Genomic DNA, 56005 nt, shown 5'->3' with positions numbered 1-56005 from the left:
TATTAAATGAATCTTGCTTGCAATCCGGGAAATGAATCAGTAGAAATGCCGCTAAATTACGGGGCGTGGCGCAGCCCGGTAGCGCACTCGCTTGGGGTGCGAGTGGTCACCGGTTCAAATCCGGTCGCCCCGACATCGACTTGAACCTTTCAATCCGGAAATTCAGACCCGGAAAAAGCCGCGGCAGACGCATCAGCTGGAACATCATGACGCCGATGGAAAGGCGGTCGTACCAGGAGGACGTGGGCCAGCCGAAATGGACGGTGATGTTCAAGTGCGGCGCCTCGTAGACCAAAAGGTCAAGAACGGCCACGGTGTTCTGATAGATGCTTGCCCGCTTGAACGGGATTCGAAAATGGTTGGCGCCGACACGCGGCGGAATCTTCTGGCGGGGGGAATAAAAGGTGATAAACACCGTGGTATCGTAGGCCTTTTCCTGCGGGGTATCGAACGGCCGCTTGAAATAAAGATGCACATTTTTCTGCTTCGATTCGCCCAGAAAAAGGAGGACATCCATCGGCGTCTCGCCCCGTTCGATTTCCACCAGTTCCGGCGCCCGCTTGCGCGTCCCCAAAATGCCCACAGCCAGTGAGACAACGGTCACTCCCAGCCACAGGAAAAATCCGGCCGGCTTGTGCCAGGAAAGATACACAAAACAGGAAAGCATCACGACAAAGAAAAGAAAGGTCCCAACGCGGCTGACGTTGTAGAGCCGGACCTCTTTTGTCCCCTTGATGTAACGATACAGCAACAGCGAGGCGAGATTGATGACGAATGTGGCCACCAGGCCCACGGCGTACATTCCCGCCAGAGTCGCCTGTTTCCCCTGGGTAAAAAAGATGACGGCGGAATAAAAAACCGCATTCATCAGGTGGACACGGTAAAGCGAGGCGTGACGGTTGGTTCTGATAATGCCGAAAAAACCGTAGCGATGCGCCACCCTTTCGATTAATTCACTGGTGGCCACAAAGGCGGTGTTGACCGCCATCAACAGGGTGACGCCGGCGGTCATGGCCACGACCGCCGAAAACCAGCCGCCGCCGATCATCGAGGCATAATGGGTGATCAGATCGGTCTCATGCGCCGCGAAGTCGATCCGGCCGTTGGAGAGAACCAGAAGGGAGACTACCGGCGTGACAATGCCGACCGTTAAACCCAGAAAAATATAGGCCCGGCTCACCGTTTTCCAGTTGCGGACAAGACTTGCCGTCTGCATGACCGACTCGACGCCGGAATAGGCCAGAATACAACTGGAGGCGGAAGCGATAAAAAAGGTGAAGCTGTGGAGAAAATTCTGCGACCGGAAACGGGAAAAAGTCTCGCCGATTCCCGAACCGATGACCGTCATATTTTCCGGAGACAGATCCAGCACCCCCAGCGCAATCAGGTTGACAAACACCAGCGCGGTGGCCAGAAAGATGCCGAAGGTGGCACGGGCATTGGCGCGGATGCCCATGATGTTCAAGCCCGCCACACCCCAGACCAGCAAAAGCGCGGCGACAAGCTTTCCCCCCGATGTCATGCCGAAAAGCGACGCGGCGTTCTCCACCGCGCTGACCGCCGAGATGCAGGCAGTCAGCACGTAATCGACCATGATCGATGAAACCGCGACAAAGGAGATGACCGGCCCCAGCACCAGATACGAAAAATTGTAAACACCCCCGCCTTTCAGGCTGTGGGCGTCCAGAATTTCGGCGATCTCCACCATCCGGGTGGTCATGTAGTGGATAAAGAGCGACATGAACGGCAGGAAAAAAAGCGCATACAGGCCGATAAAACGCCAAGCCTCCGCCGGGGCGTAAAAAACGCTTGTCAATTCGTCCATCAGCGTGATGACCCCGATGGCCAGCCAGGTGAGGTAGAGCTTGCCGCCGCGGAACTGGAGAAGGAGTTTGGGGCGCAGGAAAAGAAAAATGGCGCCGCCGATCAGGACGAGGTTTATGATGACAAGAAGGGGGGGCATAAAAGAAGGGACATTATCTTTCGATTACGGGCCGGTTGTCAAAAAAATTCCCCACGGATGGGGGAACTCCGTTCCGCCGGCGTCACAGAGTTCCCACATCCGGTGTTACGCTTTACTGCTTCTTGTAGAGGTGATACTCGTACGGCTGGAGCATAAAATCGCCGTTGGCGTCGAACTTTTTCCGTTTTTTGGATGACGCCAGCGGCCAGCCGAAATGTTGTTGGGTTGTTATCAGGCTCCGTTCATAAACGCTTAACACCTTATCCTTGTTCAAATCGAAAAAACGTTCGAGGCGCCGTTGGCTGTAGGTGAATTTTTTCATCTTCGTCGGCCAGGCATCTTCTTCAGAGAAAACGGGAACACTCCAAAGCAAAAGAAGCCCGGTTAAAAGAACTTGAATCTGAAGCGGTACCGGTTTCATAATGAAACCATGAAAGTCCTTTTCCTCTGCACCGGAAATTCCTGCCGATCGCAAATGGCGGAGGGGCTGGCAAAGGCGCTCGGCCCGAAGGGCCGGGAATTCAAAAGCGCCGGCATCATGCCTTCGGGGGTCCACCCCCGCACCATCGAGTCGATGCGCGAGATCGGCATTGATATTTCCGGGCAGACCTCCAAGCGGGTCGATGAAAAATTGCTTGCCTGGGCCGACCATGTCATCACCCTCTGCGATTCGGCCAAAGCCTGCGTCCATGTCCCTCCCCCCAAAAAATCCACCCACTGGTCCATCCCCGATCCGGTGGGAACCGCGGGGGACGAAACCCGAATCCTCAAATCCTTCGCCAAAACGCGCGACATTATCCGCGGACATCTGGAGGAATTTTTTTACCCAAAAAAATAACCGGCCAGCCGGTAGAGCTCCGGATCGACCCTTTTAATCCTTCCGGCAACCGTTTTTAAGGGGACAGCCAAAACTTTTCCGTTTCGGAGGGCGGTCATCCGGTTCCATTTTCCCTTGGCCGTCAGCTCCGCCGCCAGAACGCCAAAGCGGGTGGCCAGAATACGGTCTTCGGGAACGGGCGATCCCCCTCTTTGCACATGGCCAAGAACGACGACGCGCGTTTCAAAACCGGTCAGCCGGCCGATGAGACGGGCCACCCCGGCGCCGACACCGCTCGATTTGACCGGCCCATATTCGTCCCGGCCTGTCGGAGCCGAAACAAGAATCCGCCCCCGGTCATCCGTCACCCGCGCATCCTCGGCGACAACGACAATGCTGAATTTTTTTCCCCGCGCATGGCGCTTGACAATCGTCTCCTTGATCGCCGGCGCCGAAAGGGGCTTTTCGGGGGTCAAAATCAGGTCGGCCCCGCCGGCCAGTCCGGCGGAAACGGCAATCCATCCCGTATGACGCCCCATCACCTCCACAACCATGACCACGTTGTGCGATTCAGCCGTGGTATGCAGTTTATCGACCGCCTCGGCGGCGGTGGCCACGGCGGTCTGAAAACCGATGGTCAGATCGGTGCCGTAAACGTCGTTGTCGATGGTTTTGGGAATGCCGATGCAGGGGACAATTTTTTTGCGGGCCAGATCGTTGGCAATGCGCAACGAACCCTCGCCGCCGATCACCACAAGCCCGGAAAGGGCCCTCTCTTTTACCTGCCGGGCAAGTACGGAAAGACTTTGCCTGTTTTTGAATGGATTGAAGCGCGAACTGCGCAGAATGGTTCCCCCCACATGGAGGATCCCCGAGGTCTGACGGAGAGGGAACGGGGCGACAGACCCTTCCACCAGCCCCTTGAAACCGTCGTAGACGCCCAAGACTTGAATATCCAGCTGATTGGCCCGGCGGACAACGGCGCGGATGGCGGCGTTCAACCCGGGACAATCGCCGCCCCCTGTGAGGAGGCCTATTCGTTTCATAATATAGGACCTATAGGTCTTATAGGACCTATTACTGCGCCGGCGGCGGTGACTCAGGTGCTGGAGTTGCCGGAGCCGCAGGCGCCGCTACAGGCGCCGCTACAGGCGCCGCCCCCTCTTCCTTCTTGCCGAACGCCGCCTTGTAATGCTCCTCGCACAGTCCCCTCAAATGGCGTTTTTTCTTGCATCCCTCCTGCGCGCAGGTTTTATAGCGGCTTTTGGGGAGCTCCCCCCCGCGCCATTTTTTGTAATGGACATTGCAGTAGCCTTTGGCGCGATAGGAGCGCTTGCAATTTTCAACCCCGCATTTTTTTGCCGATTGCGTCATGTTTTTTTCCCTTACTGGTTCTCTTTCAACACCTCTTCGAGCTGTTTTGAGTCCTCTTCGGTGATTTTCTCTTTGGGCGACTCCTTGATTTCCGAAACAATCCCCCGCATTTCCTCGTTGTGCGTGACCCCCAACAGGCGGTTTTTTGCCCCCGAAAATCCGGGCCAGACGGCGCCGATTTTTTCATCGATGGTCTGTTTGATCGTCTTTCCCCCGATTTTCAGGTCGGTGAGAAAATAGGCGATAATGACGGTGACCGCCAACCAGAGAATGAATTTGATGAGTCTCATAAAGTTTAAGCGACTTCTTGCCTTTACCACCTCCGCTCCCAAGCCGCTTCATCCGCCACTGGCGGCGCGGCTTGGGAACCCTTACAAGAGAAACCGTTGTTCTGCAACCGGAATGTATGCTATAAATTTTACATGCACAAGGTTCTTATTGTCGATGACAACCCCACCAACGTGGAGCTGATATCGGTGCAGTTGAAGCCGTTCAACTACGAGGTGCGCAAGGCCTATTCCGGCGAAGAGGCTTTGGAACTGGTGAAGCAGGACCCGCCCGATCTGATTCTGCTCGATCTCATGATGCCCCGCATGAGCGGCTACGAGGTCTGCCAGATTTTGAAGACCGATCCCCTGACCCATTTGATTCCCATCGTTATTGTCACGGCGCTTCGCGAACTGGACGACAAAATCAAGGCGATCGAGCTGGGGGCGGATGACTTTTTGATGAAGCCGTTCAACAAGCTGGAACTCGTAACCCGCGTCAAGTCCCTTTTGCGCGTAAAGGACCTCTACGATTCCCTGGAATTGTCGGAGGCGGTTGTTTTTACCCTCGCCGAGGCGCTGGAGGCCAAGGATGTCTATACCCGTGGACATTCCGAAAGGGTCTCGAAGTATTCGGTTCTTCTCGGAAAGGAATTGGGCTTGAAGCCCCCCGAACTGGAAGACCTGCGGCGGGGCGCCCTTTTACACGACATCGGCAAGGTGGGGGTGAGGGAGGCGATTCTGAACAAGGAGGACAAGCTCACCCAGGAGGAGATCTCGCATATCCGGACGCATCCGGCCCGCGGCTACGAGATCTGCAAGCGGCTCAAGTCGTTTAAAAATGTCCTTCCCATCATCCGCAGTCATCATGAACGCTGGGACGGCAAGGGGTATCCCGACGGCCTCAAAGGGGAGGAAATCCCTTTTCTGGCGCGCATCTGTTTTATCACCGACGCCTTCGACGCCATGACCTCCAACCGCCCCTATCGAAAGGGGATGTATCCGCCCCAAGCGGCCGACATTTTCGAGCGCGAAATCGATTGCGGCCAGTGGGACCCGAAGATTCTCAAGGTCTTCATCGATCTGGTGCGGAACAGCTATAAAGAGAGGGGATAACAGTTTGTTGACAGACTTGCCTTTAATGTCATCCCCGCGAAAGCGGGGATCCAGACATGTCCCCATGAAACTTGTCCCTGCAAGTTGTAAGCAGGGAATGGGGAACAAGTACGAAAAAACTGGATTCCCGCCTGCGCGGGAATGACCATTGCAGATGTTCTTCCACACCCTCATCACCCGTTGGTATGTGTTCGTTTTCCTCGTCGCGTTCCTCGTCATCGGCATCCGTACGCGCGGCGTTGTCCGGACTCTGCTTTTCCTGGCCGGCGGTTATCTGATTGCCTGGATTTCGGAGGCCTCTTCCATCCGGACCGGGTTTCCCTACGGGTGGTATTTCTACATTTACGAAAATCTTCGGGGCGAATGGATGAACCGGGGGGTGCCGGTGTGGGATTCGCTGTCGTATGTGTTTTTGTGTTTTGCGGGGCTTTCTTTATCAGAATTTGTCGTGGGCAAAATCCCCCCTGTCCCCCCTTTGACAAAGGGGGGTTGGGGGGGATTTAAACTCGCCCTCCTCTCCGCCCTCTTCGTCCTCATTCTCGACCTTGTCATCGACCCGCTGGCTCACATGGGGGATCGGTGGTTTCTCGGAAAAATCTACTATTACCCGAACCCCGGCCTTTACTTTGGCGTCCCCCTTTCCAATTTCGCCGGCTGGTTTTTGGTCTCCTTTGCCATCGTTGGCGTAAACTTGATGCTGGAAAGGTTCTTCAAACCATCTGCCATTAACCATCTACCATCAACCATCAACCATCAACCATCCACTTTCCCCGACAAATACTCCGGTCCCCTCCTCTACTTCGGCATCTTCCTGTTCAATTTTGCGATCACCCTCCGGATCGGGGAGTTTCGGCTCGCTTTGATGGATCTTGTGTGGATTTCAATTCCGGCGTATCTTTTTGTAAAGGCGGCAAAGGCGAGAAATCAGAGAGCAGAAAGCGGAAAACGGAAAACGGATTAAACAATCTGTTTTCGGCTGTCGGCTCTCTGCTCTCTACTTTCTCGCAGTTGCCCGACAGATGACCCATCTGCCTTATCAAATCAAAGGCCCGATCTATGTTTTAGGCGGCGGCCCGCTCGCCTGCCATTACATCGGCGAGATTGTCCGGGCCAAAAAAGAGGGATTGATCGATTATCCCGAACTCTTCTTTATCGACCCCCATTCCAACGTTCCGGCCGCGGAAGAATTCAAAAACGACGCCCGCACCATCCAAAACACCTACACCGGCTTTTTGGAGGAAACGATCCTAAACCGCCCAAGGGCCGAAAAAGCGGGCATTCTTATTCCCGACCATTCGGCGCCGCACGTCCTGTTTCGCGTCTTTCTGAATCTGATTGAAAACGACGGACGGTTCAAAGGGCGCCGCACACAAGTTGTCCCCTTTCCCTTGCCGGGAGACGACTTTCCTCAAACCCCTTTTTTAAAAACTTTTGATTCGGGAATCTGCGCTGTAAGCTACGCCGAATGGACCTGTCCGCTTTCATGCGAGGAACCGGGCATCTGCCCCGCCATCAGCCGGAAACGGGACTGGAATTTCAACGAGACCTTTTCACATTACATGAGAGATCACCACATGAATACCAAACCGGATTCTTCCCCTTTGGCCGGCGCCTGCCCGCCAGATTTTTGGAGGGGCCCTGCCGCCTTAAGCACCCATCTTTTTTCATGCCTCCAGCTGGCGCACGCGGTGGCCTTCATTCCCATGGACCATATCTTCCACGAATGGGACCGGCTGGCCCACCGGCTTGAGTCTCAACAAAAAGTTGAGCTATTAGTAGCTACCTTCTCAAAATGTCATGGGATTATTGGAAAAGCAATTATTGATTAATTTCCCTGTAAAGCGAGTCGCGCTGGACGGGCATCCGGCCGGCCTCGCGGATCAATTCGCATAACCGGGAGGCCGGCAGATCCTCCGGCGCTCTTCCCCCCGCCATGTGGGTGATATTCTCTTCGATCACCGTTCCATGCATGTCATCCGCCCCGAAATATTGAGCCAACTGGGCCGTTTCCACCCCCGACATGATCCAGTAAGCCTTGATGTGGCGGATGTTGTCCATGTAGAGGCGCGCGATGGCCAGGGTCTTTAAATCATCGATGCCGGAGGTATAGCCGATATTTTCGTAACAGGTGCCTTTCGGGTTGAAGGAAAGAGGGATGAACGAAAGGAAACCTCCGGTTTCATCTTGGAGGTTCCGGATCAACCTCATGTGGTACACGCGGTCGGCGGGCGACTCGATATGGCCATAGAGCATGGTGGCGTTGCTTTTTAGACCGAGCGTGTGGGCGCGCCTGTGCGTATCCAGCCAGAATTCCGCCTTCCCCTTGGGGCCGCAGATTTCCTTTCTTGTCTCGGGGGCAAGAATTTCGGCCCCTCCCCCCGGCATGGAATCAAGCCCCGCCGCCATCAATGCCGTCAGCACCTCTTCCTCCGTCATTTTGAATTTTTTGGAAAAGTAGCGGATCTCGGCGGCGGTAAAGGCCTTGATATGGATCTCCGGCGCCTCTTTTTTGATGGCCCGGCAGATCCCGGTGTAGAATTCCCATGGATGTGAGGGATGAAAACCGCCGACGATGTGCACCTCGGTAATGCCGCGCTTGCGCCCCTCCCGGACCTTTTCCACAATATCCTCGAGCGAATGCTCGAAGGCCCCTGCCTCCCCCGATTTTCGGGCGAAGGCGCAGAATTTACAGTTCAAGACACAGACGTTGGAATAATCGATGTGGCGGTTGATGATGTAGTAGGTTTTGCGCCCGTGGATTTTTTCACGGACCCGGTTGGCAAGCTCTCCCAGACGCAACAGATCGTCCTCTGCGTAGAGCGCCAGAGCCTCTTCGTCGGTGACTCTCTGCCGATGGATCATTTTATCGTCGATTTGAGAAAGGGGGTCCCGCATTTAATGAAGGATTTTTCCATCCGATTTCAGGTCATCCATCGCCCCGGCGCCGGGCGCCCCGGCGCCAAGCGCCCCGGCACCGAGTGCCTTCGACCCGATCCCCTCCAGCCGGCGGATGTTTCCTTCGACAAAAAAGATGATCTTTTCCACCCGTTTTTTTTGATCCGTTGTTTCGAGGAGCTTCTGCTTTTCGGAGCTTCCAGGGAGGAAGTGGAACCCGATAACATCCGCCAGAAGGTGCGGCTTGGTGAACAAATCCACATACGGGATGTACCTGTCCGGCAGATCGCGCGAGAGAAAAATCCACCGTTTGGTCTGTTGGCCCAACTCCACAAGATATTTTTTTTCCTCGGCCGGGGAGGCAAACGGGATGTCGGGGATCGTTTCCGCCAGGGCCTTGAGATAGGGGGATTCCTGAACGTATTTGACGATTTTCAGCCTTTTTAATCCCTCGACAAAAATATTCTTGCGCCCGTCGGGAAATTCATCCATCACCCTCACCGTTCCTCCGCCGCAGATGGCGCTGTTTTTCATTTTTCCCTGGGCCGACGGGACCGTGAGGCTCATGGCGAGAGAGATGTTGGATTGAAGCAGATCCTCGGTCATCTGCTTGTAGCGTTCCTCAAAGATGTGGAGCGGCAGGATATTGCCGGGGATAAGGACGACATTGGGGAGCGGAAAAACGCAGACCTCTTCCGCCCTGTTCATGCCCGGCGGATTCGCCTCCTGTTTTCCGGTTGCGAGAAGATTTTTCAGCCAAGTGAAGTCCACGCCCAACCTATATTCCCTGGTCCGTTATTCGTCAAGACAAGGAAAACCCTTCATTGAAGCATTTTTAAAAATTCCTTCTCATCCAAAATCTTGACGCCCAACTTCCGAGCCTTGTCGTATTTGGAACCGGGATTCGCGCCGGCGACCACATAGTCGGTGTTCTTGCTGACGCTCCCCGTGGCGTGCCCTCCCAGGGCTTCCACCTTTCTTGAAGCCTCCGGACGGGACATCGATTCGAGCTCGCCCGTAAAGAGAAAGGCCTTGCCGGCCAGAGGTCCTGTGCTCTTTTGTTTCGTCTCGTGTTGCGGAGTGACCCCGCGCTTGAGCAACAGATCCATCCGTTTTTGATTTCGCGCATCCCGAAAGTAATCGACAAGGCTCCTGGCGATTTCAGGCCCCACCCCCCCGATATTTTGGACCTCCTCCAGGGAGGCCATCTCCATCTTTTCAATCGACCCGAAATGATCGCAGATGAGCCGCGCAATCTGTTCCCCCACATGGCGTATTCCAAGGCCGTATAGAAAACGCGATAGCGGCCGTTTTTTGCCTCCCTCGATCCCATCCAAAAGATTTTGAGCCTTCTTCTCCTTGAACCCAGGGAGCGCCAGCAAATCCGTTTTTTTGAGCATGTACAGATCGGCCATGTTTTGAACCAGATTTTTTTCAATCAGCAGATCAACCGTCTCCCTTCCCAGCCCTTCGATGTCCATGGCGTTTCTTGAAGCATAATGAATGATCGACCATTTCATCTGCGCCCGGCAGGCGGCGCCGCCCGTACAGAGGTGAAAGGCCCCTTCGCGGATCACCTTTGATCCGCAGACGGGGCACCTCAAAGGCATTTCGAATTCCCTTGGATGACCTTTGCGGGCCTTGTGGTTGACTTCAACCACTTCGGGAATGACATCGCCGGCGCGCGCCACCCTCACCTCGTCGCCGACGCGGACATCCAGTTTTTGGATGATGTCCCAATTATGAAGCGTGGCCCGGCTGACGGTAACACCGCCCACGTCAACCGGCTTCAGAATCGCCACCGGCGTCAGCGTCCCCTGCCGTCCTACCTGGACGACAATATCCTCCACGCGGGTGATCTCTTTTCGCGGCTCGAATTTATAGGCAAAGGCCCATCGGGGGGAGCGGGCGCGCGCCCCCAGCGATTCCTGCAATTCAAGATCGTCCACCTTGGCGACGATCCCGTCGATCTCGTAGTCGAGTCGATCCCTCTTTTCATAAAGATCGGCGTGAAAATCGCAGATCTCCTCCAGCGAGCCGCATTTTTTGCGCAGGAGGTTGATTCGGATTCCCCAGGAAGAGAGGGTTTCCAGAACTTCTTTCTGTGTTTTCGGTTTCCATCCGTCTGCATACAAAAGGCCGTAGAGATAAATGTCGAGCGGACGATTTGCCGTGATGCGCGGGTCAAGCTGACGGAGCGCCCCGCTGGCGGCATTCCGCGGGTTGGCAAAGGGCTCCTCCCCTTCCTCGATTAATTTTTTGTTGAGCGCCTCAAAACCCTTCACGGTCATCACGACCTCTCCGCGAAGATGGAGTTCCTTCGGGATATCTTTCCCGGATAATTTCAGCGGCAATGATTTGATTGTCTTCACATTCTGCGTCACCTCTTCTCCCGTCTCGCCGTCGCCCCTTGTGCCCGCCTGATGAAAGACGCCGTTGCGATAGACCACCTCGACCGAGAGGCCGTCGAATTTGGGTTCGACGAGGTAGGACAGATCGGACTGATCGGACCGATCGGACCGATTGGTTTCCTTTCGGATTCTTTTGTCGAAGGCCTCCACATCCTCGCGCGTAAAAAGTGATTCGAGGCTCAACAGCGGAACGCGGTGTTTGAATTTGGGGAGAAAATCGGCGGGGGCGCCGCCGACCCTCTGCGTGGGGGAATCGGGGGTAACCAGTTCCGGGTGTTTTTCTTCAAGCCCCTTTAATTCCCGGAAAAGGGCGTCGTACTGCGCATCGGAAATCCCGGGCCTGCTTTGGACATAATACAAAAAATCGTGGCGGCGGATTTCTTCACGAAGGGATTCAATTTTTTTCCTGATGGTTCGACTTTGCTCACCATCAACCGCATCAGATGGCATGGAGAGAGAATAATCAAGTCACCGGTTGCAGACAAATGATAAATTGGGATAATATATTGTCCAATGCCGGCTCTTCCAAAAATCGCCATTATTGACGACGAACGCGACCTGGTCCACCTGACCGCAAAGCGCTTGCGGGCCGGCGGCTTCGACGTCATATCGTACCTGGAAGGCAAAGGGGCTTATGAATTTATCTGCCGCAAAAGACCCGACCTGGTCCTTTTGGATATCTGGCTCCCGGATGCATCGGGTCTTGAAATATTCAAAAAGTTGAGGGAAAACAGGGAGCTAAAAGGGCTTCCAATCCTCTTTTTCTCGGCGCATGTTTCTAAAAGGGACGATTGCGTGTATAACCTCGGCGCGGATGGTTTTGTCAAAAAGCCCTACAACCCCCGCGATCTGCTCAATCTCGTCAAAAAAGTCCTGGATGGAAAAACAATCAATTTGAAGAGGTAGTGTCTATTGCAAGTTTTGTTTGCTATCATGTATAATAGATAAAGTATTCGGTAGATGGGGGGTGGAATGAAGAAGAAGCAAATCCTTATCGTTGACGATGATCCCGATGTCCAGCGTCTCGTGAAGAAGCGCCTTCAGTTTCACGGTTTTCAGTGCGCCTGCGTCTCTTTTGTCGAAACGGCCCTCGAATCGTTGAAAAAATCGAAACCAAATCTGGTTATTCTTGACCTGGGGCTTCTTCATGCCGACGGAACCGCTTTTTTAAAGCACGCGAAAGAATGGCTTCCGGAGGGGGAAGAGACCCCGCCGATCATCGTCTTGAGCGGTCACAAGGAACAAGAGCTGGTCGACTACTGCCTCGAAAACGGGGCCAGCGGTTTTATCATCAAACCGATCGATCCCCATGCCCTTGTCTCGATGGTTCACGATTATGTCCGCTAGCCTTGAGCGGCGTTGAAGGGTTGAGGGAGGGTAATGGTGAATTTGGTTCCCTTCCGGGGCGCGCTCTCGATGCCGATTTGTCCGCCGTGCTGGTCGATAATCAGTTTGCACACCGCCAGTCCGATTCCGCTTCCACCGGCCCTAAAAACCTGTGTGCCCGGCGCCTGGCCATACATGTCAAAGACAGCCGGCTGATCTTCCTTGCGGATGCCGCTCCCCGTGTCTTCCACCTCAAGTAAAACCGCATCCCGGGCCTGACTCAAACGGACCGAAATTTTTCCCTCCTCCGTGAATTTAACGGCGTTATGGACCAGATTGATGAGAACCTGTTTTATTTTATCGCCATCCACCACCGCGAAAACGGGTTCCGCGGGGAGTTCGATGAAAAAATCGACCCCCTTCCTGCCTACCTCCAGTTTCATCAGCCGGTAAACCTCTTCAACCAGTTTGTTCAGGTCGGCCTTCATCAATTCCATTTTCATCTTTCCCGCCTCGTACTTCGAATAATCAAGAACATTGTCGATCAACCGGGCCAACCGGTCCACATTGCTCTTCGAAATGCCGAGGGTTTCTTTTTGCCGGCCCGTGACCGGTCCATCGATGCCGTCCAGGACAATATCGATCCCCTCCTTGATCGACTGCAAAGGGGTCCGAAGTTCATGGGAGACAATCGAGGTGAATGCGGCCCGGTTTTCGTTCAAGCGCCAAAGCTCCTCGTTGGTTTTTTTAAGGTCCTCTTCGGCCTTTTTCCTTTCCGTAATATCGCGGATAAAGGCGCTGAAAATCCAGGTCTCTCCCAGTTTTGTGGGTGAAACGGTCAATTCCACCGGAAACTCCCGGCCGCTTCTGTGGATGGCGGTCAGTTCCAGCCGTTTGTTGAGCGCCGGTCCCTCGCCGGTTTTGAGGAAGTGTTTTAAGCCCCGTTCGTGGGCCTCGCGGTAATGGGGAGGGATGATCGTCTCCGACATGCGGCGGCCGATGGCCTCTTCTTTTGTCCACCCGAAGATCTTTTCGGCCTGCGGGTTCCAGGAGGTGATAAGACCGTTGCTGTTCATCACGACCACGGCATCCAGGGCGTTCTCGATAATCACCCGGACCTGCTCGTCGCTTGCCCGGCGGCGGTCTGTTTTTTCCATGAAAAACCTCCCTCCTTGATCTTATAGAAAAACAGGAAAGGAAGAAATCTCAATTTTCTTGCCACAAACGAAACCGGTTGATAGAGAAAAAAGGGCCGGAGAGCAACCTCATGGTGGAAGTTTTATCCAATATCCGAAATCTCGCCGTGGTGGCCCATCACGGCGCCGGAAAGACCCTTTTGACCGAGGCCCTCCTTTTTAACGCGAGGGCGCTGGATACCTTCAGCGCCATGGGAGCCCGCCCCTGCCCGCTGGATGAAGACCCCGAGGAAAAATCGCGCCAGATGACGTTGAGCCCGCAGATCTATAATTTTTCCTTCAACGACCGCGAAATTAATTTTATCGACACCCCCGGCTATATCAATTTCATGGCCGACACCCGCTATGCCCTCAAGGCCTCCGATTCCGCCATTCTGATTGTCAGCGCCCTTTCGGGGGTAAAGGAAACCTCGATGGAATACTGGGAGGCCCTGGGCGAACTGGAACTCCCCCGGTTTATTTTTGTCAACAAACTCGACCGCGAAAAGGCCAGTTTCGTCAACGCCCTCTCGTCCATCGAGCAGGATCTGGAAATCCGCCCGGTCTGCCTCACCATCCCTTTGGGGGCCGAGGAAAAACTGCACGGCGTGATCGACATCGTGAAGATGAAGGCCTTGAAGTATTCCCCCGAAAAAAACGGAAAATATCAGGAGGGGCCAATCCCCGATGAATGCATCTCCGAGGCGCAAGCCTGCCACGACAAGTTAAAGGAGGCGATCATCGAGACCAACGAAGAGCTGATGAACGCCTATCTCGACGGACAGGACATCCCCTTTGAAAAACTCCTCCCCCTGTTGAGGTCTGCGGTTATCCACAAGCAGATTATCCCCGTCTTTGCCGGAAGCGCCGCGTTAAACATCGGGCTAAATCCCCTGCTTAACGCCATCGGCGAATATTTGCCGTCCCCGGACCTCTTTAAAAAAGAGTGGGAAGGGACGCGGACCGACCGGAAAACGGAGGCCAAAAGGCTTGTCGCGGACTCCTCGCCCCTTTCCGGTTTTGTGTTTAAAACCACCGTCGATCATTTTTCCGGAAAGGTCAATTTCGTGAGGCTGGTTTCGGGAACCCTGTCGCTGGGCGATTCCCTCTATATTTCCAACCGGGAAAAGCAGGTGAAAACCGCCCATCTGGCCAAACCGCTGGGGCGCAAGCTCAAAAAAATCTCCAGGGCCTCCGCCGGCCAGATTGTCGCCCTTGAGAAGGTCGATTTTCTCGAAACCTGCGACACCGTTTCCTCCTTAACCGAACCCATCGTCTATCCCCCGGTTGCGCGTCCCGACCGGCTGATCTTCTGTTCGCTCAAAGCCAAGGACCGATCCAGCGAGGAAAAAGTGATGGAGGCGCTTCACAAGGTCATGGAGGAGGACCCGAATATCGAATATCACCGCGACACCGAGACACATGAACTTCTCCTCTGCGGCATGGGGCAGTTTCATCTGGAGATCGTCAAGGAGCGGCTCAAGCGCAAATACGAGGTGGACATCGAGCTGGCGGTGCCCCATGTCCCCTACAAGGAAACGATCAAGGCCTCCTCCAAGGCTCAAGGGAAGTACAAAAAACAGTCGGGGGGCCACGGCCAGTACGGCGACTGCTGGATTGAACTCTCTCCCCTCCCCCGAGGAGGCGGGTTTGAATTCGCAAACAACATCGTCGGCGGCATGATTCCCAAAAATTTCATCCCCTCCGTGGAAAAGGGGATTGTCGAGGCGATGCAGGATGGAATTGTCGCCGGATATCCGGTCGTGGATGTGAAGGCCTCCCTCTACGACGGGTCGTATCACACGGTCGATTCATCGGATATCGCCTTCAAAATCGCCGGCGCCATGGCCTTCAGAAAGTGCATGGAACAAGCGCGTCCCATTCTTCTGGAGCCGATCATGGATGTAAAGATCACCGTTCCCACCGATTCACTGGGGGCGATCATTCAGGACTTGAACAGCCGCCGCGGGAAGGTGGCGGGCGTCGAACCCAAGGCAAACGCGCAGATCGTCCGCGCCAGGGTTCCGCTGTCCGAGATGCTGGTTTACGACAATATGCTCAAAGGGATCACGCAGGGAAAAGGGATTTTTACGATGCATCACGATACCTTCGAAGAGGCGCCGTCGCCGATCGCGCAGAAGGTAATTCAGGAGAGGAAAAAAGAAAAAGAATCATAACAATTCAGTCTCGGATAGATGCCTTGAGGTTCCATCGGCTGTTTGAGCGCGCCTCAATGTCCATCGCCAACCGGAGCAAACCAAGCCGCAATCAACAACTGAAGTGGCGATTAAATAGACCGCGAGTTCCGATGGAACTGAAAGCAGACACCGAGAGTGAATTGTTATACTCTTTTCTGCCTCTCCCCCACCCACAGAACGCACAACAGCAGAATATTCGAAAAATAAAAAATCCAGATCGCCCCGACAATGAGGGTGGTCAGCGATCCGTAGATGAGATTGTACCGGTGGAAGTAGACGGGCGTGTAGAGCCTGAAACCCCACCGGGCAATCTGCAGGAGGACGGCGAAAATCAGCCCTCCCGTCAGCGCGTCCCTGAAGGGAATCTTTTGCGTCGGCACCAGAAGGATCATCATCACAAACGAAAGAACCGAGGAGACAAAAAACCACTCGTTGCCGCGGAAGATCCGGGAGAATTCCAGGGTAAAGCCCCATTTTTCAACCAAAGCCTGCGCCAGATTGACGAGCGACGGCACCATCAGAAGAAAGGATATCCCCATCAGCCAGACCAGAAACAAAAGGCGGGTGATGAGAAAGTGGCGTTTCTCCTTTGCGTGGAGAAGGCGGTTGATCGTGTGCTCCAGGTTGGCGAACATGAAATGGGCCACAAAAAAGAGAAGCAGGATGCCGAACCAGCCGGACTGGGTGCGCGCCTTTATGACCGTTTGCAGATTGTTGACCAGCCCCTCCTTGAGCGACGGGACGACGGCTTCAATCAGCCCCCCCGTTTTGTCGAGAAGGACATCCGACTGGCCGATGTAGTGACCGACGAGCGAGATGACGATAAGCAGAATCGGCAGGATGGACAAAATGGCGTAAAACGAAAGCGCCGCGGACAGGTTGAAGCAGTCGAGTTTGTGGTACTGGGTGGCGATGTGCTTGAGGTTGGAGATGAGATGTTTCATTTTTTCCTGAAAACAATCTTGACCGGCACCTCCGTAAACCCGAACGACTCCCTGAGGGCATTGTTCAGATAGCGTTCGTACGAAAAGTGGATTTTACCCGGTTCGTTGGAAAAGACAACAAACGTCGGAGGGGCGATTCCCGTTTGTGTTGCATAATAGATTTTGATGTTTCGTCCGCGATACACCGGCAGGGGATGTTTTTCAATAATTCGGCCAAACGCCTTGTTCAGCTCAGCGGTGGGGACGCGCCTTTGATACTGCTCGTAAATCCGAAGGGCGGTCGGGAATATTTTTTCGGTTTTTGAACCTGTTTTTGCCGAGACAAACAAAACGGGGCTGTAAAGGCTGAAATGAAACTTCCTTTGGAGTTGATCCAGAAAGGAGTCACGGCCCGTTTTTTTCTGTCCCTCGTCCCACTTGTTGACAATGAGAATGATCGGTTTGTCTTTTTCGTAGGCCGAACCGGCCACATGCGTGTCCTGATCGGTGACCCCCTCGTTGCCGTCCACAAGAAGAAACGTCACATCGGCCTTTTCGATTGTCTTTAAACTTTTGACGATGGAAAATTTTTCGATAGCGGTATCCGTTCTCCCCTTTTTCCGGATGCCGGCGGTGTCGATAAGACAAACAGGACGATTTTGATAGGACAGATAGGTATTAATCGGGTCGCGGGTAGTCCCCGGTGTTTCGTCCACGATGGCCCGCTCTTCTCCGAGGAGGCGGTTTAAGAGCGTGGATTTGCCGACGTTCGGGCGGCCGATTATTGCTATTTGTAATAACTCCCCCCCTCCCCCTCTTAAATTAAGAGGGGGTGCAGGGGGAGTTATTTTCAAAATTGATACCACCCGATCCAACAAATCCGAAACGCCCCGCGAAGTCTCCGCTGACACAGGAAACATCGGGTCCATGCCGAGGGGGTAAAAATCGGCCAACAGGGCCTCGTCTTTGGCTGAGTCGATCTTGTTCACGACAAAAAACTTCGGCTTGTTGATCTTGCGGATTTTTTCCACCCATTCACGGTCGAGGGTGGTGACGCCGACCTTGCCGTCAACAACACAGATAATGCAATCGGCCTCTTCAATTCCTTTGAACGCCTGATCGGACATTTTTTTCTGGAGCCGGTCGGTTGTTTCAAATTCCAGTCCGCCGGTGTCGACAAGACGAAACGTGGTCCCGTCCCATTCCGCCTCGGCATAATGCCGGTCGCGGGTGATCCCCGGCACATCTTGAACCAGGGCCTGCCGCTTGCCGACGAAGCGGTTAAAAAGAGTGGACTTGCCGACGTTCGGCCGGCCGACAATGGCGACGAGGGGTTTCACGGGTTTTTTAGACATTCATCATGGTTGTCAATATTACGCAGGGTGATCATATTCTGTTCGGGGCCATATTCCCAGGTGAGTCTGTATTTCATCGTTACATAGGTCTCAAATATCTCAATGGATTTTAACCCTGAAAGGACACCATGAACTTTGTGGGTTTGAAGGGAAGGATGACGGGGATTCAACCCAAGGTATCGGATTGTCTTTTGAGCCGCCTTTTGCACCTCGGAAGGCAACCCCTGGAATTGTTTTTTAAACCGGTTGGTAAATTGAAAGTTAAAAGGCATCAGAGGGTCTTGAGAAATTTTTTAAGATCTTTAAAGACGACCCGTGTCACACGCCCTTTTCTTATATCCTCCGACGCCGCTTTTTCTCCTGCCTGCCATCGTTTGGTCCAAAACCAGGCCTGATCGGCCCGGATCACCCCCACAACGGGAATCAGACGAATAACCCCTCTTGAGTCAACCTCGTAGGTAAAATACCCTTTTGACCGGCCTCTGACTTTTTGAGGAAGCGTGACTCTCCCTTTGGCGTCCATCTGCAGAAGTTCGGCGGTTTTCATGCTCCTTTTGATGCTAGGATAGCGGAGGGAAAGAGTCAAGCCCTCTATCCCACTTTCCCACATTGGTCTGGCTATGATTTGCCTCCCCAAGGCCGGTCTTTCCATTGCGCGGCGCCGGTGTTCATAGTATCTATCCCCGTCTTGACAGTTTGACCGGCGTCCCCTGATTTTGAGGCCGCTGAAATAGCCAGTCCTGCCGCAACCGCAAGTCCGACGCCGGCCACGACCCAGCCGACAACCGGCACCGTTGCCGCCGCTCCCGATCCGGCCGCGACAGTCCCTGCGGCGCCGGCTGTCCCGGCAGTTACAGCAGTACCTGCAGTTGCACCCGTGGCGGCGCCCGCAACAGCGGTGCCACCTGCCGCCGCACCCGTTGCAGTTGCGGCGGTACCTGTAAGAGCCCCACCGGTGCCAAGAGCGGTTTCCGCGGCAAAAAAGCCGCTCGTTCCGGCAACTGCACCTTCACCCGCCAAACCACTTGCGGCGACCGCTTCTCCGGCAACCGCGGCACCAGTTGCTTCGGCCCCTGCGCCGACAGCAGTGCCTCCTGTCAGACCACCTGCGCCTTCTAAAGTAAAACCGGTAAAACCAGTGGCCCCGCTTCCCAAATCAGTCCCAAGTGCACCTCCCTCGCCAATGGCGCCGGTCGCGCTGAAAAATCCGGCATCGGCTGTATGGGCCGATTCAAGAGTTCCCAAGGCGCTGGTTGAATATTGTTCGGCTCCCGCCTCGATGCCCTTTTCCAAACCCGTTTTTATAGACCCTTCAACCGCCTTTTCCGCGGCCTTGTTGGCGGCATGTTTGGCCAATTCTTTTCCAACAACCTTGCTCCCTTTTCCAACCGCGGCCGAGGTCGTTCCTATCTCTCCCGCCAGCTTGCTCTCATCTTGCGCCTGCTCCTGAATCATCTCGGCATCTTTTTTGGCCTTTTCGGCCTGTTCCGCCTTGATCTTTATCAGCGGATCCTCGCGCCCCGTCCCAATGCTGGACGCGCCTGTCGTTTTATTCAAACTCATAAGTAACTCCTATTTTTGCCGAGAGTTGATTTAGTTACCTCATTATCCTTGTCGGCTCCGCTCCCACCTCGCTTTATCCTCCCTATCGGTCGGCGCTCGGCGGGAACCCTCGCCCGGTTTAGTTATCGGCTGGGTCTCTTCGAGAGTTGTGTCCGCTGATCGTTTCCCGATTTCAAGCCCATTATACATATTTGTTTCAATGAGTTATACAGCTTTTTTGGCTTTATCCCATTTGAGGTGCCAAGACACCACGCACAAATTTTATGGCGCTTTTTTGGGCCTGCATGGTATATGGATGAGACTATGGCCGATCCACAGAATCTCTTCCAAAAGTACATGAAATTCGAGGGGGAAATCAAAGGGAAGGAATTAACCCGCGGTGACGTCAAGCGGATCGGGGAGAATTTTATCTCGGCGCTGGTGAAGTCCTTTGACGAATACCTGGCGGATTCCAAAAAGAGACAGGTAGCAAACCCCGCCATGGCCGCCATTCAAAACACCGTGACCGATATTGCAAATTACTCCCAACAACTGATGAGCAAATATAAAGACGTTTTCAAATCGTAAAATACAACATTGGCAGGGTAGCTCAGTGGTAGAGCAGGGGACTCATAAGCCCTTGGTCGGCGGTTCAAATCCGCCCCCTGCCACATTCGTGAGGCTAGTGTTTCGAGAGTCCGATGTGTTTTTTTAATTCGTTGATTTCGTCTTCATGGAGGACAACCGTGCGTTTAAGCATGCGAAGGTCATCGCGCATCTCCTGAAGGACATCAAAAACGGTTTCCAGTTTTTGAGAATGATACTGTTGCAATTCCTCCATGCGCGCCATGCGGGAATTCAACGTTTCCATCCATTCCAGGACCTTCTTGAAACTTGAATCTTCGACCATAATCCCTTTTTAACACAACCCTCACGGCAAATCGAGCACAATCAACAAACTATCCTGCTTTTTCAACGTATCAAAATATCCCTTGTCCCGCAAAAGAAGGGCCGCGAGAATCTCCGGCGTGCCGTCGTCATCCCAGTCGACGATGTCAAAATCCGAGATGGCTCCATCGAGCCGCGGCGAATTCCAGTCCTCCTGAAAACCATATCCGCTCCAGACCAAGCGGACCATCTGCGCATTTTTGACCGAGGGGATAGGGCCGACAATATTTTTCAAATACCCCTCATTCTTCACGACATAAACCTGCAGGGGGGAAGGGGATGACGGCGGCGGCAGGGTCACCAGCGGAAGAGGCTGATCTTCGGCTTTTATCTGGAATGAAACAGGAACCAAAAACCTTTCTTTTTCAACCTCATTCATCATATTTCTTACAGTAATGTCTAGAGCGGTAAATACCGCCGAATAGCTCTCCCCACTGGTCCACTCTTTTTTATATTTTCCATCTCCCTGCCTGACGTAATGAAGAAGTTTTCCCATCGAGTTCAGCTGTAAAAAACCTCCCTTGCCTTCCATCGGCTCCAGTCCGGCCACGGAAAAAAGGGATATCGACTCGCCCGAAATTCCGCCGGGGAGGATTATCTCCCTTTTTTTTACCAGCTTACCCCCGTTCAACCCCATCTCGATCAAAGGCCCCGAAAAATCGTCCCCGCCAAACCTTTTCTGGGCAACGAGGATTTTTTTCCCCTGCCGGGGCGGCTCGCCCTGCCGGGGCGGCTCGCCCTGCCGGGGCGGCTCGCCCTCCCAGGTGATGGCGGATAAATGATACGGCGCGTCGGCGATCTTTTGGATTTTTCCATCCCGAACCGTCGCGACAAAAGACGAGGTGTCTTCGTGATAAAAACCGGAGACGATGATCTCGTCGGCGCCGTTTCCGTCAAGGTCGATCAACGACAGTTTAATCCATGAGTCGCGCCCGCCACCGGCATATTCCGCCACCGGAACAAGTTTCGACTCGGATATGCGGTAAACGACCAGCTTGTTGGGGCTTAAAGCAACCAGATTGGTTTCATCCCCCGATACCACCTTTCCGGCGCGGACTCCAACGATATGGAGAGGGAGACGGTCGGAAGACCAAAAGGTGGCGGGGTAATAGGCCTGGGACAGGGTCCGCAGGGCCAAAAAAGAGGCTAACAAGAGGAAAATAAAGAAAATCGTTCGTTTCACGGGAGGCCCTTTATATCCCAAAAGAGGGCCAAGGTCAAAAAATAACCTCTATCCGGGATTAAAAAAAGTATGTTAAACTCTATAGTTAGGCAGAGGCATCGGGTCCCTTGGGGGTGGTAACCCCCCAAAGCAAGGGTTCCCAAGCCGCGCCGCCAGTGGCGGATGAAGCGGCTTGGGAGCGGAGATTGCAGAAGCAAAAAAGTGGGGAGACTAATCCCCAAAGCAACTTTGAAGGATAGATCGGCCGATAATAGGGGCAAGGGGCGATTTATGGGCAAGGTAGAACAGACAACGCCAGGTGGAGGGGCTCCTCCGTTGCCTGCCGAGGAACGCGATTTGTTGTCAGCCGATCCAACTGCTTTTAATTTTAGCGATGCGGTTTCTCGCGGACAGGAGTTGAGCGAGGCGGATCAGGCCAGACAGGCAGACATGGCGGCAAATATCGGCAATCCGGAGGAACAAACTGTTGCCTTCTCGCCTGCAAGTTCAGCGACGGATGAAACAAGTAGCGATTCATCCGCTGTTTCAAACAGCGCCCTTGCCTCGGTTGAAGCGGCCTCTGATACCGATGAAAGCATTGAGGAGGAAGAATCGTATTTGGGGTATGACGAAGAAATCGACGATACAGGATCGTCGGGAAGTGAAACAGCTTAATTGTGAAAGGAGTCAATTATGGGTGGCGGATATAACTGGGAATATGTCGAGGCGACAAAATATCAGGCCGATTCGAACGAGGCCATAGCGCTCGATTCGAACGAGGTTGACTTGCAAATCGCGCAGGAACAGTCCGACGCCGTGATTCAGCAGGCCAAATACGACTATGACGCCCGCATCTACGAGGCCGACAAAAACTACCAGATCCAGATGGAGGCCTTAAGGGTCCGCGAAAAAGAGGCCGAGCTGACCTACAAGGTCGACTGGAAAAACGCCGAGAACGACGCCATCCGCGCCGAGGCCTCGCAGACCAAGGCGGATGCGGACTACCTGGAGGCCGAGGCCGAAAAAGATGATGTGGCCTATGAGCATGAGGAGGACATGGCAAAATATGATGACGGCAGTTCGAGTTATTGGTATGGTTAATTAGACTATGCCCCAGGAAATCCAGGACCCGATGGAGTACATCTGGGAGAAGGTTCCCAAGACGAAAGAGGGGTTCATCCACTATCTCCCCGGCGACATCCCCTACCTCTACCGGAACGGTTTTGTCGATTCCACCCGGTTTGCCTATCCCCAATGGAAAAACGCCTTCGACGATTGCAAACAGGCCGACGGCTCTTACCTCGTCTCCAAAGAAAAATTCATGTCGCTCCGGCCGTATCGCTACACCGGGCCGGTTTTCAAACCTTTTGATCCCAATCTGGTGCGCGAAGGGGAATGGACCGATGAAGATTTAAAGAAACTTTATTTCAGGAGCATCAAACCATCCTCCGGCATCACGGAGGAAGTTTTTTGGAACAGCGTCAAAGCCCTTAAAGATCAGGGGTTGGTAAAAGGTGGAAATCTGCTTGTCGATGCGACGGTCAAAAAGCAACTCGCCTACCTGATCGAACGTTTCCCCTCGCCGCGCCGCCGCCTCGAAAAAGAGGTCAACCGGATCCGCGAAGAGCGCGAAACCCAAGCCCGCGCCATATCCTGTGACCGCGACGCCAGCGGTTTTGTGGGGGGGAAGCTTTCCAGCGAGGCGAAAGTGGAGGATTTGAAAAAATTGCAGTCCAGCGCCCCGGTTCGAGCGCCGGTACAAACGTATCCGGACGAAGCCCCCGCCGTTGACATCAAGAAATTGAGAAAGCCGGGCAAAAAGATTACGGGGTAGGGGAAAATGACAAATGTCAAAGTTCAAATGTCAAAAGAAACTCAAAACAACAATATCAAATTTGTCGTTTGGAGTTTTGACATTCCTTGGAAATTTGGAATTTGTCATTTGACATTTTAAAATATCCTCGCCAGTTTTCGATACGTCTCCTTTAACGCCTCCGGAATCACCCGGCTGTTTCCGATAACCGGCATAAAACTCGCGTCCCCGATCCAGCGCGGGACCACATGGGTGTGAACATGGTCCTCAATGCCCGCCCCCGCCACCCTTCCCAGATTCATGCCGATGTTAAAACCCTGCGGTTTGAACGCTTTTTTAAGGACAGCCACCGAGCGGGTGACGAGAACGCCCAGTTCGGCATGCTCCGAAGGGGTCAATTTTTCCAGGCCCTCGAGATGCCTTTTCGGCACCACCATCAGATGCCCGTTGCTGTAAGGATAGCGGTTGAGGATGACAAAGGCCTTTTTGCCCTTGTGCAAAATGAGATTGCGGGGTGATTTTTTTTGTTTGGGGAGTTCGCAGAAGATGCAGGGGCCTGTCTTTTCGCGGGCCCTCAAGATGAAATCCATCCTCCAGGGGGCCCAAAGAACCTTCATTTAGGCCGCCCCCGCCCCGTTGTTGACCCGCTCGCGCAGTTCCTTTCCCACCTTGAAAAACGGGACGCGCCGGGTATTCACATAGACCTGCGCCCCCGTCTTGGGGTTTCTCCCCTGCCGCGGCTCCCGCACGCGCACTTCAAAACTGCCGAATCCGCGGATCTCAATCCGGTCCCCCTTGGACAAGGCCCCCGTCATTTTGTCGAAGATGGTTTCGACAATCGCCTCCACCTCCCGTCGGGCGAGGCTTTTGACTTTTTCGGAAACGGTTTCAATTAAATCGCTCTTGTTCATAATTAAGAATCCTTCCTTAGTCGATTTTGAGAGGGTTCATGGAGTATAACCAGACCGGCGCGTCCATGCCATGAAAATATTTTTTGACAAAATGCTCAAGCGAATTTTTTTCCATCGAATCGAACAAAAGCGACTCGAACGGGAATTTGTCCTTCCGCGGCCAGATGACGCGGGCATCCGGTGAAAGGCCGGCAAGCTTTTTGGCCTCGTCGATGGCGTCGTACAGCGTCCCCAATCCGTCGACAAGCTTTTGGGTCATCGCCTGTTCCCCCGTGTAAATTTTTCCCTCCGCGATCAGATCGATTTGTTCCTGCGAAAAACCCCGGTTTTCGGCCACCGCATTTTTGAACTGGCCGTACATATTGTCGAGAATGGCCTGCAGATAGGCCCTTTCCCCGGGAAGCATTTCGCGGAAGGGGGAGCCGACATCCTTGTACTCGCCGCTTTTGATCACGCGGTTTTCGAGACGGGCCCATTTGAGCACTTCGTGAAAGCTCATGCTTTCCATGATGACGCCGATGGAGCCGGTGATGGTGCCGGGGCTGGCGATGATTTTATCCGCCGCGCAGGCGATGTAGTAGGCCCCCGAGGCCCCCACCGTTCCCAGGGAGACGACGACTTTTTTGGTTTTTTTGAGTTTTTTGACCTCCTCGAAAATTTCCTGCGAGGGGGCCACGGCCCCGCCGGGGGAATCGATCCGCAACACCACCGCCTTGATGGAGCTGTTTTCGCCGTAACGGTGAAGCTCCTTGATGATGTCGGTGGAGTCGAAGATGGGGCCTTCAATTTCAACAATCGCGATATCGCCCAGCGGGAGCCACTTTGCTCCATCGCCCCCCGTGAGGGCGACAACCACGACAAAGACGCCGGCCAGGAAAAAAAGGATGAGAAAGACGACCAGAAATGAAAGGAGGATTGGATGCCGGCGCATACTTAAAGGCAAATTCCAAATCCCAAATTCCAAATTCCAAAAAAAATTTCAGCTTGGAATTTGGAGCTTGGAATTTGGAGCTTGTTTTACTTTGCTATATCCTGCAATTTCACCGACGAATCGCCCTGTTTGGAGAGGAACTCCTTCATGTGCTCCTTCTCCTGGGCCTTCTCGTAGGTCTTGACGCTCAAGAGAACACGATTTTCGCGGGGGTCGACTTTTTTGACCGTCGCCGTGACTGTCTCCCCTTCTTTGGGCCTTTCATGACCCTCCTCTTTTGCGTGCAGGGAAAGATCGGCATTGGCAATAAAACCGGTTGTGTCGTCTTCGAGGCGGACGACGACCCCTTTGTCGGTTGCCTGTACAACAACTCCCGAAACCGCCGTCCCTGTCCGGTATTTTCGCGCCATATTCGCCCGCGGGTCGTCTTCGAGCTGTTTCAAGCCGAGGGCGAACCGCTCGGCTCCCTTGTCCACCGTGATGACCACACAATCAACCTCATCCCCTTTCTTGTAAAGCTCGGACGGATGTTTGACGTTTTTATCCCACGTCAAATCGGAGACATGGACCAGCCCGTCGATCTCTTCCCCCTCGATCCCCACAAAAACGCCGAAATCGGTGACATTGCGCACCGTGCCGCGGACTTTTGTCCCCGCCGGATATTTTTCCACCAGCCCGTCCCACGGATTCGGATCCAACTGCTTCATGCCGAGCGCAATGCGCCGGTTGCCGGGATCGACATCCAGCACCACCGCCTCAATGACATCCCCCTGCTTGACCATCTTGGACGGGTGCCGCGTCTTTTTGGACCACGAAAGCTCCGAGACATGCACCAACCCCTCGATCCCCTCCGCGAGCTCCACAAAAATGCCGTAGTCGGTGATGTTGACCACCTTTCCCTGAAGCTTTTCACCCGGCGTGAACTTCCCCTTCACCTCTTTCCAGGGGTCGGGGAGGAGCTGTTTGTAGCCAAGTGAGACTTTTTCGTTTTTGGGGTCGTATTTCAAAACCACGACGTCGATTTCGTCGCCGACCGAAAAGATCTCGCTCGGATGGCCCGCGCGCCCCCAGCTCATGTCGGTGATATGAAGAAGGCCGTCGATCCCCCCCAGGTCCACAAACGCCCCATATTCGGTGAGGTTCTTGACCACCCCCTTGATCACCTGCCCTTCGCGAAGGTTTTCGAGAAGGTTCTTCTTTTGTGATTCGCGCTCTTTTTCCAGAACAACGCGGCGCGAGAGGACGATGTTTCCCTTGGCCTTGTTGAGCTTGATGATTTTGAACTGAAATTTATGACCGATGAGCTTGTCGAGGCTTTTGACCGGCTTCAGGTCAATCTGCGAACCGGGAAGAAAGGCCTTGATCCCCCCCAGATTGACCGACATCCCCCCCTTGATCTTGTTGACGATGACCCCCTCGATAATTTGATCCTTTTCATGGGCCTCCGCCACCTTGTCCCATGCCTCCAGGGCGTCCGCCCGCTCCTTGGAGAGGATCAGATTCCCGTTGTCGTCCTCGATCTGCTCCAACACCACCCGGATGGCGTCGCCCGGCTTGACCCCCACCTCGCCGTCAAAATTGATGAATTCCTCAACCGGGATGTAACCCTCCGTCTTGAAGCCGATGTCGACGGAAACCATGTCGCGCCCCACCGCCACAACCGTGCCAGTCACCAGTTTTCCCTCCTGGACATTGAAAGTTTTGAGGCGTTCCTCGAAAAGCGTTTTAAAATCGGATGCGGTCTGTGTCTCGGTCATTATGATTAATTTCCTCCTTTGCAAAGGCCCATCGCGTTTATTCTTAAATACCTCTAAAGTCAAATGATTTTACAGGAATAAGTTCCACTTTGGCAAGATACTGTGCAAACGATGCCAAATTTTGAGCCGCAAGGGAGGCCCGGCACTTTCATCAGGTTCCGGCACTGGCCGGTTAGGAAGCCAGTTGATGGAGAATTTCAAAAAAGCCGGGAAATGAGGTGGCCACACACTCTACATCGGAAATAACCGAGGAATTTTGGGCGGCCAGCGCCCCGATGGCGCAACTCATGGCGATCCGGTGGTCCCCATGGCTGTCAAAGGCGCCCCCCATCAGCCTTGTCTTTCCTTCATGCAGAGTCCCTGAAAGGACAAGGCCGTCGGGCTTCTCCTCCACGACGACCCCCATTTTTTTCAGTTCCGCCGCCAGAACGGCAATCCGGTCGGACTCCTTGACCCGCAATTCGGCGGCATCGGAGACACTGCTTTTTCCACGGGCGCAGACAGCCGCAACGGCAAAAATGGGGATTTCATCGATGAGTTTGGGAATAATCTCCCCCTTCAACTCAAAACCCCTCAAGGGTGAACTTTGGACATGAATATCCGCCACCGGTTCGTCGGCAATGAGTCGCGGTTTGCCGATACGGACGCTTCCTCCCATTTCGCGAAGGACATCGGCAAGCGCCGAACGGGTGGGGTTAATTCCCACATCCTTCAAAATGAGATCCGAGTGAGGGACTATCAGTCCGCCGACCACAAAAAAGGCGGCGCTGGAAAAATCGCCGGGGACGGTTATGTCGAGGGGTTGAAGTTTTTCGGCCGGGTGAATCATCACCTCGTTCCCCTTTTTGAAGAGTTTTACCCCCATGGCCGCCAAGAGGCGCTCGGTATGGTCGCGCGAGGGGGATGGTTCAATAACCAGTGTCTCCTCCGCGGCGTAAAGAGCGGCCAGCATAAGGGCCGATTTCACCTGCGCCGAGGCGACAGGGAGATGAAATTTTATTCCTCCAGTGGTTGCGTCCCTGGCGCCGATTTTTTTTGTTCCTTTAACCCGGATCGTGCGTTCTCCCCCCTTTTGTTCCACGTCAAAACGGGCCCCCATTTCGGCAAGCGGCTTGATCACCCGCTCCATCGGGCGGCGGTTGAGTGAATGGTCGCCCGTCAATGTCGATTCAAACGGCTGGGCCGAAAGAAGGCCCATCATGAGGCGCATGGTGGTGCCTGAATTGCCGCAGTCGAGGAGCCGGGGGCTCGGCCGTAGTCCGTAAAGGCCGACACCGTGCACGATGAGGGTTTCACCCGGACGGATTTCCTCGGGCTTGTGGGACATTTTGACCCCCAACTGTTGCATGATCCGCATGGTGGCCAGGACATCCTCGCCCAAAAGAAGATTGCGGATCCGCGAGTCCCCTTCGGCTATTGCGGAAAAAATGAGGGCCCGGTGGGAGATGGATTTGTCGCCGGGAACGGAGATTGTTCCCCGAAGATGCGGGGCGGGATGGATGGTTTGGGATTGCATTAGACTTGGGGCATGGTTCGCTTTACAATTTTCTCCTCAATTCCGAGGCGCGCTCAAGATATTTTTTCAACGGGCCGGCATTTTTCTTTTCAATCAGTCCGACGACGCGCTTCAGTTCGCTTTCAAATTTTCGCAGACTCTTCAACAGATTTTCCCGATTCTCCAGACAGATATGCGTCCACATCTCCGCCGGAGAGGCGGCGATGCGTGTCGTGTCCTTTAAGCCCCCTCCCCCCATTTTTTTCATTTCGGAAAACGAAAGGGCATTGCCGATGGTTTTCATCAGGGCGGAGGCGACAATCTGCGGCAGGTGGCTTGTCGCCGAAAGGATGCGGTCATGCCTTTCGGGAGAAAGGATAATCGTCTCGCTCCCCATTTTTTTCCAAAAACGCTTTGCCACGGCGAGGGCCTTTCGGCTTGTCCTTTTAGCGGGGGTAATGACGAATCGCTTGCCCCGAAACAGGCCGGGAAGGGCGGCCCAGGCCCCCCCTTTTTCGGCGCCGGCCAGCGGGTGTGCGCCAACAAAATGAACGGTTCGGGGAAGATATTTCTCTGCGGCGCGGACGATTTTATCCTTGGTGGAACCGACATCCATGACAATCGCTCCCCTCTCCAGTATAGGTCCTATACGACCTATATGACCTATAATTGTTCTCGGTGGCGCCCCCAGCACAACCAAATCGGCATCTTTAACCGCTTTGGCCAAATCGGTTGTTGCTTCGTCAATAAGGCGCCGGCGCTTTGCAACGGCAAGGTTGGCCCGTGAACGCCCGCATCCGACAACCTCGCGCGCCAGTTTTTTGCGCTTTATTTCAAGGCCCAGCGAACCGCCGATTAAACCGACACCGATGATGGCTATTTTGTTAAACATAAAATCGGGGGCTTTGCCTCCGGCGCCCCCGTACCCCCCGTTCGCTCGGACGGAATAAATCCGATCCTCGCTCACTATATGCGACTTTTCGGATATGACCCCAGAATCTTGAAGAAGGTGCACTTTTTTTGCACCTCGGACAGGGCCCGGGCGATCCTTCTCTCCGAGAGATGGCCGTCCAGATCGGCAAAAAACATGTATTCCCAGGCCCGTTTTTTGAGCGGGCGCGATTCAATCTTGGTGAGGTTGATCTTTTGTCGCGCAAATGAGCCGAGTATCTGGTGCAGAATCCCCACCTCGTCGCGCGTCATAAAAAGGATGGAGGTCTTGTCGCGCCCCGTCCTTCGCGGCGGTTGCCGGCCGATGATCAAAAAGCGGGTGAAATTCTGCGGTTGATCCTGGATCTCGCGGGCCCGTACGGGTAAACCGTATCGGCTCGACGCGAATTCCGAGGCAATCGCCGCGGAATGCCTCTCACCGGCGGCGCGTTTGGCCGCCGCGGCCGTGCTCTCCATCTCCTTCACGGGAACATTGGGGAGATGGGTCATCAGCCAATTTCGGCACTGGGCGATGGCGTGCGGATGGGAATAGACCCTGTCGATCCGGCCTATCCCCTCCTCGCGGCTCAACAAATGGTGGGCGATCTTTAACACCTCTTCTGAACTGATGCTCAAATCGGAATCGACAAAAAGATCGAGCGTGTGGCTCACCACCCCTTCGGTGGAATTTTCGATCGGCACGACCCCGAAGTCGGACTCGCCGCGCGTCACCGCCGCAAAGATATTTTCAATCCCCGCCTCGGGTACAAATTCGGCCGATGAGCCGAAGTGGCGGACCGCCGCCATATGGGTGAAGGTCGCCTCGGGACCAAGATAGGAAATTCTCAACGGGGCCTCAAGCGCCCTTGTGGCCGAGATGATCTCGCGGAAAATGGAAAGCACCGCCTCGCGCCGATAGGGCCCCTTGTTGAAACGCGAGAGGCGGTCGTAGATGGACTGTTCCCGCGAGGGGACCAGGACTCCGGCCCCCTTCTCCCTCTTCATTTTGCCGATCCCCTGCGCGACTTTTCCCCTTTCGGACAAAAGGGCCAGCATTTTGCGGTCAATCGCGTCGATTTTTTTGCGGAGTCGGCCGATTTTGTTCATGGAAATAACCGGGAATTATTCAACAATGAGCGGGAGACGGGACTTGAACCCGCGACTTTCACGTTGGCAACGTGACGCTCTACCAACTGAGCTACTCCCGCATTAAGATGCTTCTTGCCTTTAAGCCACTCCGCCCCCATCGTCCTCTTTCCTCGCTACTCGCTCGGCGGACGACGGGTCCCCCCAACTGAGCTACTCCCGCGCGAAGCGCGGCCCGCCAAAGCATTAGTGGCGGGCCTTATTAAACCCCGTGTATATCGTGTCTCGGAAAGAATTGTCAAATAGCCTCAAGCCGACTCCAGCGATATCTGCCGGTTTTCCACCGACACATCCCTGACCGTCACCCGGATTTTGTCTCCGACCTGATAGATTTTTCTCTTTTTTCCAGTCCCGACAAAGCGGAGGCGTTTATCGTCGAAACGATAATAGTCGTCCGTCAGATCGCTCACGTGCAGAAGACCCTCGACAAAGTGCGGTTCCAGTTCCACAAAGAGGCCGAACTTGGCCACCCGCCGGATGGTTCCGAAAAATTTGTCCCCCACATGGTCCTGCATGAAGAGGGCCTGTTTTAGTTTGAGCATCTCGCGCTCCGCCTCCATCGCCTCGCGCTCCCGTTTGGAGGACTGGTCGCCGAAGTATTCGACGTCGCGGTGGTTGTAAAACGAGCGGAGGGACGATGGTGGAAGAGTCACACCGCGGCCAAACACAAGATGAATCTTTCCCGTTTTGCTTCCATGCAGAAGAAATTTCAGCTGGCGATGGACAACCAGATCGGGATAGCGCCGGATGGGGCTGGTGAAGTGGCAATAAGTTTTAAGGTTCAACCCGAAATGGCCGCGGTTTTCGGGGCTGTAGAGCGCAATCCGCATCGAGCGCAAAAGAACCTGGTGAATCAACGGCTCCGCCGGATCCGTTTTGATCGTTTCCAGAAGACGGGCGAAGTCCTTGGCCTGTTTGAACGATCCGCTGGGGAGCCTCACCCCCAGATTTTTCGCCAGCAGGAGAAATTCACCTACTTTGGCGGGATCAGGCAAATCATGAATCCGGTACAAAAACGGGAGCTCCAGTCGGGAAAAAAGCTCCGCCACCGCGACATTCGCAGAGATCATGAATTCCTCGATCAGCCGGTGGGAAAAGAAGCGCTCCGCCTTGACAATGGCGGAAATTCTCCCCTCCTTGTCGTACCGGATGTCGGCCTCGGGGAGGTCAAAGTCGATCGAGCCGCGCCGCCCCCTCTGAACCATCAGGAGTTCCGCCAGTTTTTTCATTTCATCAAGGCTCTGCCGGAGGGGAACGGGACAGGCCTCAACGGCGTCGGAGGCGCCGTCAAAAAAACTTTGCACCTCCTCGTAGATCCCCCGCTTTTGGCTCCGAATGACGCTTTCGTAATACCATGCCTCCTGCGCCTGGCCGGTTTCGTCAAACCTGATTTCGGCGGTCAGGGTCAGCCGGTCCTGCCCGGGGTTGAGACTACAGAGGCCGTTGGAGAGTTTTTCCGGAAGCATCGGAACGGCAAAGTCGGGAAAATAGGTAGAGGTGCCCCGCTCGAGCGCCTCGTGATCGGTTGTGCCTCCCGAGGCGACATAGTGGGCCACGTCCGCGATGCTGACATAGAGATGAAAGGATAAGCCTTTTTTTTCCACGAAAACGGCGTCATCGAAGTCGCGGGCGGTGATGCCGTCGATGGTCAAAATAGGGAGAGGACGAAGATCCACACGGCGTTTCAATTCCTCTTCGGAAATTTCTTCGGGTTGACGCTGGACCTCCTCCGTCACTTTGGGGGGAAAGTTTTTCCGGATCCGGTGCTTGACCAGGATGGCGGCCGTTTCGGCGGATTCATCCCTTGGGCTTCCCAGAACCTCGGCGACCTCTCCCATCATCGGCCGGCCCGAGGCGGGAAACCGGGTGACCCGCACAACCACCATCTGCCCGGGCCGGGCCCCCTTTAAATGTCTGCCGGGGATCAGAATCTCCACCGCCTTTTGCCGCTCTTCATTGATCACCGCAAATCCTTTGCCCTGCCGCTCAAATCTTCCGATCCAGTGGGTGCGTCCCCGTTCCAGTATCTGAAGAATTTTCCCTTCCCGCTTGCCGTCCCCTCTTCCTTCCATCACGCTGGTCACGACGCGATCGCCCGGAAGGGCGTAATTCATGTTCTTTGCGGGAATGAAGACATCGGTCTGCGCGGGATCGTCGGAAATGACAAAACCGTAGCCTTCGTAATGCGCCTTCAATGTGCCTGAAACAGTGGGAACATTGGTGAGGCTCCCGTAGCGCCCTCCCCTTTGCGGGATGATTTTACCTTCCTGCGACAGCCGCTTGAGGCGGTTTCTCAACCCCCTTCTCCCGGCAGAGGGGACTTTAAGCCGCTGGGCGATCTCGCGCGGGGACCAGGCATGCTTGGGATGATTGACGAGAAACGTGAGAATCGAAGAATCGTCCACAAATGATCAAGCAAATCATCCCGCTTTGCCGGTGATTTGCGCGGGGTTTGGCCCGCCACAAAGTATTGGCGGGCGAAATAAATCGACGCGAGTAGCAACAAACGGGCCGAAAGGGCCCCAAATAAAATGTGCGCGGGGGGGGACTTGCCCGCCAAACGACATGGCGGGTCCGCCACGCAGTGTGGCGGAAACCCCTTTCGCATGTGCCGCTGAGAGGACTCGAACCTCCACGGGGTTGCCCCCACCGCACCCTGAATGCGGCGTGTCTGCCAATTACACCACAGCGGCTCGTTATCGGAAAGCGTGTCTGCCAATTCCACCACCCGCGCGAGGGGCATTTGTCTATCTGAATTGGAGGCAAAATGGAAAGAGAAAAAACTATTTAATGCCTTGCGTGCGTTAAAATGCGTATGCTAGAAAAGAGCTTTTCCTATGCTTCATCTCTTCAGGCTTGTCCGTCTGATTCTGGTTATCGGCGTCCTCCTGTTCATTACGGCGATCGTCTCCGGCTTCGGCCTCTACTACTACTTTTCCCGCGATCTCCCCAGGCTGGACAGCCTGAAGGACTACAATCCTCCGGTGGTCTCTGAGGTTTATTCCGCCGACGGAACAAAAATCGGCGAGTTCTGGACCGAAAAGCGTTTCGTCCTCTCCCCCAAAGAAATGCCGAAGACAATGGTTCAGGCCATCGTCGCCAGCGAGGATGACCGTTTTTTCGAGCACAAGGGAATCGACTATCAAAGCATCGTCCGCGCCTTTTTTGAAAACCTGAAGGCGGGCCATGTGGTGCAGGGGGGTTCTACAATCACCCAGCAGATCACCAAATCTCTCCTTTTATCCAGCGAAAGGACCATCAACCGCAAAATCAAGGAGGCGATTCTGGCCACCCGCATCGAAAAAAATTTCAACAAGGAAGAAATCCTGAACCTCTACCTCAACCAAACCTTCTTCGGCAACCGCGCCTACGGCGTTGAGGCGGCATCCCGCAACTATTTTCACAAGACATGCAGGGAATTGAACATCGCCGAGGCCGCGCTGATCGCGGGGCTGGCGAAAGCCCCCTCGCTTTATTCCCCCATCACCAACCCGGCACAGGCCAAGGAGCGACAGGAGTATGTCATCGACCGGATGTTTGAGGTCGGTTTTATCACAAAGGAACAGAGGGAAAAGGCCAGGGCCATTCCGCTTAAAGTTTACCGGGCCGAAACCGACAAGGAGTTCAATGACAAATACACCCCCTGGTTCACCGAATACATCCGCCGCACGATTCAGGAAAAATACGGCGAACAGGTGCCCTACACCCATGGCCTCCAAATCTACACCACCGTCGATCCCGGCATGCAAAAAGCGGCGGACCGGGCCGTGGAGCGTGGCATCCGGGAATTGGACAAGCGCCAGGGATACGCGGGGCCGATCCAAAAAATTCCCGAGGCGGATATTTCGAAATTTGCGGCGGAAAACCATTTGGCGGTCACAAGGGAAACATTGGAGGAAGAATGGGATTATTTTCATCCCCTCTCGGATGATGAGCTGACAAACCGTCCCACCCCCATCATCCCCGGCCGGTATTATCGGGCGGTTGTTACGAAAGTCGACCGTCAGGGGCAGAATCTTGAGGTGCTGGTTGGAAATGTTTCCGGAATCATCCGTGTGCACGATTATGCCTGGGCCCGCAAACGAAACCTGAACTCGGCCGGTTACAACGATGTCTATTATATCCGCGACCCAGGGGGGACTTTTTCGGTCGGCGACGTCATCTGGGTGAAAAAGAAGATCCCCGGAGATGACGCAAAGGGAAAGGGCTATGAGGCCGGCAAAAATTATTTCTCGCTGGAACAGGAGCCTGAAGTGGCGGGGGCGCTTTTTTCGTACGAGCCGCAAAGCGGCTTTGTACGGGCTATTGTGGGGGGGCTCGATTTTAAAAAGAGCGAGTTCAACCGGGCAATGCAGGCCATAAGGCAGACCGGTTCGGCCATCAAGCCGCTCATCTATTCCGCCGCCCTGGACAAGGGCTATTCGCTTTCCACGGTGATCGAGGACGCCCCCCTCTTCTACGAGTATGCCCCCGGCCGTTTTTGGTCTCCCCAGAACTACGGCGGCGGTTTCAAGGGCCCCACCACCTTCCGGAGCGGCCTAGTCAATTCGCGCAACGTGGTCACCGTGCGCATCCTCATGGATATCGGCGTGGAATACGTCGACGCCTACGCGCGGAAGCTGGGAATAACCACGCCGATAAACCGGTATTACTCGATGGCCCTGGGGGCCAACGACATGAAGCTCTATGAACTCTCCCGTGCCTACGGCGTCTTTCCCAACGGCGGAATCCTTCCCGAACTTGTCTTCGTGAAGCGGATCACCGACCGTTACGGAAGGGTTCTGGAGGAATACCGGCCGCGGCAGATTGTCCCCTTCACGGAACAATTGGCCAAAAACAGGGAGAACCGGAAAGAGGCCAAAGAGGGTTCCGGCTATAGTGAATCCCTCCTGGCCGAAGGCGAAAAGTGGATCGCGGATGACAAGCTGAAACTCACCGAAATTGAAAAACGGATTCTCTACGGCGATTATGTCCCGGAAGGGTATGTCATCTCGCCGCGCACCGCCTACACGATGGTCCAGCTGATGAACGATGTCGTCAACTACGGCACCGGATACAAGGTCAGGGCGCTCGGCCGCCCGGCGGCGGGAAAAACCGGAACCACCAACGACGAGACCGACACCTGGTTTGTCGGCTATGTCCCCGACCTGTTTGCCGGCGTCTGGGTGGGATTCGACAAGGTCCAGAAAATCGGCTCCCGCGAAACGGGGGGGAACACCTCCGCCCCCATTTTTCTGTATTACATGCAGGAGGTGCTGAAGGGAAAGCCGGTAGCCAATTTTGAGATCCCCAAGGAGATCAACACCGCCGTCCTCGACGCGCCGATTGATCTCACCGCGGGGGATGCCGAAGCGGGGGGGATCGAGGGGGGCGGCTCGTCGGCCGATTTCTTTATTTACGATTTTTAGGGAATGGAATACGCTTGCCGTCGCTTTTTTCACCTTTCAAAAATAAGGAGCCTATATGAAAATTGCCGCATTGATCATCGGTTTAATCGGATCGTTGGCCGCTTTGGGTCTGGGGTCGAAATGGGTCACCGATTACAACAAGTATGAATCGACCATCGCCTCGATGCAACAGATGGCCGATCAGATGGGGGCCGGCGGCGCGATGGCCGAGAGCCTGGCCTCGGTCGGCAAGCTCAAAAACGCCGGCTATGCGCTGGTGGGGCTGGGGTTACTCGCCCTTCTGGCCTCGATTCTCGTTTTCAAGCTGGGCAAATTAAGCGGTCTTGTCATGCTGATAGCGGCCATTGTGCCGGGGGTTCTGGCGCCCCAGGCCTTCGTAGCCACCGCTGTGTTGATCGTTGGCGGGATACTGGCGCTTCTAACGAAACCAAAACAGGCAGTAGCGTAACGGACTTGTTTTGCGCCGCCGGCAAAGGGAACCTTTTGTCCGCGCAATTTTTGCAAGCCGTCACGTGCTGGATTGTTCCTTCAGCGTCGAGTGTCCGGCAGGGAGCAAAAATTGCCTCGTCAAAAGGTTCCCTTTGTTGGCTCCTCAATCCCCCGTGGAGAGGGAAGCGGTGAAGTCCAGATTCATGCTGTGGTCCGCGTCGATCTCGCAGGAGGCCTCCACCTCTGCTTGGTCGAGAGCGAGTGTGTTGCCGCTTCCGTCCTGATATTCACAATCGGAACAGGTGAGTGAACAGCCTGTGTCCTCGCAAATTCCACCGGTGGCCGTGTAGCCTTCCGGGCAGTCGCCGCAATCGCCGAAGCAGGACAGCACCTTGATCCGGCAGAATTCCACGGTCTCGGGGAAATCGGCGATAATCCGTCCTTCCGCGTAATGGGCGTTGAAGGAAATCTCGAAGGCCCCGATCGTATCGCTGACCTCCAGGGCGCCAAACGCAAAGGAATCCCCGGCGTTGCGCGTCGCCTCCAGCCCGCTGAAACTGTCCGAGGAGAGGTTTGAAAAATAGGCGCTACAGGGGGTTGCCTCGGTTGTCGAGGAACCGACCTCGTAGGAACATTCGTCAAACTGGGCGAATGTCGGGACCGAGAGGGTGTCATGAACGGCATACCAGCCCGAAGAAACCTCCAACACCCCGCTTTCCGCCAATGTGTCGATATCCCCGGCGTCCTCCCCCCAGACGATCTCAAGGGTTTTGCCGTCGGCCAAAGACAAAACCAGATGCTCGTCGCGCTGGCCGTCGGCGGACACAAGCCGGTGATAATAGGCCATGTCGGCGGACACGAGCGTGGAATCGGCGTCATCGACCACCGAAATCGAGGTCATGTCGTCGAGAAAGAGGTCGGTTACATCCACGTCCTCGGGGCAGATGCGCGTCGTCGTGGAGCCCTCCTCGGTACTGCAGGTGCAACGGTTCAGGCACATCACGGCAAAAAACAGGAATATCGTCGCGATCCTCACCTTGCTCATAAAAACCCTCCTTTCAGATTCTTTCTCCGCAACTTCTTTGCACAGTTTGCGAACCGTTTGCAGGTCCATCTGGACCATTTGGCTGGCGGCCCTGCCGCCTTCAGATATCTTCATCCGGCTCCAGGACGACGGGATTGACGATGTTTCCGCCTCCCGGCCCGCAATAGTCATCGTATTCCCCCCATGTCTCCGAGCCGTCGGACACGCCGATGAACACGTCATTGAGATAAAGTTCCTGCCAGGAATCGGGATTGGCCTCGGAGTCGTATAATGACAGCAGATAAGCGTCCAGATAGCCCCCTTGAATGTTTTCCGTCCCGATTGTCCTGTCAAAACCGATCGTATAAAATCCGGCCTCATCAATCCCCGTCAGATTGTGCAGGTCGATGGTTGTTTCAAGATGATAGACCCCTTCGCCGGCCGCTGTCACCGACATGCTGAACTCATCGCTCTCTCCGTAATAATCGTCACTCAAGGCCCTTTCCCATATGAAGCTGTGGTATGTGTCGGCCTGTTCCCCGGCCAGTGTCGCATTCAGCGTTTCCAGATCCGCCGCATTGGATGCGTCAAAGAGATAGTAGATCCCCGTGAGGGGATCTTCCGCGGCGGAAAAGGGGTATTCATATTCAAACTTCAAAACCAGGACATCGCCGGTGGACAGGACAAGATAATAGTACTCGTAGAAACTATAGATGATGGCGTCTTCTTCCCCCCCGCCCCAGTTCCAGTACTGGTCCGCTCCCAAAAGGTAGCGAAAATAGACCTGCTCTCCCGGTTCGACAAAAGAAGTGTCGGAAACATCCTGGATGGTGACATTGCCAAAGGCCGAGACCAGCTCCTGGTTTAAGGAAACAGCCTCGTCCGGGCAACGCCAGGATTCAGATTGGTAGCTGTACGGCTCATCGGAGTAAAGAGGGTCGGCACAGGACAGACCGGCCCATGCAACGAGGCAAAGCCACCCGGTTTGAAAAACCCCCCTCCCCTGTCTTCCGCGCAACTTCATCGGCGTGGATGAAAGTATACCAGTGCAGAGGTTGAGTTGGAAAAGAAAAATTCGCCGGCCGATTTTGACGGCCGATTTTGGTCAATTTTGGTCAATTCCGCGGGTCCCGTTTTTCGGGAGCGCCCTCGGGCCGGAATATAACCCGTTAAAATTACGCGCAAATTTCAAAAACCTGATCCGTGTCCCTCTTGGCACGCCGATTGCTTCCTCCTTGTTGTCGAAAGGAGGGTTCCCGCCGAGCGCCGACCGAATAGGGAGGATAAAGCGAGGCGGGAGCGGAGATTGCAAACGCCATTGAAGGTTTTAATCAAAAATAAAACAAGGAGGATCGCCATATGAAACACTTCAAAACAAGCCTTCTGCTTTTAACACTGACCGCAACATCCGTTGCGGGAACCGGATGCGGATTGGGAGAGGGTTATTACGACAGCTGGGATGATTCGTCGTACTCCTCGCCCGGAAGCGACGGGGATTTTGACGAAGACCTCATCCTGGTGACCCATTCGGGTGAAACGCTCCTGATCGAGTATAACGATACCGTCTTTACGGCTCTCATCAACTGGGAGGACGGCAACTATTATTTTGCCCCGGACAGGGAAGGAACCTACTCCGGAGATGTGATCATCTGTGTCGCCTCCATTTCGACAGACCGGTTTCAGGGAGACTGTTTTCGCGACGGGCAGGTTTGCACCTTCTACTACGCCGCCTCTTATTATGACGATGACGGAACGGACAAGGACATCTACGCGCTCGCCTCGACATCCTGCAAGGAAGCGCCTTACGTAGGGCCCTTTCTTGTTCCGCTGGATGCCCCTCTCTGCGGCGAATCTCCCTATCCCGACTGCGTGGACGACTCCCTCTTTCCTGCGGGCCCCGACGGCAAAACGCCTGACGGGGAAGACGGGGAAGACGCCGAAGACTCCCGAGATTCCCTTGATGATGCCGATGAAGATTCCGACTCCGAAGATTCCTTTGAGGACGGCGATGAAGATTCAGATGAAGATTCCGATAACGATTCCCTTGAGGATTCCGGCGAGGATTCCGTTGCCGTCGACAAGTTCACTTCACGACAATTTCAATGGAGTTGATCTTGTCCCCCCGCCGGATATTGGAGACGACATCCATGCCGGCGATGGTCTGGCCGAAGACCGTATAAGCCCCGTCCAAAAACGGCGTCGCCTGCAGGGTGATGTAGAACTGCGAACCACTGGAGCGGCGCTGGGGATTCACTTGGTCGCCGGTGCGGGCCCAGGCAAGCGCCCCGTTTTTGTGCGGGAGGCCGATCTCGGCAGGAATGGTATAACCCGGTCCGCCACTGCCGTTCCCTGCCGGGTCTCCCCCTTGAATGACAAAACCGGGCTCCACCCGGTGAAAGGTCAGCCCGTTGTAAAACCCCCCTTTTGCCAGTTGGATAAAATTGGTGGCCGACAGAGGGGCCTTGTCGGGATAAAGCTCCACCGTGATGTCCCCTTTGCCGGTTTTGATGACCGCCTCGTATTTTTTGCCGGCCTCAAATGGCATCGGCGCCGACGGTTCTGAAAATTTCATACTCTCTCCTTTCACCTCGCTACCGACGAACAACAAAATTGAAACACAGAATAAACACCGCAGTTTCAAATTTCTACGCATGGATCACCTCCAGAACGGCCTCGACCCCTTCCTGCAACCCTTTCATATCATATCCCCCTTCCAGAACAAAAACGATTTTTGCGCCTGAATATTTTTGGGCGACATCGAAGAGATTTCGCGCCATCATCTTAAATCCCCCTTTGGTGATTTTCATGCCGCCAAGCGGATCGCGCCGATGCGCGTCGAATCCGGCCGAAACGAGGACAAACTCCGGTTTGTATTCGTGAAGGGCCGGAAGAATTTTTTTATCATACCCCTTCGCATAATCGTCATCATCTCCGAGGGCGTCGAAGGGAAGATTCAAGGTGTACCCCTTCCCTTTTCCCGTTCCCGTTTCGTCGACAGCTCCGGTTCCCGGATAGAACGGATAGCGGTGGGTCGAGACGTAGAAAACGTCGTCCCGAGCATAAAAAAAATGCTGGGTTCCGTTTCCGTGATGAACGTCGATATCGACAATGGCAATCCGTTTGAGCCCCTTTTGGCGAACCAGATATTCGGCGGCGACGGCGATGTTGTTGAAAAGGCAGAATCCCATCGCGCGTGTCGATTCGGCATGGTGTCCCGGCGGCCGGGGAAAGGCGAAGGCGTTGTCCACCTTTCCCGAAAAAACCGCCTCGGCGGCCGTAAGTAAGCCCCCGACCGCCAGAAAGGCGGCCTCCGCCGAATCGGCGGAGACCGGCGTGTCGAGGTCAAAATAGCCGTGAGGGACGCCCCGCGTTTTTTCGACATTCTCGATGTGTTCTTTCGAATGAACCCAGCCAACCTCTTCTTTGGTGGCCAAACGGGGGGGGATGGAAACAAGCGTGGAGTCGGTATCAAGAACCTCTTTGATGGCCAGCAGACGACGGGGGGATTCCGGATGACCGGTTCCGGTGTCATGCGCAAGATAACGTTCGTCCCAAACGATTCCGGTTTTCGGCATGATTATTTGTTCCAGGCCTCTTGGAGGGCAAGTTGTGCCTCTTTTTCAGCCTCGGCGGCCAGATGCAGGGCTTCGTCTTTGTTCGCCGTATTCTGGGCTTTCTGCAGGAGATTCACCGCCACGCGATAATGGTCGGGGCTTTTCGTGTCGGCATGCCATATCCGCGCCTCGCGGACGGCATAGACGGCATTGCCGAGGGAATGGGTGATTTCGTCGGCAGACGAAATTGAGGGGACAAGAACCGCAAGGAGAAAAACAAAAAGAGTCGGCAATTTCATGCGGTCAAGCATATCCTATTCGATGACAACCAGCAAGGCGCCGTTTTCAACCGACTGGCCGGGGGCCACGCGGACATCGGTGACAACGCCCGACTTTGGGGATTTCATCTCGTTTTCCATCTTCATCGCCTCAAGAACAACCACCCCCTCCCCTTCTTCAACCTTGTCCCCTTTTTTGACGGCGACACTGACAATTTTGCCCGGCATCTGGGCGATCAGTTCGACCTTTCCCTCGCCAGCCCCAAAGGGGCCCCTTGTCGGGGTGGCGCCGCCACCGATTTTTCCCCCCGGCTTGCCACCAAGCAACCTGCCGGCTCCCGGTTTGGGTTTTCCGGCCTTGCCCTCTTCATCAAGCTGAAAATAGAGATGCTCGCCATGAAGAAAAGCCTGAATTTCCGGGCCGCTTTGATGAAAACGAAGATCATGCGACCGTCCGTCGTGAATGACCGAATAATGGTTCGGCCCCGCGATGTGAACATCCACCTCCCATGTCTTGCCGTTGGAGACAATGCGCAGACTATCGGGGGCGATTTCGCCGATTTCAATCGGCGTCTCTTTTCCGTCGTGCGTGGCGGTGAATTTTTTGGATTTCAAAATCTCTGCTCCAACGCGTCCCTCAAACCTTGCGCTTTCCACTGGGACATCGTTTCTCTCCCGACAGTCGCCACGCCGGACGCCGGAGTGGCCATGGGCCGCTTTGTTCGGTCATAGGCGGCAATGCCGAAGATAATCTCGTTCGGCAGATCCACCGGACGGCGTTTGAGGATTTCGGGATGATCGTCGATATAGTGCGTATACATTTTGGCCGCCAAAACATCGGGGTTTTCGACCAGCGTTCGCAAAAACGGGATGTTGTTTTTAAATCCGCCGATTTCATATTCGCGAAGGGCCCTTTGCATCCGGCAAAAGGCATGTTGGCGGCTTTCCCCCCAGGTGATCAACTTGGCAATAAGCGGGTCGTAGTAGATGGGAATTGTGGCCCCCTCGTAAACGCCGCTGTCGTGCCGGACCCCCGGCCCTTCCGGGATTGTCATCCACTCGATGGTGCCGGGAGAAGGAAAAAAATTATTTTCCGGGTCTTCGGCATACAGGCGGCACTCGACCGCATGACCGCGCAGGGTAATGTCGGATTGTTTGAGAGAAAGGGGTTTCCCCTCTCCAATCTCAATTTGGAGTTTCACCAGATCGAGGCCAGTGATCATTTCCGTAACCGGATGCTCCACCTGCAGGCGGGTGTTCATTTCGAGGAAATAAAAATTCTCCTCCTTGTCGACCAAAAATTCGAGCGTCCCCACTCCAACATACCCGACTGATGCCGCCAAACGAACCGCCGCTTCGGTCATTTTTTTTCGGGTGGCCGCCGAAATAAAGGGGGACGGCGCCTCTTCGATCACCTTTTGATGCCGTCGCTGAAGAGAACATTCACGCTCAAACAAATGAAGCCCTTTTCCCTGCTGATCGAAGACGACCTGAACCTCAATATGGCGTGGTTTTACAATGTATTTTTCAATATATAGACTATCATCATTAAAGCTTTTCTTTGCTTCTGATCCCGCCCGGGTCATGGCCGATTCCATGTCGGCCTCTTTCTCGACCAAACGCATCCCTTTCCCCCCGCCGCCCGACACAGCCTTTAGAAAAACGGGATAGCCGATCTTTTTGGCAATTTGTTTGGCTTCGGCTAAATCTTTGAGAGCCTCCTTCGTGCCCGGCACCATTGGCACCCTCGCCTTCTCGGCAATCTGGCGCGCCCCTGTTTTACTCCCCATGGCGTCGATGGTTTCGGGTTTGGGACCCAGAAAGATGATTCCGGCATTTTGGCAAGCTTTTGAGAAAACCGATTTCTCGGAAAGAAACCCGTAGCCGGGATGAACAGCATCCGCCCCGCTCTTGTTGGCGGCATCGATTATCTTTTCGGGAACGAGATAACTTTCAACCGCAGGGGCCGGGCCGATGCAATAGGCCTCATCCGCGACTTGAACATGAAGAGCGGAGCGATCGGCCTCCGAATAAACCGCCACGGTTGAAATGCCGAGATCGCGACAGGTCCGCATGATCCGGACGGCAATTTCGCCGCGGTTGGCGATAAGGATCTTTTTGATTTTTTTGGTTTTCATGCGTAGGGGCAACCCTATGTGGTTGCCCTGCACGGAGGGCGGCCACACAGGGCCGCCCCTACAAGGGAATATTCCCGTGTTTTTTCTTCGGATTCGAATCCACCTTGTTCTGCAACATCTCCAATGCGGCAAAAATCTTTTTTCGCGTGTCGGACGGGAGAATCACCTCGTCGATATAGCCCAACTCCGCCGCTTTGTAGGGGCTGGCGAATTTTTCGCGGTATTCGGCCACGAGGCGCTCTTTTTCCCCTTTCGCGTCGGCAGACTGTTCGATCTGTTTTTTGAAGATAATGTTCACCGCTCCGTCGGGGCCCATCACGGCGATTTCGGCGCCGGGGTAGGCGTAGCTGACATCGCCGCGAATATGCTTGGAGCTCATAACGTCGTACGCGCCGCCGTAAGCCTTGCGGGTAATAACCGTTATTTTCGGAACGGTCGCCTCGCAGAAGGCATACAAAAGTTTCGCGCCATGCATGATGATGCCACCGTACTCCTGTGCTGTGCCGGGCAAAAATCCCGGAACATCGACAAAAGTGACAAGGGGGATATTGAAAGCGTCGCAAAACCGGACGAACCGCGCCCCCTTGATCGAGGCGTTGATGTCGAGGCACCCCGCCAAGTGCGCCGGCTGATTGGCCACAATGCCGATTGAATAACCGCCGATTCGTCCGAAACCGATCACCATATTTTTGGCGTAATTGGCGTGGATCTCCGTGAAATGGCCGTCGTCCAATGTTTCGGCGATGATTTCCTTGATGTCGTAGGGCTTGTTGGGGCTATCGGGAATAATTGAATCGAGTTTGGAGCAGACTCGATCGGACGGATCCCCCGCCGGGACAAACGGCACCGGTTCGCGGTTGTTGGAGGGGATGAAGCCCAGCAGTTCCTTCACCAGTTCGAGGCTTGCATCTTCGGATTCCGCTGCAAAATGGGCGACACCACTGATGGAACTGTGCGAAATCGCCCCCCCCAGTTTTTCTTTCGAAACCTCTTCATGAGTAACCGCCTTGATGACATCCGGCCCGGTGATAAACATGTGCGCGGTGTTTTGAACCATGACGATGAAGTCGGTCATCGCCGGCGAGTAGACGGCGCCGCCGGCGCAGGGGCCCATGATGACCGAAATTTGCGGGATGACGCCGGAGCTCATCACGTTTCGCTGAAAGATGTCGGCATAACCGGCGAGACTGATCACCCCTTCCTGAATCCGCGCCCCTCCCGAGTCGTTCAACCCGATGACGGGGGCCCCCACTTTCATGGCATGATCCATTATTTTGCAGATTTTTTTGGCATACGCCTCCCCCAGCGATCCGCCGAACGAGGTGAAATCCTGCGCAAAGACAAAAACAAGACGTCCATTCACCTTGCCGTAGCCGGTGATCACGCCATCGCCGAGAATTTTCTGTTTTTCCATTCCGAAGTCGGCACAGCGGTGGGTGACAAAGCGGTCGGTTTCGACAAAACTGCCGGGATCGAGGAGCTTGTCGATCCGCTCGCGGGCGGTGAGTTTCCCCGCCTCGTGCTGTTTGGCAACCCGCTCCTCGCCGCCGCCGGTTAAGGCTTGGGCCTCTTTTTCCTTGAGAATGTGAAGTTTGTCTTTCATAATCAGCTAAAATAACCAGCGCCAAAGGCGCGTTGAGGGGGAGGCAACTATCTTACTTCGCAAACCATACGGTTTGCTACGCGCCGCGAATGAATCGCGGCTTGTATCCGGCTTCGCCGGTGGAGGGCCCGCCAAACAACGCGGCGGGTCCGCCGAGCAGTTTGGCGGAGGCGACGCGAGCCCCTGAAAATAGACCTGATTTAAATAAAGTCACGGATGCGTTAAGTCAAGGACTGTTCAACCGTTGATTTTTCTTAAATGGGGCCATAGGCGACGCTGTAACGGTCTGCCATCCTCTTAAGGGCCTTGTCGCGTGTCCAGAGGCGACAGTTTCCCTGAATGGCGGCATACAACAATTGCACATCGACAAAGGACAATCCCGAACCGAACAAATGTTCGGAATCGACAAAGACCCTTAATTCTTCCGAATCGTATGATGGAAGTTGCTGGAGCTTGCCGACATCGGACAGAAACTCGTTTCTGCGCGGCCCCAAATCCCCCATTACGAGTTCACCGATGATCCACGGATGGGTTATCACCTGTTCTTCTTTCAGCAAATCGGAAAGAGGGAAGGCCTCCGCTTTTCCCTTGAGGTGGCCGATCCAGATGCTCGTGTCGACAAGAATCATGAAGGCCTTCGGCGACGGGGGGCGTTTGCCCGTTTGTAGGAACCGAAAACCCGGGCCAGTCTTTCGGAGGCCGTTTTGCGGATGAGGGCCTCAAACCCCATGTGAATGAGGCGGGTTTTTTCGGAGACACCGGCGGCCTTGGCGGCATTTTCGTACAAATTTTTATCCAAGTTGACGGTTGTTCTCATAATGCATATCAATATGCACTATTTATATGCATCGGTCAAGGGTATTCCCGGGCCGATGAATTTACAAAGTCAGTGATGACATCTCTCCCCAAACAGCAATATCGGCCCCCGGGCCGGGAAAGCCCTCCCCCGTTTGAAGGAATTATCCCAGGAACAGACCCTCATCGGACAATTTGCAAGACAGGCGCTTGAGCGGGTTCAAGAATAAAAGGTGTTTTGACACATCCCTGACCCTGCGATATATGCAACCAATGCCGAAGAGCGGCGCCAAAGAAAAGAAAAACCGGACAAAAGAAACCTTCGAAACCCTCTCGAAAATTCCGGTCGAGCCTCTTTATGCTCCTCAAAAAACGGATGAGAAATATCGGCGCGACCTCGGTCAGCCCGGTCAATTTCCCTACACCCGCGGCGTTCAGCCCGATATGTACCGCGGCCGTTTCTGGACGATGCGGCAGTATGCCGGCTTCGGGACGGCAGAGGAGTCCAACAAGCGTTACCGCGACTTGATTGCCCATGGCGGCACCGGGCTTTCGGTGGCCTTCGATCTCCCCACGCAGATGGGACTCGATTCCGACGATCCGCGGGCCAAAGGGGAAGTCGGCAAAACAGGTGTGGCGATCGCCTCACTTGCCGATATGGAAGTTTTGATGGACGGCATTCCTCTCGACCAGGTTTCCACATCCATGACCATCAACGCCACGGCGGCAATTCTTCTCGCCTTTTACATCGCCGTCGCCGAAAAAAAAGGAATTTCGGCCGATAAACTCTCGGGCACGATTCAAAACGATATTTTGAAGGAATACATCGCCCGCGGCACTTATATTTATCCCCCGGAACCGTCGATGCGGATCATCACCGATATTTTTGCCTTCTGCAAAGACCATGTCCCCAAGTGGAATACGATTTCGATCTCCGGTTATCACATCCGCGAAGCCGGATCGACCGCCGTTCAAGAAGTGGCCTTTACCCTGGCCAACGGCCTTGCCTATGTGAAAGCCGCGATCGATGCGGGACTGAAGGTTGACGACTTTGCCCCCCGCCTCTCCTTCTTTTTCAACGGGCACAACTATTTTTTCGAAGAAGCGGCCAAATTCCGCGCCGCCAGACGCCTTTGGGCCCGGCTGATGCGCGAACGTTTCAAGGCGAACGACCGTTCCTGCCAACTTCGCTTTCACACACAAACAGCCGGTTGTTCGCTGACGGCGCAACAGATTGACAACAACGTTGTCCGCGTCGCGTATCAGGCGATGGCGGCGGCCCTGGGGGGCACGCAGAGTCTCCATACCAACGCACGCGATGAAGCCCTGGCCCTTCCAACAGAGGTTTCAGCGCGAATTGCCCTCCGCACACAACAGATTCTCGCCTATGAAACGGGAATCGGCGACACGGTCGATCCACTGGCCGGCTCGTATTTTGTCGAATCGTTGACCGATACGATTGAAAAAAAGGCGCTGGAATACATTGAACGGATCGATCAGATGGGAGGTTCGGTAAAGGCGATCGAAAAGGGTTATATCCAGCAGGAAATCCAGAATGCCGCTTACGACTATCAGCGAAGCATTGAAGAAAAAAAACTGATCATCGTTGGCGTCAACGAGTTTCAGATCCAGGAGCCCCCGGCGGCGGATATTTTGAAAGTGGACGCAAGTCTGGAGAAAAAACAGGTCGGGCGATTGGACAAGGTACGCAAAGACCGGGACAACAAAAAGGTCGAACAGGCATTGACAAAAATCAAACAGGCGGCAAGGGGAACCGACAACCTCATGCCGCATATTTTAAATGCGGCGCGCTGTTACGCCACCCTGGGAGAAATTTCAAATACCCTTCGGGAAGTTTTCGGGATCTACCGCGAAAATGTAGTTATTTGAAATAATCCCCATACAACTCCTCGTAGGTTTCCTTGAACATATAATACCGAACTTCGTCCACATATTCCCCGTCAACAACCGCCTCGCGTTTCAAGACCGCCTCCCGAATCCATCCCCCCTTTTCGGAGATCCGCTGAATATGATGATCGGAGGCCAGATACTCGACAATTATTTTTTTAAAACCCAATCGATTATAGAGATAATCGAGAAGAATAATGAGCGCCTCGATGGCATAGGTTTTATGCTGGAAATCTTTGTCGAGCATGATGCCGATCCGGTTGACCCCCGACTTCTTTTTCAAACAGCAATGGGTTACCATGCCGATCGGTTTGTCTGAAGATTTTTCGATGATCATGAAAATGCCGACGCCGGATCCCGCCATGACTTTGTCAAATTTTTTGCACTGTTCGAGGCTCAAAGGGTCCTCAAAATCCCGAAAGAACAACCTATAGGCAGGGTCATAGAACCAGCGGAAAACGATTTTACCATGTTCCGGGCGGAAGCGTTCAAGACGAACAACGTGGCCTTCTTTGGTTGAAGACATCTTCGTAACATCGTCTCAAATCGCCCCCAACCTCGTCCACCGAATATTTGCGGGCGGTTATTTCGGCGAGATTGGTCACGCCGGCGCCGGCAATGCCGCAGGGGATGATGTAACCGAAAGGGGCAAGGTCACAATCGACATTGAGCGCAACACCGTGGGTGGTGACGCCACGGTGGACATGGAGGCCGATGGAGGCGATTTTACTGTTTCCAACCCAGATTCCGGGATTTCTTTTGTCGCGGCTCGCCGAAATTCCATATTTGGCCAGAAGACGTTTAACCCCCTCCTCCACCGCCCAGACCATTTTGTCGATCGATATCTTTCGCGTCTCGATATCCACAATGAAATAGACAACCAGTTGGCCCGGCCCGTGATAGGTGAGCCTCCCCCCCCGGTCGGTCTCGACAAATTCAATCCCCCTCCGTTTGAGCTCCTCGGGGTTGATTTTCAAGTCTTCATGCGACCGGCGCCGCCCCATCGTAATCACCGGGGGATGTTCCAGAAACAGGAGTTGGTCGGGTATCCGATTCGCCAAACGTTCGTCCCGAAGGCTATTCATTTTCTCCAGAGCCTCACGGTAAGGCGCCTCTCCGAGAAAAGAGGTCTGAATGGGAAAATTTTGTTTCATTTGAAACCCGGTTTTGTTAGGAACATATGGTGACAATTCGGTCTCGGGTGGCTTTCTGAAGAGTCCGTCGGCTGTCCGAGCGCACCTTAAAAACATCGCCAATCGGAACAAACCAGGCGACAACATACAAACAGGGTGGCGATTACAAAGACCGCGAGTTCCGACGGAATCGAAAGAAAACACACGAGACTGAATTGTCACAATGCGCCATATGTCCGAGCCTGTTATCTTGCAAATCGAAGGTCCTATTGCAACTGTTACCCTCAACCGGCCGGAAAACCTGACATTTTAACCGGCGCCGGACGGGCTTTTTCTTCCGGCGGCAATCTGGACATGATCGAATCGCGGACGCGCAAAAAAGAGGCAACAAACAAAAAAGAACTCAAAATGTTCTATCGAATTTTTCTGGACGTTCGAAACTTAAAGATCCCCGTCATTGCCGCCGTCAATGGACATGCCATCGGCGCCGGCTTTTGCCTCGCCCTTGCCTGCGATCTCCGCTATGCCTCCTTGGAGGCAAAAATGGGGGCCAACTTTGCCAAAATCGGTCTTGCCCCCGGCATGGGAGGCACTTGGCTGATCACGCGGCTGATCGGACCGACAAGGGCCGCCGAGGTCCTTCTTTTGGCCGAAAACCTCTCGGCGAAGCGGGCCTTTGATATGGGGCTTTTAAACGGTGTTTTTGAGGCCGACAAACTTCTGCCGCACGTTCACGGCGTGGCCAAGGTAATCGCTGAAAATGGTCCGATGCCCGTTGTCCTGATCAAAAAAGGGATCCAAAAGGCCCTGCACGGAACCTTGGAACAGATGTTCGATTACGATTCGGCCTGTCAGGCAAAAACGTTTACGACTGAAGACATCAAAGAAGGGATTCGGGCGATTCGGGAGAAACGCTCACCCCTGTTTCAAGGCAAATAGAAAATTCATAAATTGAATCGTTACTTGCGCGTGACGATGATCTTTTCGGCTGTCGATAGCAGAAGACATAACGTCATCGGCTGGATTGGCGATTCGACAAAACCCCGCGACAAATAGAACCGTTTGGCCGTTTCCGACAAAGCGTGAACCAGGATGGCCGAAACACCGGCAATCCGGGACGCCTGCAACGCCCGCAAGGCGGCATCACGCAACAACCCGCTTCCCAAGCCGCGATTATGGTAATCTTTGTGAATAGCGAGACGGCCCAACACCAGGACAGGTATGGTATCCGGCATATTGCGCCGCAGTGTCTTTGGCGCCGTGGCGCGGCCAACCGCGCCGGCGGCCAGACAGTAATAACCGATGACTGTTTGTCCATTGGCAATCACATAGGTGCGGGACGCGTTGGCTCCGTCATTCTTGAGCGCGCGCTTTTTCAGCCATTCATTCAGCGATGGTTCCCCGCAATCGAATGCGCCAAGATCATGGTCTTTGGTGATAGGGGTGGGCGCCAAAAGTTCGGTGGTCATTCCCAGGGGGCTTTCGTCGTCAACAGCCGACGCAAGCGATCCGTCGGCTTGGGAGGATTGTCGAGCATGGCCTGAAACCGGGCAAAGGCATCGGCATCGAGCGCAAAATAGGTTTGGTCAAGCAACACGCTTTCGGCTTCTCGGCAAGCGACTTCCAGCATGAAATCCGAACGACTGCGACCGAGCCGTTCGGCGGCATGGTCGATCAAATCACGCTGTCGCGCCCTGGCACGGATGCTGATGGTAACAGGTTCCTGTAATTGTCCCATAATAATACCTCATTTTTGTATGCAGTTTATAGTATATTATTGTACTGCAGTTTGCAATACTTAAATTACCAGAGTCACATCCGCGGCTTCACGTTTTCTTTGATCCACCCCACAATATCCCGCGTGTCGGCGCCGGGGGTGAAAATTTCGGCGACCCCCTTCTTTTTCAACTCCGCTTTTTCGTCATCCGGCACAATGCCGCCACCGAAGACCGCGACATCACCGATCCCTTTTTCCTTGAGAAGACGGATGACTTCAGGAAACAAATAGTTGTGCGCCCCGGAGAGAATGGAGAGGCCGATTGCGTCGACATCTTCCTGAATGGCCGTATTGACGATCATCTCCGGGGTCTGATGCAAACCGGAGTAGATCACTTCAAACCCGGCGTCGCGCAGGGCCCGCGCGACGATTTTGGCGCCGCGATCGTGGCCATCGAGCCCCGGCTTTCCGACAAGGATTCGTAGTTTTTTTTGCATCAAAATATTCCCGGATCGTGGTATTCGCCGAACACCCCCCGAAGCACCGCCGAGATCTCGCCGATCGTACAATAAGCCCTCGCGCAGTCAAGGAGGCTCGGCATTAAATTGACCTCCCCTGCCGCGGCATCTTCAAGAGCTTTTAGGGTATGTTGCGCCTGGGCTCTGTCCCGCTTTTCTTTCACTTTTTTGAGATTTTCAACCTGTTTTTTCTCCACATGAGGATCGAGTTTCAACAATTCAGGCTGTTGTTCTCCCTCGAGAATAAAATCGTTGACCCCGACCACGATCTTTTCCTTTTTTTCCACCTGTTGCTGATAAGCGTGCGAGGCCCTGGCAATCTCCATTTGAGGGTAGCCCCTTTTCACCGCCTCCACCATTCCCCCCATTCGGTCGATCTTTTTTATATAATTGAACGCCTCTTTTTCCATCTTGTTTGTCAGCGCTTCGACAAAATAAGAGCCAGCCAGAGGATCGATGGTGTTTGTGACGCCGCTTTCAAAGGCGAGAATCTGCTGGGTACGCAGGGCAATACGCACCGCTTTTTCGGTGGGGAGCGAGAGCGTTTCGTCCATCGAATTGGTATGAAGGGACTGAGTCCCTCCTAATATGGCGCCAAGAGCCTGTGTTGTTGTGCGGACAATATTGTTTTCGGGTTGCTGTGCGGTCAGCGAACATCCCGCCGTTTGCGAATGAAAACGGCACTTCATCGATTCCGCCTTTTTGGCCTTGAATCGCTTTTTCATGATACGGGCCCACATCCGGCGCGCCGCCCGGTATTTGGCGATTTCCTCGAAGAAATCCATGTGCGCATTGAAAAAATAGGAGAGGCGCGGGGCAAAGTCGTCGACGTTTAATCCGCGATCGATGCACGCCTGAACGTAGGCGATCCCGTCGGCTATGGTAAAGGCCAGTTCCTGAATCGCCGTCGAACCCGCCTCGCGGATGTGATAGCCGGAAATTGAAATGGGGTTCCACCGCGGGACATGCTTGGAGCAAAATTCGATCATGTCGACCACGATTCGCATCGCCGGATCGGGGGGAATCAGGTAGGAATTTTGGGCGATGTATTCCTTCAAGACATCGTTCTGAATGGTGCCGCCGAGTTTTTTCCAGTCAAAGCCCCTCTTTTCGGCATTGGCCAGATAAAAGGCGAGCATAATCATCGCCGGACCGTTGATCGTCATGGAGACAGTGACTTCATCCAATGGAATGCCGTCGAATAAAACTTCCATATCCCTTAGGGAATCGACGGCAACTCCGCAGACCCCCACTTCACCCCGCGCACGGGGGGAATCGGAGTCGTAACCCATGAGAGTGGGAAAATGAAACGCGGTGGACAGACCAGTCTGTCCATGAGCGAGAAGATATTTAAAGCGGGTGTTTGTATCCTCCGGCGCGCCGAAACCGGCAAACTGCCGCATGGTCCAAAGCCTGCCGCGGTACATTGTGTCATAGACACCGCGCGTGAAGGGGTATGCACCCGGGAAACCGAGGTTTTTTGCGTAGTCAAAACCCTTGAGATGTTTGGGGGTATAGAGCCGCTCAATCGGTTCCGACGAGATGGTGGTGAATTCTTTTTGTCGCTCGGGTTGTTTCGGATTTCGTGCTTCGCGCTTCGAATTTTTCATCAATCTTTTAAGAGGTTTCGTGCGATAACCAGCCTCTGTATCTCCGAAGTCCCCTCGTAAATTTCGGTGATCCGGGCATCGCGCAAATAACGTTCCACCGGATATTCACGGCAATAACCATAGCCCCCGTGAATCTGAACCGCCTTGTTGGTGACAAAATTCGATGTTTCGGAGGAAAAAAGTTTCGCCTGAGCCGCCTCCAACGTGCACGGTTTTCCCTGATCTTTCATCCAAGCGGCGCGATGGACAAGCAGACGGCTGGCGGCAATGCGGGTGGACATGTCGGCCAGCATCCACTGGATCGCCTGAAAATTGCTGATGGTCTGGCCAAAGGCCTCACGCTGTTTGGAATATTCAAGGGCGGCCTCGAAGGCGGCCTGCGAAATACCCAGCGCTTGGGTGGCACTGCCGATACGGCCGTAGTCGAGCGTATTCATCGCAATGGAGAATCCATCCGATTCTTTTCCCAAAAGATTTTCTTTTGGAACCTCACAATCCTGCAGAACGATGCTGGATGTGGAGCTGGCCCGGATTCCCAGTTTCTTTTCGACTTTGCCGACTACGATTCCGGTGAATCCCTTTTCGACGATAAAGGCCGATATCCCCTTGTGCCTTTTCGCCTTGTCGGTCATCGCAAAAACCACCATCGCATCGGCGTTTGGCCCGCTGGTGATGAAATTCTTTGTGCCGTTCAGGATATATTTGTCCCCTTTAAGAACGGCTGTTGTTTGCTGATTGGCGGCATCCGATCCGGTCCCCGGCTCGGAGAGGCAATAGGCCCCCAGTTTTTCCCCGCGCGCAAAAGGAACGAGATGTGTTTTCTTCTGGGCATCGGTGCCGTATTTGACGATGGGACCGCAATAGAGTGAATTATTCACCGACATGGTCACCCCGGTTGAGGCGCAGGCGGCCGAAATTTCTTCCAGGGTCAGCACATAACTGACCGTATCGAGCCCCGATCCCCCCCACTCTTCCGGGATCATCATCCCCATAAATCCCAGCTCCCCCATTTTCTTCAAATGCCGGCTGGGAAATTCCGCTTTTTCATCCAGCTCAGCCGCGGCGGGGGCCAACTGCTCCTTGGCAAATTCCCGCTATTTTCCTATAAACTTAGCCTCTTTTTTCTCAAGAAAAGCTTTAACTCCTTCATTCTTGTCTTCCGTCGCAAAGATCATCGGAAATGTCGATTGTTCCAGCTGCAAACCAGCCTCCAGTGACAGATCGGTCCCTTCATTGATCACCTTTTTGGCGAGTGCCACCGCCACCGGTCCTTTCTTGAGAATCGTTCCGATTGTCTTTTTGACCTCATCCATCAGCTGATTCGGCTCGCATACCTTGTTGACAATGCCGATATCGAAGGCCTCCTGCGCTGAAAGAAGGCGCGCGGTGTAAATCAGCTCCTTGGCCTTGTTCTTTCCGATCAGGCGGCTTAGGCGCTGGGTTCCCCCAAACCCCGGAAAAATGCCGAGGTTCACTTCGGGAAGGCCGAGTTTGGCGCCGGATGAGGCGTAAATGAAATCACACGAAAGAGCGAGTTCCAACCCTCCCCCCAAGGCAAACCCGTTTACCGCGGCAATAACGGGGGCCCGGCAGGTTTCAATCGCCCGCATGCAACGGTGTCCCAAATCGACAAAATGTTCCGCCTCAAGAACCGTCATGTTCTGCATGGCGGCGATATCGGCGCCGGCAACAAAGGCCTTGTCACCCGTACCGGTAACAATAACCCCCTTCGTTTTCCCCTCACGGCGAATATCCCGGAAGGCCTTTGTCAGCTCGCTGAGAACAACCTCATTCAAGGCATTGAGCGCCTTGGGACGATTGATAGTGACTGTGGTTACTTCATTTTCAATACTGACTTGGATGGTTTCAAAGGTCATAAAGAAGTGCATGGGTGCCCGGGTGCCTGGGTTCCCGTGTAAACACGGGCACACAGGCACTCAGGCACTCGGGCACAGTAGTTAATATTCATAAAACCCCTTCCCGGTCTTTCGCCCCAAAAATCCCGCCTCGACATATTTGACCAAAAGCGGACAGGGAGAAAATTTGGGATTGCCGAATTGCCGATGGAGCATCTCAAGGGAATTCAGCACGGCATCCAGCCCCAGCAAATCGGCCAGTTGAAGAGGCCCCATGGGATGATTGGCCCCCAATTTAAGCGCCCGGTCGATATCCTGTGCGGAACCGACCCCTTCGTAAAGCGAATAAATCGCCTCATTGATCATCGGGGCAATCACCCGATTGACCATGAAACCGGGAAAATCGTGCGCCAGAACCGTTTCTTTCCCCATTCGTTCAGCGACACTTTTGGCGGCCTGAATGGTCTCCGGTGCGGTTTGTACCCCCCGGACAATTTCCACCAGTTTCATCACCGGCACCGGGTTCATGAAGTGCATGCCGATAACCTGCGGGGCCCTTTTGGACGCCTTGGCCAGTTTGGTGATCGACAACGACGAGGTGGCCGAGGCGAATATGGCGGGCGCGGGACAAACGGTGTGGAGTTTTGAAAAAAGGTCGGTTTTGGTCCGTTCATCCTCGGTAACCGCCTCGATAACAAAATCAATTTTGGTCAGCGCCTGGATATCAAGCGCCAATTGAACCCGGCCGATGATCAAGTCTTCGTCTTTTTCGGCCACCTCTTTTCTCCCGATCGCTTTCTTCAGACCGCGCCGGATAGTCTCAACCGCTTTTTCCAATTGCACCTTGGTGGTCTCAACGAGAATGACCCCCAAACCCTGGCGCGCCGCCGTCTCGGCGATGCCGGCGCCAATCACCCCCGCCCCCACAATGCCGATTTTGGTAATGTTCACACTCTCTCCACAATCATCGCCACCGCTTCCCCGCCTCCAATGCACAGCGAGGCCAAACCCCGCCGAGCATTCCTTTTCTGCATTTCATACAGCAAGGTGACCAGAATTCGGGCCCCCGAGGCTCCGATTGGATGGCCGATAGCCACCGCTCCGCCATTGACATTCACTTTATCGGCGGGAATGCCGATTTTTTGGTTATTGGCGATGGCCACCACCGAAAAGGCCTCGTTGACTTCCCACAAATCGATGTCCTGCGCTTTAAGGTTCGCCTTTTTAAGCGCCTTTTCCATCGCCGTTGCCGGCGCAATGGTAAACCACTCCGGTTCACGGCTTGCCTGCGCATGGGCCACAATCCGCGCCAACGGCCTAAGGCCGAGTGCTTGGGCTTTCTCCATAGACATCAGCACAACAGCGGCCCCGCCGTCGTTCAAACTCGACGCATTTCCGGCTGTGACCGTTCCTTCCTTTTCAAAGGCGGAGCGAAGGGTTTTTAACTTTTCAATATTTCCACGCCCCGGTTCTTCATCGGTATCGACAATAAGGGGGTCCCCTTTCTTTTGAGGAACAGGAACTTTGACGATTTCATCCTTGAATCGCCCCTCCTTGACCGCCTTTTGGGCCCGGCGGTA

At 54.4% G+C, this 56005-nt stretch carries 57 protein-coding genes, 4 tRNA genes and 2 pseudogenes (1 of these 63 running past the window's edge); 18 read left to right on the top strand and 45 right to left on the bottom strand.

Annotated elements, in window-relative coordinates:
• Positions 1-59 precede the first annotated feature (59 nt).
• Positions 60-133, top strand: a tRNA-Pro gene (locus tag HYU99_06540).
• On the opposite strand, the gene HYU99_06535 is transcribed toward HYU99_06540, so the two are convergent.
• Complete coding sequence (locus tag HYU99_06535) at positions 107-1963, bottom strand: amino acid permease (GenBank protein MBI2340002.1); 1857 nt, start codon at positions 1961-1963, stop codon at positions 107-109. The genes HYU99_06540 and HYU99_06535 overlap by 27 nt on opposite strands.
• 112 nt (positions 1964-2075) lie before the next feature.
• Positions 2076-2384, bottom strand: coding sequence for a hypothetical protein (locus tag HYU99_06530; protein MBI2340001.1), 309 nt, complete (start codon positions 2382-2384; stop codon positions 2076-2078).
• 9 nt (positions 2385-2393) lie between these two features.
• Between HYU99_06530 and HYU99_06525 the strand changes: the two genes are divergently transcribed.
• The gene (locus HYU99_06525; protein ID MBI2340000.1) at positions 2394-2801 is read left to right on the top strand and encodes an arsenate reductase ArsC; all 408 of its coding nucleotides are present in this window, start codon (positions 2394-2396) and stop codon (positions 2799-2801) included.
• On the opposite strand, the gene HYU99_06520 is transcribed toward HYU99_06525, so the two are convergent.
• The 3 genes from HYU99_06520 to HYU99_06510 are packed head-to-tail and all read right to left on the bottom strand — an operon-like array spanning position 2786 to position 4444.
• Positions 2786-3826 carry a 6-phosphofructokinase gene (locus HYU99_06520; GenBank protein MBI2339999.1) on the bottom strand — a complete coding sequence of 347 codons (1041 nt, stop codon included), beginning with the start codon at positions 3824-3826 and terminating at the stop codon, positions 2786-2788. The two genes, HYU99_06525 and HYU99_06520, sit on opposite strands and share 16 nt — an antisense overlap.
• Positions 3827-3857: 31 nt before the next feature.
• Positions 3858-4154, bottom strand: coding sequence for a hypothetical protein (locus HYU99_06515; protein MBI2339998.1), 297 nt, complete (start codon positions 4152-4154; stop codon positions 3858-3860).
• A gap of 11 nt (positions 4155-4165) precedes the next feature.
• Positions 4166-4444 (bottom strand): hypothetical protein, encoded by a 279-nt coding sequence (locus HYU99_06510; GenBank protein MBI2339997.1) that lies wholly within the window; start codon positions 4442-4444, stop codon positions 4166-4168.
• Positions 4445-4576: 132 nt separating this feature from the next.
• Between HYU99_06510 and HYU99_06505 the strand changes: the two genes are divergently transcribed.
• The 3 genes from HYU99_06505 (at position 4577) to HYU99_06495 (ending at position 7365) form a co-directional block, all read left to right on the top strand.
• A complete protein-coding gene (locus tag HYU99_06505) occupies positions 4577-5536 on the top strand; it encodes a response regulator (GenBank protein ID MBI2339996.1) in 960 nt (319 codons plus the stop codon).
• A 154-nt stretch (positions 5537-5690) separates the two neighbouring features.
• Complete coding sequence (locus HYU99_06500) at positions 5691-6497, top strand: carotenoid biosynthesis protein (protein MBI2339995.1); 807 nt, start codon at positions 5691-5693, stop codon at positions 6495-6497.
• Between the two features lie 58 nt (positions 6498-6555).
• A complete protein-coding gene (locus tag HYU99_06495) occupies positions 6556-7365 on the top strand; it encodes a hypothetical protein (protein MBI2339994.1) in 810 nt (269 codons plus the stop codon).
• On the opposite strand, the gene mqnE is transcribed toward HYU99_06495, so the two are convergent.
• Genes mqnE through ligA form a run of 3 tightly spaced genes read right to left on the bottom strand, consistent with a single transcriptional unit; the run spans position 7355 to position 11292 of the window.
• Complete coding sequence (gene mqnE / locus HYU99_06490) at positions 7355-8431, bottom strand: aminofutalosine synthase MqnE (GenBank protein MBI2339993.1); 1077 nt, start codon at positions 8429-8431, stop codon at positions 7355-7357. The two genes, HYU99_06495 and mqnE, sit on opposite strands and share 11 nt — an antisense overlap.
• Complete coding sequence (locus HYU99_06485) at positions 8432-9202, bottom strand: LON peptidase substrate-binding domain-containing protein (GenBank protein ID MBI2339992.1); 771 nt, start codon at positions 9200-9202, stop codon at positions 8432-8434. It abuts the gene before it with no gap.
• A 50-nt stretch (positions 9203-9252) separates the two neighbouring features.
• Positions 9253-11292, bottom strand: coding sequence for an NAD-dependent DNA ligase LigA (gene ligA / locus HYU99_06480; protein ID MBI2339991.1), 2040 nt, complete (start codon positions 11290-11292; stop codon positions 9253-9255).
• Between the two features lie 63 nt (positions 11293-11355).
• Between ligA and HYU99_06475 the strand changes: the two genes are divergently transcribed.
• Entirely contained in the window at positions 11356-11748 is a 393-nt protein-coding gene (locus HYU99_06475; protein MBI2339990.1) for a response regulator, read from the top strand.
• A 66-nt stretch (positions 11749-11814) separates the two neighbouring features.
• Positions 11815-12189 (top strand): response regulator, encoded by a 375-nt coding sequence (locus HYU99_06470; protein ID MBI2339989.1) that lies wholly within the window; start codon positions 11815-11817, stop codon positions 12187-12189.
• Here HYU99_06470 and HYU99_06465 read toward each other — a convergent pair.
• On the bottom strand, positions 12186-13325 hold the full coding sequence (locus tag HYU99_06465) for a PAS domain S-box protein (protein MBI2339988.1): 1140 nt from the start codon (positions 13323-13325) through the stop codon (positions 12186-12188). The two genes, HYU99_06470 and HYU99_06465, sit on opposite strands and share 4 nt — an antisense overlap.
• A gap of 110 nt (positions 13326-13435) precedes the next feature.
• Between HYU99_06465 and HYU99_06460 the strand changes: the two genes are divergently transcribed.
• Positions 13436-15520 (top strand): elongation factor G, encoded by a 2085-nt coding sequence (locus HYU99_06460; protein ID MBI2339987.1) that lies wholly within the window; start codon positions 13436-13438, stop codon positions 15518-15520.
• A 164-nt stretch (positions 15521-15684) separates the two neighbouring features.
• On the opposite strand, the gene HYU99_06455 is transcribed toward HYU99_06460, so the two are convergent.
• The 4 genes from HYU99_06455 to HYU99_06440 all read right to left on the bottom strand — a co-directional run bounded on the left by HYU99_06455 (position 15685) and on the right by HYU99_06440 (position 19382).
• Positions 15685-16485 (bottom strand): YihY/virulence factor BrkB family protein, encoded by an 801-nt coding sequence (locus HYU99_06455; protein ID MBI2339986.1) that lies wholly within the window; start codon positions 16483-16485, stop codon positions 15685-15687.
• Positions 16482-17804, bottom strand: a complete 1323-nt coding sequence (gene der / locus HYU99_06450; protein ID MBI2339985.1) for a ribosome biogenesis GTPase Der — start codon at positions 17802-17804, stop codon at positions 16482-16484. The genes HYU99_06455 and der overlap by 4 nt, the downstream gene beginning before the upstream one ends.
• Positions 17805-18090: 286 nt before the next feature.
• Complete coding sequence (locus tag HYU99_06445; GenBank protein MBI2339984.1) at positions 18091-18366, bottom strand: hypothetical protein; 276 nt, start codon at positions 18364-18366, stop codon at positions 18091-18093.
• Between the two features lie 71 nt (positions 18367-18437).
• Positions 18438-19382, bottom strand: a complete 945-nt coding sequence (locus HYU99_06440; protein MBI2339983.1) for a hypothetical protein — start codon at positions 19380-19382, stop codon at positions 18438-18440.
• A gap of 303 nt (positions 19383-19685) precedes the next feature.
• Here HYU99_06440 and HYU99_06435 point away from each other — a divergent pair, with 303 nt between their 5' ends.
• Together HYU99_06435 and HYU99_06430 are read left to right on the top strand one after the other, a co-directional pair.
• Entirely contained in the window at positions 19686-19949 is a 264-nt protein-coding gene (locus HYU99_06435; protein ID MBI2339982.1) for a hypothetical protein, read from the top strand.
• A gap of 11 nt (positions 19950-19960) precedes the next feature.
• A tRNA-Met gene (locus HYU99_06430) sits at positions 19961-20032 on the top strand.
• A gap of 11 nt (positions 20033-20043) precedes the next feature.
• Here HYU99_06430 and HYU99_06425 read toward each other — a convergent pair.
• Together HYU99_06425 and HYU99_06420 are read right to left on the bottom strand one after the other, a co-directional pair.
• Complete coding sequence (locus HYU99_06425) at positions 20044-20271, bottom strand: hypothetical protein (GenBank protein MBI2339981.1); 228 nt, start codon at positions 20269-20271, stop codon at positions 20044-20046.
• Positions 20272-20292: 21 nt separating this feature from the next.
• On the bottom strand, positions 20293-21492 hold the full coding sequence (locus HYU99_06420) for a VCBS repeat-containing protein (protein MBI2339980.1): 1200 nt from the start codon (positions 21490-21492) through the stop codon (positions 20293-20295).
• A 270-nt stretch (positions 21493-21762) separates the two neighbouring features.
• On the opposite strand from HYU99_06420, the gene HYU99_06415 reads away from it, so the two are divergent.
• The 3 genes from HYU99_06415 to HYU99_06405 are packed head-to-tail and all read left to right on the top strand — an operon-like array spanning position 21763 to position 23305.
• A complete protein-coding gene (locus HYU99_06415) occupies positions 21763-22146 on the top strand; it encodes a hypothetical protein (protein MBI2339979.1) in 384 nt (127 codons plus the stop codon).
• Positions 22147-22164: 18 nt separating this feature from the next.
• Positions 22165-22572 carry a hypothetical protein gene (locus HYU99_06410; GenBank protein MBI2339978.1) on the top strand — a complete coding sequence of 136 codons (408 nt, stop codon included), beginning with the start codon at positions 22165-22167 and terminating at the stop codon, positions 22570-22572.
• Positions 22573-22579: 7 nt separating this feature from the next.
• A complete protein-coding gene (locus HYU99_06405) occupies positions 22580-23305 on the top strand; it encodes a hypothetical protein (protein MBI2339977.1) in 726 nt (241 codons plus the stop codon).
• 116 nt (positions 23306-23421) lie between these two features.
• Here HYU99_06405 and HYU99_06400 read toward each other — a convergent pair whose 3' ends face one another.
• From HYU99_06400 to HYU99_06355, 10 genes are all read right to left on the bottom strand, one after another.
• Positions 23422-23901 (bottom strand): HIT domain-containing protein, encoded by a 480-nt coding sequence (locus HYU99_06400; GenBank protein MBI2339976.1) that lies wholly within the window; start codon positions 23899-23901, stop codon positions 23422-23424.
• Positions 23902-24195, bottom strand: coding sequence for an integration host factor subunit beta (locus HYU99_06395; GenBank protein ID MBI2339975.1), 294 nt, complete (start codon positions 24193-24195; stop codon positions 23902-23904).
• Positions 24196-24211: 16 nt separating this feature from the next.
• Positions 24212-25126 (bottom strand): signal peptide peptidase SppA, encoded by a 915-nt coding sequence (gene sppA, locus HYU99_06390; GenBank protein ID MBI2339974.1) that lies wholly within the window; start codon positions 25124-25126, stop codon positions 24212-24214.
• A gap of 86 nt (positions 25127-25212) precedes the next feature.
• Positions 25213-26883: a 30S ribosomal protein S1 gene (locus tag HYU99_06385; GenBank protein MBI2339973.1), complete on the bottom strand. Its 1671-nt coding sequence runs from the start codon at positions 26881-26883 to the stop codon at positions 25213-25215.
• A gap of 172 nt (positions 26884-27055) precedes the next feature.
• Positions 27056-28399: a 3-phosphoshikimate 1-carboxyvinyltransferase gene (gene aroA, locus HYU99_06380; protein MBI2339972.1), complete on the bottom strand. Its 1344-nt coding sequence runs from the start codon at positions 28397-28399 to the stop codon at positions 27056-27058.
• 22 nt (positions 28400-28421) lie between these two features.
• Positions 28422-29270: a prephenate dehydrogenase gene (locus HYU99_06375; protein MBI2339971.1), complete on the bottom strand. Its 849-nt coding sequence runs from the start codon at positions 29268-29270 to the stop codon at positions 28422-28424.
• A 74-nt stretch (positions 29271-29344) separates the two neighbouring features.
• Entirely contained in the window at positions 29345-30415 is a 1071-nt protein-coding gene (pheA, locus tag HYU99_06370; GenBank protein ID MBI2339970.1) for a prephenate dehydratase, read from the bottom strand.
• 28 nt (positions 30416-30443) lie between these two features.
• A tRNA-Gly gene (locus HYU99_06365) sits at positions 30444-30516 on the bottom strand.
• A 186-nt stretch (positions 30517-30702) separates the two neighbouring features.
• Complete coding sequence (gene rnr, locus HYU99_06360) at positions 30703-32859, bottom strand: ribonuclease R (protein ID MBI2339969.1); 2157 nt, start codon at positions 32857-32859, stop codon at positions 30703-30705.
• Positions 32860-33063: 204 nt separating this feature from the next.
• Positions 33064-33147 (bottom strand) — tRNA-Leu (locus HYU99_06355).
• 144 nt (positions 33148-33291) lie between these two features.
• Here HYU99_06355 and HYU99_06350 point away from each other — a divergent pair.
• Positions 33292-35862: a PBP1A family penicillin-binding protein gene (locus tag HYU99_06350; GenBank protein ID MBI2339968.1), complete on the top strand. Its 2571-nt coding sequence runs from the start codon at positions 33292-33294 to the stop codon at positions 35860-35862.
• A gap of 55 nt (positions 35863-35917) precedes the next feature.
• Positions 35918-36310, top strand: a complete 393-nt coding sequence (locus HYU99_06345) for a hypothetical protein (protein MBI2339967.1) — start codon at positions 35918-35920, stop codon at positions 36308-36310.
• Positions 36311-36454: 144 nt separating this feature from the next.
• On the opposite strand, the gene HYU99_06340 is transcribed toward HYU99_06345, so the two are convergent.
• Together HYU99_06340 and HYU99_06335 are read right to left on the bottom strand one after the other, a co-directional pair.
• Positions 36455-37336, bottom strand: a complete 882-nt coding sequence (locus HYU99_06340; protein MBI2339966.1) for a hypothetical protein — start codon at positions 37334-37336, stop codon at positions 36455-36457.
• Between the two features lie 100 nt (positions 37337-37436).
• The gene (locus tag HYU99_06335; protein MBI2339965.1) at positions 37437-38339 is read right to left on the bottom strand and encodes a hypothetical protein; all 903 of its coding nucleotides are present in this window, start codon (positions 38337-38339) and stop codon (positions 37437-37439) included.
• Between the two features lie 335 nt (positions 38340-38674).
• Between HYU99_06335 and HYU99_06330 the strand changes: the two genes are divergently transcribed.
• Positions 38675-39427: a hypothetical protein gene (locus HYU99_06330; GenBank protein ID MBI2339964.1), complete on the top strand. Its 753-nt coding sequence runs from the start codon at positions 38675-38677 to the stop codon at positions 39425-39427.
• On the opposite strand, the gene HYU99_06325 is transcribed toward HYU99_06330, so the two are convergent.
• The 8 genes from HYU99_06325 to HYU99_06290 form a co-directional block, all read right to left on the bottom strand.
• Complete coding sequence (locus HYU99_06325) at positions 39399-39860, bottom strand: peptidylprolyl isomerase (GenBank protein ID MBI2339963.1); 462 nt, start codon at positions 39858-39860, stop codon at positions 39399-39401. The two genes, HYU99_06330 and HYU99_06325, sit on opposite strands and share 29 nt — an antisense overlap.
• Positions 39861-39960: 100 nt before the next feature.
• Complete coding sequence (locus HYU99_06320) at positions 39961-40890, bottom strand: histone deacetylase (protein MBI2339962.1); 930 nt, start codon at positions 40888-40890, stop codon at positions 39961-39963.
• A gap of 2 nt (positions 40891-40892) precedes the next feature.
• On the bottom strand, positions 40893-41180 hold the full coding sequence (locus tag HYU99_06315) for a hypothetical protein (GenBank protein MBI2339961.1): 288 nt from the start codon (positions 41178-41180) through the stop codon (positions 40893-40895).
• Between the two features lie 3 nt (positions 41181-41183).
• A complete protein-coding gene (locus tag HYU99_06310) occupies positions 41184-41762 on the bottom strand; it encodes a biotin/lipoyl-binding protein (GenBank protein MBI2339960.1) in 579 nt (192 codons plus the stop codon).
• Positions 41759-43285 (bottom strand): acetyl-CoA carboxylase biotin carboxylase subunit, encoded by a 1527-nt coding sequence (accC, locus tag HYU99_06305; GenBank protein ID MBI2339959.1) that lies wholly within the window; start codon positions 43283-43285, stop codon positions 41759-41761. The genes HYU99_06310 and accC overlap by 4 nt, the downstream gene beginning before the upstream one ends.
• Before the next feature lie 58 nt (positions 43286-43343).
• Complete coding sequence (locus HYU99_06300; protein MBI2339958.1) at positions 43344-44888, bottom strand: acyl-CoA carboxylase subunit beta; 1545 nt, start codon at positions 44886-44888, stop codon at positions 43344-43346.
• 254 nt (positions 44889-45142) lie between these two features.
• Positions 45143-45517, bottom strand: a complete 375-nt coding sequence (locus HYU99_06295; protein ID MBI2339957.1) for a VapC toxin family PIN domain ribonuclease — start codon at positions 45515-45517, stop codon at positions 45143-45145.
• Positions 45514-45705, bottom strand: a complete 192-nt coding sequence (locus HYU99_06290; protein MBI2339956.1) for a type II toxin-antitoxin system VapB family antitoxin — start codon at positions 45703-45705, stop codon at positions 45514-45516. Before HYU99_06290 ends, HYU99_06295 begins: the two co-directional genes overlap by 4 nt.
• Positions 45706-45947: 242 nt before the next feature.
• Between HYU99_06290 and HYU99_06285 the strand changes: the two genes are divergently transcribed.
• The gene (locus tag HYU99_06285) at positions 45948-47573 is read left to right on the top strand and encodes a methylmalonyl-CoA mutase family protein (protein ID MBI2339955.1); all 1626 of its coding nucleotides are present in this window, start codon (positions 45948-45950) and stop codon (positions 47571-47573) included.
• Here the strand turns inward: HYU99_06285 and HYU99_06280 are convergent.
• Both HYU99_06280 and lipB read right to left on the bottom strand, forming a co-directional pair.
• Positions 47566-48117, bottom strand: a complete 552-nt coding sequence (locus tag HYU99_06280) for a GNAT family N-acetyltransferase (protein ID MBI2339954.1) — start codon at positions 48115-48117, stop codon at positions 47566-47568. The two genes, HYU99_06285 and HYU99_06280, sit on opposite strands and share 8 nt — an antisense overlap.
• Positions 48080-48745 (bottom strand): lipoyl(octanoyl) transferase LipB, encoded by a 666-nt coding sequence (gene lipB, locus HYU99_06275; GenBank protein MBI2339953.1) that lies wholly within the window; start codon positions 48743-48745, stop codon positions 48080-48082. The genes HYU99_06280 and lipB overlap by 38 nt, the downstream gene beginning before the upstream one ends.
• Positions 48746-48880: 135 nt before the next feature.
• On the opposite strand from lipB, the gene HYU99_06270 reads away from it, so the two are divergent.
• Positions 48881-49663, top strand: a complete 783-nt coding sequence (locus HYU99_06270) for an enoyl-CoA hydratase/isomerase family protein (protein MBI2339952.1) — start codon at positions 48881-48883, stop codon at positions 49661-49663.
• A gap of 20 nt (positions 49664-49683) precedes the next feature.
• Here the strand turns inward: HYU99_06270 and HYU99_06265 are convergent, their stop codons facing one another.
• From HYU99_06265 to HYU99_06230, 8 genes and pseudogenes are all read right to left on the bottom strand, one after another.
• Positions 49684-50193 carry a GNAT family N-acetyltransferase gene (locus HYU99_06265; GenBank protein ID MBI2339951.1) on the bottom strand — a complete coding sequence of 170 codons (510 nt, stop codon included), beginning with the start codon at positions 50191-50193 and terminating at the stop codon, positions 49684-49686.
• Positions 50190-50462, bottom strand: coding sequence for a DUF1778 domain-containing protein (locus HYU99_06260; protein ID MBI2339950.1), 273 nt, complete (start codon positions 50460-50462; stop codon positions 50190-50192). Before HYU99_06260 ends, HYU99_06265 begins: the two co-directional genes overlap by 4 nt.
• 74 nt (positions 50463-50536) lie before the next feature.
• Positions 50537-50941 (bottom strand): cobalamin B12-binding domain-containing protein, encoded by a 405-nt coding sequence (locus tag HYU99_06255; protein ID MBI2339949.1) that lies wholly within the window; start codon positions 50939-50941, stop codon positions 50537-50539.
• Entirely contained in the window at positions 50938-52569 is a 1632-nt protein-coding gene (locus HYU99_06250) for a methylmalonyl-CoA mutase family protein (protein MBI2339948.1), read from the bottom strand. Before HYU99_06250 ends, HYU99_06255 begins: the two co-directional genes overlap by 4 nt.
• A pseudogene (locus HYU99_06245) lies at positions 52569-53663 on the bottom strand (acyl-CoA dehydrogenase). Before HYU99_06245 ends, HYU99_06250 begins: the two are co-directional and overlap by 1 nt.
• Complete coding sequence (locus HYU99_06240; GenBank protein MBI2339947.1) at positions 53664-54446, bottom strand: enoyl-CoA hydratase/isomerase family protein; 783 nt, start codon at positions 54444-54446, stop codon at positions 53664-53666.
• 81 nt (positions 54447-54527) lie between these two features.
• Positions 54528-55376, bottom strand: a complete 849-nt coding sequence (locus HYU99_06235) for a 3-hydroxybutyryl-CoA dehydrogenase (protein ID MBI2339946.1) — start codon at positions 55374-55376, stop codon at positions 54528-54530.
• A pseudogene (locus HYU99_06230) lies at positions 55373-56005 on the bottom strand (acetyl-CoA C-acetyltransferase) (it continues 532 nt past the right edge of the window). The gene HYU99_06235 and the pseudogene HYU99_06230 overlap by 4 nt, the downstream one beginning before the upstream one ends.

It is taken from the genome of Deltaproteobacteria bacterium (assembly GCA_016183175.1).
GTDB lineage: Bacteria > UBA10199 > UBA10199 > UBA10199 > SBBF01 > JACPFC01.
The sequence above is the reverse complement of the archived record's forward strand: the minus strand, read 5'-3'. Positions and strand labels throughout refer to the sequence as shown.

Excerpts from the sequence above, each read along its gene's own strand:
- HYU99_06535 (MBI2340002.1), bottom strand. The coding sequence starts at position 1,963 with ATGCCCCCCCTTCTTGTCATCATAAACCTCGTCCTGATCGGCGGCGCC.
- HYU99_06530 (MBI2340001.1), bottom strand. The coding sequence starts at position 2,384 with ATGAAACCGGTACCGCTTCAGATTCAAGTTCTTTTAACCGGGCTTCTT.
- HYU99_06525 (MBI2340000.1), top strand. The coding sequence starts at position 2,394 with ATGAAAGTCCTTTTCCTCTGCACCGGAAATTCCTGCCGATCGCAAATG.
- HYU99_06520 (MBI2339999.1), bottom strand. The coding sequence starts at position 3,826 with ATGAAACGAATAGGCCTCCTCACAGGGGGCGGCGATTGTCCCGGGTTG.
- HYU99_06515 (MBI2339998.1), bottom strand. The coding sequence starts at position 4,154 with ATGACGCAATCGGCAAAAAAATGCGGGGTTGAAAATTGCAAGCGCTCC.
- HYU99_06510 (MBI2339997.1), bottom strand. The coding sequence starts at position 4,444 with ATGAGACTCATCAAATTCATTCTCTGGTTGGCGGTCACCGTCATTATC.
- HYU99_06505 (MBI2339996.1), top strand. The coding sequence starts at position 4,577 with ATGCACAAGGTTCTTATTGTCGATGACAACCCCACCAACGTGGAGCTG.
- HYU99_06500 (MBI2339995.1), top strand. The coding sequence starts at position 5,691 with ATGTTCTTCCACACCCTCATCACCCGTTGGTATGTGTTCGTTTTCCTC.
- HYU99_06495 (MBI2339994.1), top strand. The coding sequence starts at position 6,556 with ATGACCCATCTGCCTTATCAAATCAAAGGCCCGATCTATGTTTTAGGC.
- mqnE (MBI2339993.1), bottom strand. The coding sequence starts at position 8,431 with ATGCGGGACCCCCTTTCTCAAATCGACGATAAAATGATCCATCGGCAG.
- ligA (MBI2339991.1), bottom strand. The coding sequence starts at position 11,292 with ATGCCATCTGATGCGGTTGATGGTGAGCAAAGTCGAACCATCAGGAAA.
- HYU99_06475 (MBI2339990.1), top strand. The coding sequence starts at position 11,356 with ATGCCGGCTCTTCCAAAAATCGCCATTATTGACGACGAACGCGACCTG.
- HYU99_06470 (MBI2339989.1), top strand. The coding sequence starts at position 11,815 with ATGAAGAAGAAGCAAATCCTTATCGTTGACGATGATCCCGATGTCCAG.
- HYU99_06465 (MBI2339988.1), bottom strand. The coding sequence starts at position 13,325 with ATGGAAAAAACAGACCGCCGCCGGGCAAGCGACGAGCAGGTCCGGGTG.
- HYU99_06460 (MBI2339987.1), top strand. The coding sequence starts at position 13,436 with ATGGTGGAAGTTTTATCCAATATCCGAAATCTCGCCGTGGTGGCCCAT.
- HYU99_06455 (MBI2339986.1), bottom strand. The coding sequence starts at position 16,485 with ATGAAACATCTCATCTCCAACCTCAAGCACATCGCCACCCAGTACCAC.
- HYU99_06445 (MBI2339984.1), bottom strand. The coding sequence starts at position 18,366 with ATGAAAACCGCCGAACTTCTGCAGATGGACGCCAAAGGGAGAGTCACG.
- HYU99_06440 (MBI2339983.1), bottom strand. The coding sequence starts at position 19,382 with ATGAGTTTGAATAAAACGACAGGCGCGTCCAGCATTGGGACGGGGCGC.
- HYU99_06435 (MBI2339982.1), top strand. The coding sequence starts at position 19,686 with ATGGCCGATCCACAGAATCTCTTCCAAAAGTACATGAAATTCGAGGGG.
- HYU99_06425 (MBI2339981.1), bottom strand. The coding sequence starts at position 20,271 with ATGGTCGAAGATTCAAGTTTCAAGAAGGTCCTGGAATGGATGGAAACG.
- HYU99_06415 (MBI2339979.1), top strand. The coding sequence starts at position 21,763 with ATGGGCAAGGTAGAACAGACAACGCCAGGTGGAGGGGCTCCTCCGTTG.
- HYU99_06410 (MBI2339978.1), top strand. The coding sequence starts at position 22,165 with ATGGGTGGCGGATATAACTGGGAATATGTCGAGGCGACAAAATATCAG.
- HYU99_06405 (MBI2339977.1), top strand. The coding sequence starts at position 22,580 with ATGCCCCAGGAAATCCAGGACCCGATGGAGTACATCTGGGAGAAGGTT.
- HYU99_06400 (MBI2339976.1), bottom strand. The coding sequence starts at position 23,901 with ATGAAGGTTCTTTGGGCCCCCTGGAGGATGGATTTCATCTTGAGGGCC.
- HYU99_06395 (MBI2339975.1), bottom strand. The coding sequence starts at position 24,195 with ATGAACAAGAGCGATTTAATTGAAACCGTTTCCGAAAAAGTCAAAAGC.
- sppA (MBI2339974.1), bottom strand. The coding sequence starts at position 25,126 with ATGCGCCGGCATCCAATCCTCCTTTCATTTCTGGTCGTCTTTCTCATC.
- HYU99_06385 (MBI2339973.1), bottom strand. The coding sequence starts at position 26,883 with ATGACCGAGACACAGACCGCATCCGATTTTAAAACGCTTTTCGAGGAA.
- aroA (MBI2339972.1), bottom strand. The coding sequence starts at position 28,399 with ATGCAATCCCAAACCATCCATCCCGCCCCGCATCTTCGGGGAACAATC.
- HYU99_06375 (MBI2339971.1), bottom strand. The coding sequence starts at position 29,270 with ATGTTTAACAAAATAGCCATCATCGGTGTCGGTTTAATCGGCGGTTCG.
- pheA (MBI2339970.1), bottom strand. The coding sequence starts at position 30,415 with ATGAACAAAATCGGCCGACTCCGCAAAAAAATCGACGCGATTGACCGC.
- HYU99_06350 (MBI2339968.1), top strand. The coding sequence starts at position 33,292 with ATGCTTCATCTCTTCAGGCTTGTCCGTCTGATTCTGGTTATCGGCGTC.
- HYU99_06345 (MBI2339967.1), top strand. The coding sequence starts at position 35,918 with ATGAAAATTGCCGCATTGATCATCGGTTTAATCGGATCGTTGGCCGCT.
- HYU99_06340 (MBI2339966.1), bottom strand. The coding sequence starts at position 37,336 with ATGAGCAAGGTGAGGATCGCGACGATATTCCTGTTTTTTGCCGTGATG.
- HYU99_06335 (MBI2339965.1), bottom strand. The coding sequence starts at position 38,339 with ATGAAGTTGCGCGGAAGACAGGGGAGGGGGGTTTTTCAAACCGGGTGG.
- HYU99_06330 (MBI2339964.1), top strand. The coding sequence starts at position 38,675 with ATGAAACACTTCAAAACAAGCCTTCTGCTTTTAACACTGACCGCAACA.
- HYU99_06325 (MBI2339963.1), bottom strand. The coding sequence starts at position 39,860 with ATGCCATTTGAGGCCGGCAAAAAATACGAGGCGGTCATCAAAACCGGC.
- HYU99_06320 (MBI2339962.1), bottom strand. The coding sequence starts at position 40,890 with ATGCCGAAAACCGGAATCGTTTGGGACGAACGTTATCTTGCGCATGAC.
- HYU99_06315 (MBI2339961.1), bottom strand. The coding sequence starts at position 41,180 with ATGCTTGACCGCATGAAATTGCCGACTCTTTTTGTTTTTCTCCTTGCG.
- accC (MBI2339959.1), bottom strand. The coding sequence starts at position 43,285 with ATGAAAACCAAAAAAATCAAAAAGATCCTTATCGCCAACCGCGGCGAA.
- HYU99_06300 (MBI2339958.1), bottom strand. The coding sequence starts at position 44,888 with ATGAAAGACAAACTTCACATTCTCAAGGAAAAAGAGGCCCAAGCCTTA.
- HYU99_06295 (MBI2339957.1), bottom strand. The coding sequence starts at position 45,517 with ATGATTCTTGTCGACACGAGCATCTGGATCGGCCACCTCAAGGGAAAA.
- HYU99_06290 (MBI2339956.1), bottom strand. The coding sequence starts at position 45,705 with ATGAGAACAACCGTCAACTTGGATAAAAATTTGTACGAAAATGCCGCC.
- HYU99_06285 (MBI2339955.1), top strand. The coding sequence starts at position 45,948 with ATGCAACCAATGCCGAAGAGCGGCGCCAAAGAAAAGAAAAACCGGACA.
- HYU99_06280 (MBI2339954.1), bottom strand. The coding sequence starts at position 48,117 with ATGTCTTCAACCAAAGAAGGCCACGTTGTTCGTCTTGAACGCTTCCGC.
- lipB (MBI2339953.1), bottom strand. The coding sequence starts at position 48,745 with ATGAAACAAAATTTTCCCATTCAGACCTCTTTTCTCGGAGAGGCGCCT.
- HYU99_06265 (MBI2339951.1), bottom strand. The coding sequence starts at position 50,193 with ATGACCACCGAACTTTTGGCGCCCACCCCTATCACCAAAGACCATGAT.
- HYU99_06260 (MBI2339950.1), bottom strand. The coding sequence starts at position 50,462 with ATGGGACAATTACAGGAACCTGTTACCATCAGCATCCGTGCCAGGGCG.
- HYU99_06250 (MBI2339948.1), bottom strand. The coding sequence starts at position 52,569 with ATGAAAAATTCGAAGCGCGAAGCACGAAATCCGAAACAACCCGAGCGA.
- HYU99_06240 (MBI2339947.1), bottom strand. The coding sequence starts at position 54,446 with ATGACCTTTGAAACCATCCAAGTCAGTATTGAAAATGAAGTAACCACA.